Source organism: Micromonospora sp. NPDC049366, assembly GCF_044466625.1.
GTDB lineage: Bacteria > Actinomycetota > Actinomycetes > Mycobacteriales > Micromonosporaceae > Micromonospora.
This window is the reverse complement of the sequence record NZ_JBITMV010000013.1, coordinates 170,326-224,778: the sequence shown is the minus strand read 5'-3', so window position 1 is coordinate 224,778 and position 54,453 is coordinate 170,326. Positions and strand designations below refer to the sequence as shown.

Genomic DNA, 54,453 nt, shown 5'->3' with positions numbered 1-54,453 from the left:
CAGCCAGACAAAAGCCCGACCAGTCCGGGGTATAAATCAATTTGGCACTGGCTTATCAAGCACCCTGTTGAGTTCTCAAAGAACAACCACACACCATCCGGAAACCCTCCACCAGGAGGACCCCCGTCCGGGGCATTTCGTCCCACCATGTCCGCCGCTCTCGCGCCGGGCACTTTTACTACGTTACCCGCTGGTTTCTGCCTTGTCAAATCGCTCTGTCGCGGTTTGCCATGCTTCCACCCTTTTCGCGGGCACCATGACTCAACCGGCTTTCGCCGTTCTCGTCACGGGTTCCGGCAGGCCGGCCGCTGCGGTCTCCCGCGAGCTCGCCCGGTGCCCTGCCGGTCGTAAACCTTACCCGGTCGGTTTCGCCGCACCAAATCCGCCTCGCGGCGAATCCGGGGCACCGCCCGGTCCTGCGCTCCGGCCTCCGGGGCTTTCGCCTCTTTCGTCCGTTCCGCGCTGGCAGAGAGAAAGTTACGCGCCCAGCGGATTGGTCGTCAAATCCGCTGGGCGCGTCCCGCGTCACATCGTCGACGTACGACTATCGCCGCAGCTCAACCCCGGCGAACGACCGCTTGCCGCGGCGCAGCACCAGGTAACGGTCGTGCAGGAGGTCGCTCTCCGTGACCGTCGCGTCGACCTCGGTGACCCGGTTGTTGTTGACGTACGCGCCGCCCTCGGCGATCACCCGGCGCCCCTCCTTCATGCTCGGCACCAGGCCCGAGTCCCGCAGCAGCCCGGCCACGTCGGGCAGCTCGTCGAGCTGCACCAGACCCGCCTCGGTGAGCGCGGCCCGCAGGGTGGCCAGGGTGAGGTCCTCCAGCGAACCCCGACCGAAGAGCGCCTGGCTGGCGGCGACCGCCTGGGCCATCTCACGCTCGCCGTGCACCAGCGTGGTCAGCTCCTCCGCGAGCGCCCGCTGCGCGAGCCGCGCCTGCGGCCGCTCGGCGGTCGCCTTCGCCAGCTCCTCCAACTCCTCCCGGGAACGGAAGCTGAAGAAGCGCAGGTAGCGGTCGACGTCGCGGTCGTCCACGTTGACCCAGAACTGGTAGAACGCGTAGGGGCTGGTCATCGTGGGGTCGAGCCAGACCGAGCCGCCCTCGGTCTTGCCGAACTTCGTGCCGTCGGAGCGGGTGACGAGCGGTGTGGTGAACGCCTGCACCGGGCCGGCGCCGCGCCGGCGGATGTAGTCGACGCCCGCGGTGATGTTGCCCCACTGGTCGGAGCCGCCGAACTGCAGCTGGCAGCCGTGCCGACGGTGCAGCTCGAAGAAGTCGTTCGCCTGGAGCAGCTGGTAGCTGAACTCGGTGAAGCTGATGCCCGTCTCCAGCCGCGCCTTCACCACCTCGCGCGCCAGCATCTTGTTCACCGGGAAGTGCTTGCCGACGTCGCGGAGGAACTCGACCACCGACATCTCGCCGGTCCAGTCCAGGTTGTTGACCAGTTGGGCGGCGTTCTCCCCGGTGTACGAGACGAAGGGCGAGAGCTGCTCGCGGATGCGCTCGACCCAGCCGGCGACCACCTCGGGCGGGTTGAGCGTGCGCTCGGCGCTCTCCTTCGGGTCGCCGATCTGGCCGGTGGCCCCGCCGACCAGCAGCAGCGGCCGGTGACCCGCGAGCTGGAGACGACGCGCGGTCAGCACCTGCACGAGGTGCCCGACGTGCAGGCTGGGCGCGGTCGGGTCGAAGCCCACATAGAAGGCCGCCCCACCGCCGTCGAGCAGCCGGCGCAGCTCGTCGGTGTCGGTCGAGTCCTGGATCAGGCCCCGCCAGAGCAGGTCATCGGTCAGGGAGTCCCGCCCGGGCGGCGGGAGGCTGCTGTCGCTCACGGTCACCGATTGTCCCCCATCGAGGGCGCCGGGCCGTACCGGGTTTGGCGAAGGGCTAGTGCGGTGGCCAGAAACGTTCGCCGAGTTGGTGTTGGTCGGGGAATTGTCGTACGGGTGGTGTGGGGTGTGGTTTGTGCCTCGCCGTCGGGATTCTGCTGCGCCGCGGGTCGTGTATCGCACGGCTCGGGTGGGGTTGCGGGTGACGGCGGGTCAGCGGCGGCGGTGTTTCGGTCTGCTGCGGTCGGCTGGTGATGTGTGGGCGTGCGTGTTGGAGGTCAACGCGTGGCGGCGGCGCCGCCGGGATGCGCCGTTGGCCGGCTATCAGGAGTTGTGCCGGGAGTTGGCCGTGTCGGGGCCGGGGACGTTCGGCGAACTGGACAGCACGGGTGCCCGGTCGGTGTTACGCCGGTTCTCCGACGCGTGGTTCGCCGCGGTGAAACGCCGTCAGACGGGTGAGGTGTCGGCGGGGTTTCCGCGTCGTCGTCGTGGGTTGGTGCCGGTGCGTTGGTATCACGGCACGTTCACGGTTGACGGGCGGCGGGTGCGGATCCCGACCGCGCGTGGCAGCGCCCCGTTGTGGGTGCGGCTCGGCCGGGATCTGCCGTATCCGGTGGAGCAGGTCAGGTCGGTCACCCTGCTGTGTGAGGGTGGACGGCTGTTCCTCGACGTCACCGCCGAAGTTCCGGTGACCGTCTACCCGCCCGGTGAAGAGCCGGACCCGGGACGTGTCGCCGGGGTGGACCTCGGAATCATTCACCCCTACGCGGTGGCCGCCCCCGATGGGGCGGGGTTGTTGGTGTCCGGGCGGGCGATCCGTGCTGAGCATCGGATGCACCTGGCCGACACCAAGGCCCGCCGCCGGGCGGTGGCCCACCGGGCGCCGAAGCCGGGGCAGCGGGGGTCACGGCGGTGGCGCCGCTACCGCCGCCGCGCCCGGCTGGTGGAGGGCCGGCATCGGCGGCGCGTCCGCCAAGCCCAGCACGAGGCAGCCCGCACCGTCATATCGTGGGCCCAACAGCAGCGGGTAGGGGTGCTGCACGTCGGCGACCCCCGTAGCGTGCTCGACATCCCGGCCGGACGACGGCACAACCTACGGCTGCGGCAATGGCAGATCGGCCGGCTCATCCAGGTCCTCACTGACAAGGCCACCCTCGCCGGCATCACCGTCCACCTCGTCGACGAACGCGGCACCTCATCCACCTGCCCCGCCTGCCAGCGGCGGATACCGAAACCACGTGGGCGCACCCTCACCTGCCCACACTGCACGTACACCGGGCACCGTGACCTCGTCGCGGCGGCCATGATCGCCACCCGCACCCCGGGCGGCGGACCCACCACCCCCACCACAACCGTGCTGCCCGGGGTGATCACGCACCGTCGAGCCGGCCGGCACCTCCCCGGCGCCGGCCAGTCCCGACGTGACCCCCGCCGCCCACCCCCGGGCGGCGCGAGGATCAGATGGCCCGCGGAGGCCCGCCCCACCACCCGGTGAGGAGTCGCTCGCCCCACAAGGCGAGGATCCACAACACCACCGCAAACCCGGTGAACGTTAGTGGACACCGCACTAGCCTGACCGGAACCTGATCGAGGAGGCGTACGCGTGGAAGAGCCGGATCTGACCGCGGGTTTCGTGGCCCTGCTCGGGCTGAGGATCGACGAGGCGACCGCCGACCGGGTGGTCATCCGGTGGGCGGTGCGTCCGGAGCTGCACCAACCGTTCGGCATCCAGCACGGCGGCGTCTACTGCTCGGTGGTGGAGACGGCGGCCAGTGTCGGGGCCTCGATCTGGCTGGGTGACCGGGGCACGGTGGTCGGCGTCGCCAACCAGACCGACTTCCTGCGGGCCGTCCGCGACGGCGAGCTGACGGCGGTCGGCACGCCGGTGCACCGCGGCCGCAGCCAGCAGCTCTGGCAGGTGGTGATCACCGACGCGCAGGAGCGCCTGGTCGCCCGTGGCCAGGTGCGGTTGCAGAACCTCTCCTCCGGCGGGTAGGACCGCCGGCGCCCGCTGACCGGTTTGCGATAACCGGGGGCTTCTGCCCGGTTATCGTCGCCTCGATGACACCGCCCGCCGCCGACCCGACGTGAGGAAGCTCCTCGCCGCGACGCTCGGCGTCCTCTCCGCCATCGGCGGTTTCGTGGACATCGGCGACCTGGTGGCGGCGAGCCAGGCCGGCGCGCGCTTCGGCATGGGACACGCCTGGGTGCTGCTCGCCGGCGTGATCGGCATCTGCGCGTACGCGGAGATGGCCGGACGGATCGCGGCGGTGAGCGGGCGGGCGGTGTTCGACCTGGTCCGGGAGCGGCTCGGGGCGCGAGTGGCGCTGGTCAACCTGCTCGCGTCGTACCTGGTCACCGTGCTCACCCTGGCGGCCGAGCTCGGCGGTGTGGCGCTCGCGCTGCGGCTCGCCTCCGGCCTGCCGTACCTCGTCTGGGTGCCGGTCGCCGGGTTCGCGGTGTGGCTGGTGCTCTGGCGGATGCGGTTCCCGCTGATGGAGCGGGTGTGGGGGCTGACCGGGCTGGCCCTGGTGGTGTTCGCGGTCGCCCTGTTCGCCCTGCCCACCGACTGGGCCGGCCTGGCCGCGAGCGCGGTGCACCCGACGGCGGACGGGTTCGGCTGGGGTGCCTACTGGTTCGTCGCGGTGGCGCTGTTCGCGTCGACCGTCAGCCCGTACGAGGTGGTCTTCTTCTCCTCCGGCGGGGTCGAGGAGCGGTGGAGCGCCGCCGACCTGGCCGACGCCCGCCTCAGCGTGCTGGTCGGCTTCCCGGTCGGCGGTTTCCTCGCGCTGTCGCTGGTCGCCACCGCGGCGGTCGTCTTCCACCCGACCGGGGTGACGCTGGACCGGCTCGACCAGGTCGCGCAGCCGGCGGCGCTGGCGTTCGGCGCGGTCGGTCTGGCGGTCGCGGCGCTGGCGTTCTTCGCGGTGACCTTCGGCGCCGCGCTGGAGACGGGGCTCTCCGCCGCGTACGCCGCCGCGCAGTACTTCGGGTGGCAGTGGGGCAAGCGGGTCCGCCCCCGCGAGGCGGCCCGGTTCCACACGGTCCTGCTGGTGAGCATCCTGCTGGGGGTGCTGGTGCTGCTCACCGCGGTGGACCCGGTGACGCTCACCGAGTACATGCTGATCGTCAGCGCGGTCACGCTGCCGCTGACGTACCTGCCCATCCTGATCGTCGCGAACGACCGGACCTACCTGGGCGACCGGGTCAACGGGCGACTGCTCAACCTGCTCGGGGCCGTCTTCCTGCTGCTGATCGTCGCGGCGTCGCTCGCCGCGATCCCCCTGGCGATCACCACGAGGATGGGCCAGTGAGGTTCCAGGTGAGCCGGCAGCTGCTGGACCGGCAGCTCGTCGACGTCGAGGGGAGGCTGGTCGGCAAGGTCGACGACGTCGAGTTCGGCCTGGACGACGACGGGGTGCCGTACGTGCGGACGTTGCTGGTCGGGCCGGGCGCGCTCGGTGACCGGGTCGGGGGTCGGCTGGGTCGCCTGCTGGTCCTGGCGGCCGAGCGGTTCGTCACCGACCGGCCGCTGGCCGCGGTGCGGATCCCGTTCGAGCTGGTCGAGCGGGTGGACAGCGCCGTGCGGCTGCGTGCCCGCGCCGACGAGCTGCCCCCGTCGCCGGTGGAGGAGTGGTTGCGGCGCAACCTGATCGAGCGGATACCGGGGGCCGGCCGTGCGGGCGGGTGAGCTGCTGGGGCGCACCGCGTACGACCTGCGGGGCCGGCGGCTCGGTCGGGTGGTGGACCTGGTGGTGCGCGGCGGCTTCCCCGACGGCCGGCTGCGCCTCACCGACCTCGTGGTGGACGGCCACTGGTACGGCCGGGTCAGCGACCGGCTGATCGGACCGGAACGTCACCCCTCCGGGCCGTGGGCGATCCGGCTGGTGGCGCGGCGGCTGGCCCGCAGCACCCGGCCGATCCCGGTCGACCAGGTCCGCCTGGATCCCCCGGTGCCGGGCTTCCCCCGGTTGTGAGCCGTCAGCGCGGGGCGGCCGGGGCCGGTTCACTCTCGTCGGGGGCCGGCCCGCCCTCCGCGGCGGCCGGTGCCGGGAGTCGGTGCAGCCGGACCTCGGTGATGGCCCGGTGGTCGATCCGGGCGACCTCCAACCGCCAGCCGTCGACGGTCACGTCCTCGCCGGTCACCGTGGGGATGTGCCCCAGGCAGGCGAGCAGGAGGCCGGCGACGGTGGTGTAGTCGCCGGCGGGACGGCCGGGCAGCTCGACACCGACGTCGGGCAGGTCGTGCACCGGGAAGGTGCCGGGCAGCCGCAGCGCGCCGTCCGGGTCGGTCCGCACCGCGCGCACGTCCCGGTCGGTCTCGTCGTAGATCTCCCCGACGATCTCCTCGAGGATGTCCTCCAGGGTGACGATGCCGTCGACCGCGCCGCGCTCGTCGACCACCAGCGCGATGTGCTGCCGCTCGGCCTTGAACTGGCGCAGCGCGTCGACCACGGGCAGCGAGTCGGGCAGCAGCATCGGCGGGCGGGCGCACTCGTCGACCGGGCGGTCGTCCGGCACGCCGACCAGGTCCCGCAGGTGGATGACGCCGACGGCGTCGTCGAGCCCACCGTGGCGGACGACCGGCGCCCGGGAGTGCCCGGTCGCGGCCAGCACCAGCCGGGCGGCCTCGGCGGTCGTGCCGCTGTCCAGGCAGAAGACCTGCAACCGGGGCACCAGCACGGCCCGCAGCCGCCGGTCGGCGATCTCCACGGCACCCGCGATGATCGTCTGCTGCTCCTTGGTGAAGCCGTGGTTGCCGGCCACGATGTCCCGCAGCTCGTCCGGGCTGATCTCGTCGCGCTGCGGGCTCGGGTCCAGCCCGACCAGGCGTACGACCAGGTCGCTGGTGGCGCCGAGCGCCCAGACCGCGGGACGGGTGAGGCCGGCGAGCACGTCCAGCGGGCGGGCCACCAGCAGGGCCCACCGCTCGGGGGCCTGCATCGCGATGCGTTTCGGGGCCAGCTCGCCGAAGACCAGGGTGACGAACGTCAGCACCAGGGTGACCGCCACGATGGCGACCGGTTCGGCGGCGCCGCCGAGCGCGCCGAGCAGCGGCACCAGCGGCTTGGCCAGCGACACCGCCGCGGCGGCGGAGGCGAGGAAGCCGGCGAGGGTGATGCCGATCTGGATGGTGGCGAGGAACCGGTTGGGGTCCTGCGCGAGGCGGGCCAGCACCCGACCGGCCCGGCTGGTGCGCTCCAACCGCTGCACCTGGCTGTCCCGCAGCGAGACCAGCGCCATCTCGCTGCCGGCGAACGCCGCGTTGAGGATGACCAGGACTCCGACCAGTGCCAGTTGGCCCCAGTAGCTCTGCACGCCCGGCTCTCTCCCTCACCCGACCGCACCGACGGCGCCGGTGCCGCCGGACGGAGGCCCCGGCCGGCGTACGCCCATCTGTGCCCAGCCGACGGCCCGGTGAATCCTCGTGTCCCCCGTCGGGGTGCGACGCGGATCAGGCCGCCGCGGCGACCCGGGGCTGCGGCAGGTCGAGCACGTACGCGTCGCCCTCCTGTCGGAAGCCGAGCCGGTGGTAGTAGGGGGCGACCATGCCGGGCGGGCTGACCACGCGGCGGAAGCCCCGGTCGGTGAAGAGGCGACTGCGGCGGTAGACGAACTCGCCGGGGGTGAAGTCGCGGAACCGTCGGGTCACGTAGTCCAGGTCGACCTGGGCGACACCGTGCGCCTCCGCGTGGGCGAGCACCACCCCGACCACCTCGTCGTCGCGGACCACGAGGAAGGCCGACCGGTCGCCCGACCCCTCGGCGGGCGACGCGGGCTCGGGCGAACCGCCGGCCGGGCGCTCATCGGCGGGCCAGCGGAAGCCCGGGTTGAAGCGGGCGATGTCGGCGGCGTGCACCCGCAGGGTGTGCGCCAGGAACTGGTCGCGGACGCCGACCTCGACCACCTGGTAGGTGGCCTCGTCGTGCCGGGTGGTGAGCATCCGGCGCAGGTACCAGACGTTGATCACGGCGAGGACCACGTTCAGCCCCACCATCGGCCAGACGTGCACCGCGGCGTTGTAGCCGATCAGGATCAGACACCCGAGCAGGTTCAGGGCGCGCAGACGGAGGATGCGGGTCTGCAACAGCGACCAGACCAGCACCGCGGAGCCGACCCAGCCGAGGAGTTCCAGCCAGTTCATTCCCCGAGCGTACGGGGTGCGCGGCGGATCAGCCCGCGGCCGTGACCTCGGTCAGCCGTCCCCCGTCCTCGCGGTACTCGGCGCCGGTGCGCGGGCAGACGTGCCGGCCGTCGCCCTTGGCGACCAGCGGCTCGCCCGCCCGGCCCACCCAGCCGATCCGCCGAGCGGGCACGCCGACCACGAGCGCGAAGTCCGGCACGTCCCGGGTGACCACGGCGCCCGCCGCGACCAGCGCCCACCGGCCGACCGTGACCGGCGCCACGCACACCGCCCGCGCCCCGATCGACGCGCCCTCCCCGACCACCACGCCGACCGCCGTCCAGTCGTCGCCGTTCTTGAGCCGCCCCTGCGGGGTCACCGCGCGCGGGTACTCGTCGTTGGTGAGCACCGCGGCCGGCCCGACGAACACGCCGTCGGCCAGCCGCGCCGGCTCGTACACCAGCGCGTGGTTCTGCAGCTTGACGTTGTCGCCGACCTGGACGCCGGGCCCCACGTACGCGCCCCGGCCGATCACACAGTCGCGACCCACCGTGGCGTCCTCGCGCACCTGGGCGAGGTGCCAGATCCGGGTGCCGGCGCCGACGACGGCCCGGTCGTCCACGTCGGCCGTCGCGGCGATCCGCACGTCGTCGCGGGGTGCCCGGTGCTCGGGGTCGGTCATCTGTGGTTCCTTCCGGTGCGCGGGGCGGCGGTGGGGGGTCGCAACGGTAGACGCTCGGCGACACAGCCGATGTCACCTAGCCGACGCAGCACCGGGAACCGGCCGTCCGAGGAGGGCGGACGAACCGAAGGGACCCATTGACCCCGGCGGCACCGGCGGATTTCCGTCTGTGCTCTGGCGTTGCCGACGACGCTCTGGATAGCTTGCCGGACGGACGCGCCCACTCGCTGACCCCCCTCCGCGTACGCGTCCTGTCCCCTCGAGCGAAACGGATGTCCGTGAACGCACCGCACGTTGCCGCCGACGAGCCGATCGGCGTGGCCGTCGTCGGGGCCGGCTACTGGGGCCCGAACCTCGTCCGCAACTTCCAGGCCTCCCCTGAGTTCCGACTGCGCGCGCTCTGCGACCTCGACGTCGGGCGCGCCCGTCGGGTGCTCGGCGACTACTCGACGGTCCGGGCCACCGACGACCTCGCCAGCGTGCTGGCCGACGAAGCGGTGCGGGCGGTGGCCGTGGCCACCCCGGCCGGCACCCACCTGGAGGTCGCCACGGCGGCGCTGCGGGCGGGCAAGCACGTGCTCGTGGAGAAGCCGCTCGCGGCCAGCTTCGCGCAGGGACGGGCGCTGGTCGCCGAGGCGGACCAGCGAGGGCTGTCGCTGATGTGCGACCACACCTACTGCTACACACCGGCGGTGCTGCGCATCCGGGAGCTGCTGCACGGCGGCGACCTGGGTGAGCTGCAGTTCCTGGACTCCGTACGCATCAATCTGGGGCTGGTGCAGCGCGACATCGACGTGATGTGGGACCTGGCGCCGCACGACCTGTCCATCCTGGACTTCATCCTGCCGCCGGGGGTGGCGCCGGTGTCCGTGGCCGCGCACGGCGCGGACCGGATCGGCGCCGGTCGGGCCTGCGTCGCCTACCTGACGCTGCACCTCAACACCGGGGCCATCGCGCACATCCACGTCAACTGGCTCTCACCGGTGAAGATCCGCACCACGATCATCGGCGGGTCGAAGCGCACCCTGGTCTGGGACGACCTCAACCCGAGCCAGCGGCTGTCCATCTTCGACCGGGGAGTGGACGTGGCGTCGGCCGACGAGCTCGGCGACGAGCAGCGCCGCGACATGCTCGTCTCCTACCGCTCGGGTGACATGGTCGCGCCGGCGCTGACCGAACGGGAGGCGCTGCGCACGATGGTCGAGGAGTACGCCCGCTCGATCCGCACCGGCACGCCCGCGCTGACCGACGGGCGGGCCGGCCTGCGGGTCATCGCCGTCCTGGAGGCGGCCTCGCGGAGCCTCGCCGACGGCGGTCGCCTGGTCGACCTCGACGAGTGGGTCGAGGCGTGAGCACATCGTCGGCGCGCGGCCAGCGGCCGACACGAAGCGGAGCGGAGCGGTCGGAATGAGCGCAGTGGAGATCGCCGGGGCCCGGGCCCTGGTCACCGGCGGGGCGGGCACCATCGGCTCACACGTCGTCGACGAACTGGTCGCCGGCGGAGCGGCCGAGATCATCGTGCTGGACAACCTCGTCCGGGGCCGGCGGGAGAACCTGGCCCGCGCGTTGCCGCACGACGGCGTACGCCTGGTGGAGGGCGACATCCGCGACGCCGCGCTGGTGCGCGAGCTGACCGAGGGCACGGACCTGGTCTTCCACCTCGCCGCGATCCGCATCACCCAGTGCGCCCAGGAGCCCCGGCTCGCCAACGAGGTGCTGGTCGACGGCACCTTCAACGTGCTGGAGGCGGCGGCCGCGGCCGGCGTCCGCAAGGTGGTCCTCTCCTCGTCGGCGTCCGTCTACGGGCTGGCCGACGAGTTCCCGACCACCGAGCGGCACCACCCGTACCACAACGACACGTTCTACGGCGCGGCGAAGGCGTTCAACGAGGGCATGGCCCGCAGCTTCCACAGCATGTACGGCCTGGACTACGTCGCCCTGCGCTACTTCAACGTGTACGGGCCCCGGATGGACATCCACGGCCTCTACACCGAGGTCCTGATCCGCTGGATGGAGCGCATCGCGTCGGGCACTCCCCCGCTGATCCTCGGCGACGGCCTCCAGACGATGGACTTCGTGCACGTCGCCGACATCGCCCGGGCCAACATCCTGGCCGCCCGCGCCGACGTCACCGACGAGGTGTTCAACGTCGCCAGCGGCGTCGAGACCAGCCTCGGCGAGCTGGCGCAGGCGCTCAGCGAGGTCATGAAGTCCGACCTGCCGCCGGAGTACGGCCCGGCCCGCGCGGTCAACGGTGTCACCCGCCGCCTGGCCGACACCAGCGCGGCCGAGCGGAAGCTGGGCTTCCGCGCCCAGATCGGCCTGCACGAGGGTCTGCAGGGCCTGGTCGACTGGTGGCGGGCGGAGCAGTGAGCGCGCCCAGCGAGACCGGCACGCACAGCCCGTCGGACGCACCGGCGCCGCGCCGCATCCCGGTGATGATTCCCCAGCTCGGTGAGGAGGAGGCGCTGGCCGCCGCCGAGGCGGTCCGCTCCGGCTGGGTCGCCCAGGGCCCCCGGGTGGCCCGCTTCGAGCGCGAGTTCGCCGCGCTGGTCGGCGCCGAGCACGGCGTCGCGGTCAGCTCCTGCACGACCGCGCTGCACCTGGCGCTGGTGCTGCGGGACGTGGGCCCGGGCGACGAGGTGGTCGTCCCGTCGTTCTCCTTCATCGCGACCGCCAACGCCGTGCGCTACGTCGGGGCGACACCGGTCTTCGCCGACGTCGACCTCGCCACCGGCAACGTGACCGTGGAGACCGTCGACGCGGTCCGCACCGCCCGCACCCGCGCGGTGATCGCCGTGCACCAGGGCGGCGTGCCGTTCGACGTGGCCGCGCTGCGCGCCGCCGCCGACCGGTGGGGCGTGGTGCTGGTCGAGGACGCCGCCTGCGCGGCCGGCTCGACCGCGTACGGGCGGCCCGTCGGGGCCGGTGCGACGGTCTCGGCCTGGTCGTTCCACCCCCGCAAGCTGCTCACCACCGGTGAGGGCGGGATGGTCACGCTGGACGACCCGCAGGGGGCGGCCCGCCTGCGCCGGCTGCGGGAACACGGGATGAACGTGTCCGCCGCCGACCGGCACGCCAGCGCCCAGCCGGTGCTGGAGGCGTACCTGGAGACCGCGTTCAACTACCGGATGACCGACATCCAGGCGGCGATCGGGCTGGTCCAGCTCGGCCGCCTGACCGGGCTGGTGGCGCAGCGACGCGCCCTCGCCGCCCGCTACCAGGCCCTCCTCGGCGACGTCGACGGTCTGGTGCCGGTCCGCGACCCGGCGTACGGCGAGACCAACTACCAGTCGTTCTGGGTACGCGTCGACCCGGCGTACGGGGTCGGCCGCGACGACGTCCTCGCGGAGCTGGCCGCGGCCGGCGTGTCCGCCCGGCGGGGCATCATGGCCGCCCACCTGGAACCCGCGTACGCGGACGTGACGCCCGCGCCGCTGCCCGTCACCGAGCGGCTCACCCGCGACTCGCTGATCCTGCCGCTGCACCACGCGCTGACCGTGGACGACCAGGACCACGTCGTCGGCGTGCTGCGCAAGCTGGCCCCCTGATGCGCGACCTCGTCATCGTCGGCGCGGGCGGCTTCGCGCGGGAGACGGCCGCGGCGGTCCACGCCGTCAACCACGTCCGCCCGACATGGCGGCTGCGCGGGTTCCTCGACGACGACGCCGCGTTGCACGGCACGACCCGCGCCGGCCTGCCGATCATCGGCGGCACCGACCGCCTCGACGAGCTGCCGGAGACGGCCGTCGTCGTCTGCGTCGGCAGTCCCCGCGACTACCGGGCCCGGCGGCGCATCGTCCGGCGGCTGGACCTGCCGGCGCCCCGGTACGCCACGGTCGTCCACCCCAGCGCCCAGGTCGGCGCCGGCAGCGTCCTCGGCCCCGGCACGGTGCTGCTCGCCGGGGTGGTGCTGACCGCGGACGTGACCGTCGGCGCGCACGTCGCGGTCATGCCGCACGCGGTCCTGACCCACGACGACCGGGTCGACGACCACGCCACCATCGCCTCCGGGGTGCGCCTCGGTGGCGGCGCGGTGCTGCGCCTCGGCGCGTACGTCGGCGCCGGCGCGCTGGTCCGTGAGGGCGTCACCGTGGGCGCGTGGTCGCTGGTCGGGATGGGCTCCGTGGTGCTGCGCGACGTGCCGCAGGGCGAGGTCTGGGCGGGCAACCCGGCCCGCCGGCTGCGCGCCGCCGACCCCGGGCCGACCGGGCCGGGCGCGGAGCGGTCGTGGGCGCGGTCCACGTCGGAGGAGCCGGTCGGGGCCGACGAGATGTCGATTCCGCCGGTGTCGTTGGGGAAGCTGGCCGAGCAGAGGGTTGTGGGGAGCTGACCATGCCGGGAATTCCACTCGTCGATCTCGCCGCCGCGCACGCGGAGGTCGCGGAGGAGGTGGAGGCCGGCTTCAAGCGGGTCATCGCCGACACGGCCTTCGTGGGTGGCGCCGAGGTCGCCGCGTTCGAACGGGAGTACGCGGCGTTCAGCGGCGTACCGCACTGCGTCGGGGTGGCCAACGGCACCGACGCGCTGGAGCTGGCGCTGCGCGCCGTCGGGGTGGGCCCCGGCGCCGAGGTGATCCTGCCGACGAACACGTTCATCGCCACCGCCGAGGCCGTCGCCCGCGCCGGCGCGCGCCCGGTGCTGGTCGACTGTGACCCCGACACGTACCTGATCGACGTCGACGCGGCGCTGGCCGCGGTCACCCCCGCCACCCGCGCGGTCATCCCGGTGCACCTCTACGGCCAGCTCGCGCCGGTAGAGCGGCTGCGGGCCGGCCTGGCCGGCCGGGACGTCGCGATCGTGGAGGACGCCGCGCAGTGCCAGGGCGCCACCCGGCACGGGCGGGGCGCCGGCGTCGACGGCATCGCGGCGACGAGCTTCTACCCGGGCAAGAACCTCGGGGCGTACGGCGACGCGGGCGCGGTGGTCACCGCCGACGCCGACCTCGCCACGGCGGTCCGCACGCTGGGCAGCCACGGCGGCCTCACCAAGTACGTGCACGACGTGATCGGGGTGAACAGTCGCCTCGACGGCCTCCAGGCGGTGGTGCTCCGCGCGAAGCTGGCCCGGCTGGCCGCGTGGAACGACGCGCGTCGCGCCGCGGCGGCCCGCTACGACGCGCTGCTGGAGTCGGTGGACGTGGTCCGCCCGGTGACCCTGCCCGGCAACGAGCACGTCTGGCACATCTACTGCGTCCGGGTGCCCGGCGACGGCGGCCCGCGACGGCGGGACGAGGTGCTGGCCCGGCTCAACGCGGCCGGCGTCGGCGCGGGCATCCACTATCCGGTGCCGGTGCACCGTACGCCCGCGTTCGCCGGCCTCGGCCAGCCGCGGGGCGCCTTCCCCCGGGCGGAGCGGATCGCGGCGGAGCTGCTCTCCCTGCCGATCTACCCGCAGATCACCGCCGACCAGCAGGAGCGGGTGGCGCAGGCCCTCGTCTCGGCGCTCGGCGGGTAGCCGGGGTGTACATCTCGGTCCGCGACCGGCCGGCCGGCGGGCGGAGAGAACCGACCGGCACGCGGGCCCCCCGCGTGGCCGGGACGGTGCTGCTCCTCGGTGTCGTCAGCCTGCTCACCGACGTGTCTTCGGAGATGGTGTCGTCGGTGCTGCCGCTCTACCTGACCGCCGTGGTCGGGCTCAGCCCCATCGCGTACGGCTTCGTCGACGGCATCTACCAGGGTGTCAGCGCGCTGGTCCGGATCGCGGGCGGCTACGCGGGCGACCGCGGCGGGCGGCCGAAGCTCATCGCGGTCGCCGGCTACGGGATCTCCGCGCTGAGCCGCATCGCGCTGCTGCCGGCAGCCGGCTACGCCGCGATCACCGCCGTCATCACCGCCGACCGCCTCGGCAAGGGGCTGCGGACGGCACCGCGTGACGCCCTGATCGCCGAGGCGTCGCCGCCCGCGATGCTCGGCCGGGCGTTCGGGGTGCACCGCGCCCTCGACACCCTCGGCGCCGCGATCGGCCCGCTGCTGGCGTTCGCGCTGCTGGCCGGCCTGCCCGGCGGCTACGACTCGATCTTCGTGGTGTCGTTCGCGTTCGCCACGGTCGGCGTGGCGGTGCTGGTGCTGTTCGTGCCGAACCTGCGGACCGCCGCCGGGACGGCCCGGGTCGGGCTGCGCCGGGCCCTCCGCGAGGTCGCCGGTCGTCGGCTGCGCCGCCCCCTGCTGGCCGCCGGGCTGCTCGGCCTGCTGACGGTCGGCGACGGGTTCCTCTACCTCACCCTGCAGGACCGCGACGACTTCGCGGCCCGCTGGTTCCCCCTGCTGTACGTGGGCACCAACCTCGCGTACCTGACGCTGGCCGTGCCGCTGGGCCGGCTCGCCGACCGGGTGGGGCGGGCCCGCGTCCTCGTGGCCGGCCACCTCGTGCTGCCGGTCTGCTACCTGCTGGCCGCCCTGCCGCAGGGCGGCCTGGCGCTGACCGTGGTCGTCCTGCTGCTGCTCGGGGTCTTCTACGCCGCCAGCGACGGCGTGCTGCCCGCCCTGGTGAGCCGCCTGGTCCCGGCCGAGACCCGGGGCAGCGGCATCGCCGCGGCGCAGACCGTCGTGGCGCTGGCCCGCTTCGCCTCATCGGTGCTGTTCGGTCTGCTGTGGACGCTGTCGGGCCCGCGGCCCGCGCTGCTGCTCTTCGGCGCGCTGCTGCTCGGTATGGTGCCGCTCGCCGCCTGGATGCTGCGCGGCGTGGAGACACGGGAGGTGCCGGCATGAGCGAGCGCAGCAAGCGAATCGGACAGCACAGCGCGGTGGAGCCTCATGACGGCGCCGACCGCAGGGAGGTGCCGGCGTGAGCGTCCGGGCCCGGATTGCGGTCCTGGTGGCGGTGCTGCTGGTCGCCGTCGTCGGCGCCGGCGGCTACGTGTGGCGGGAGCGGCAGTCCCAGGCCCACTCGCGGGCGACCGCCTCGGTGCCCACCCGCACCGACCTGGCGGCGGTGCGGGCTCAGCCGCACCTGGTGTTCCGCAGCACCGCGCTCGGCGACGGCTACGGCCGGGTGGCGGCGGTGCCGCTCTCCGCGCCCGACGGCCCCCGCGCGTTCACCCCCGCCTCCTGCGAGCGGGTCTACGCCACGGCGGCGGAGGCCGTCTGCCTGTCGGCCGAGCGGGGCGTGGTGACCACGTACCGGGCCCAGCTGCTCGACCGGGACTGGCAGCCGCAGCGGGACTTGCCCCTCACCGGCGTCCCCAGCCGCGCCCGGCTGTCCCGCGACGGCTCCCTCGTCGCCACGACCACGTTCGTGTTCGGCGACTCGTACGCCAACCCGGGGCAGTTCTCCACGCGGACGGTGGTGAGCCGGTCCCGGGCCGAGGTCGTCGGCGACCTGGAGACGTTCCGGCTCGTGGTGGACGGCCGGACGGTCACGGCGGCCGACCGGAACCTGTGGGGCGTCACCTTCGCCGACGACGACCGGTTCTACGCCACCGCCGCGAGCGGCGGGAAGACGTGGCTGGTGGAGGGTCACCTGTCGACGCGGCAGCTGACCGCGCTGCGCCGCGACGCCGAATGCCCGTCGCTGTCGCCGGACCGGACCCGGATCGCCTTCAAGAAGCACGGCGACCTGCCGCCGGGCCGGTGGCGCCTCGCGGTCTACGACCTGGCCACCGGTGCGGAGACCCTGCTCGCCGAGACCCGCAGCGTCGACGACCAGGTGGAGTGGCTGGACGACGAGCAGGTCGTCTACGGCCTGGCCCGGCAGAGCCAGGGCACCGCGAGCAGCGACGTCTGGCGGGTGGCCGCCGACGGCAGCGGGTCGCCCCGGGTGCTCGTGCCCGACGCGTGGTCGCCCGCCGTGGTGCGCTGAGCGACCACGGCGGGCGGACCGTCAGGTCCGGCAGGTGAGCGGAGCCCTCACGGTGGGCTGGAAGTTCGCGTCGATGGTGACCGCGTTGGCCGACCAGCCGCTCAGTAGCGCGCACTTGACGTCGGGGTTGGAGCCGTCGGGCAGCATCAGGTTGCGCACGGATCCCTCCGTGCCCAGCACGAACGCGTACCACCGACCGCCGACCGCGAGCAGCCCGTCGATGTCGACGCGGGTGTTGCCCTGCTCGCCCGGGTAGAAGAACGGTGCCGTCCCCTCGCACGGGGCGGCCCGGAACTCCGTCAGCACGAACGTCGACCGCCGCACCGTCAGCTGCCCGCCGTAGTAGCCCTGAAGGCCGTCACCGTGCCAGTCGTCGCAGGTCGTCGGTGCGGCCACCCGGACGAAGGAGTCCTCGACGACCATCGGGCCGCACTGCTCCTTCTCGCTGACCCGCAGGCCCTCCGGCACGCCGTCGACCTTGACCCGGCGGGCGGTCAGCCCGCCCGGGCCCAGCACCGGGCTGTCCTTCGTGGTGGTGACCTGGCCGGGGCTCTTGATGAACGAGACGTCCTCGACCACGAGCCCCCGGCACGGCCCCGACGCCCAGATGGACCCACCCTGCACCTCGACGCGGCGGATGGTGACGTTCGCGGCGCGTACCCGGATGCTCGCGTTGACCAGCCGGAGGTCCTCGATCACCGTGCCGCTGCGTTCGATGACGAGGTCGGAGGTGCGGGTGGACTTCGGCCGCCACCCCGCCGGCACCCCGGTGTTGCCCGGGTGCGGCCAGTTGCCGACGCGCGGCGGCGCCGCGTCGCCCTTCGGACGGCCCGGCGACTTCGTGGCCGAGGGCCGGGCGGACGGCGACGTGGAGCCCGACGCGCTCGGGGTCGGCGCCGCCGACTGGTCGGCGGTCTCGGGCTGCGCCACGGCGTCGTCGGCAGCCGTGCTCTCCTCGGCGGCCACGACCGGGTCGGGGCTGCGCGTGACGTCAACGGTGACCTGGACGGCGACGACGGCGGCCACGACGCCGAGCGCCGCGAGCGCGATCCTCGTCCGGTTGCGGCGCAGCCAGGACCGGTCGGGCTCGGTCTCGGGCTGCCCGGCGGGGAATCCGCGGCCGGGGTGTTCCTGGTAATCAGGTCGCTGAGACATGATCCTGTTCCTCACGGCGAGCCCCGCACCGGGCGGCCAGGGCATTCGGCGGACGCACCAGGACGGCGCCTCCGGGGTCACCTGGCCGCGGATCACCAGGGTTGCGCTCACAGTTGCGCCGGTGGCAGCTCTCGTCCGCACGAGGCTGGGTCCGCGATCGCCGGGCTGCCGCCCGCCGGACCGGGACCCGACTGGTCCAACGCGGCAGCCGCCGGCGCGGTGTCGTCCGGTCCTCCGGCAGCACGGTCCGGCCGCTCAGATGCCGGCCTGCTGCCAGCGGCGGTGCGCCACCCGGGCGCGTACCTTGTGGACCTGCTCCCCGGGCAGGAACAGCGGGTGTCGCCGCGAACGCCGCGCACCCACCCGGCGCCGCAGCGCCAACGCCCGCCACAGCGGCGCGAGCGCCGGCCGTGGGCAGGTGTCGGCCGCGAAGGCGGCCAACTCGTCCACCGGCCACGACTCCGCCTTGCCCCACTCGAACGACCGCACCGCGTAGGTCAGCGCCTCACGGGCCAGCGTCCGCCGTGACAGGTCGTGCAGGGCCCGCCAGCGTGGGTCGCCGCCGAGGACGCTGTCGAAGCAGGCGGTGCGCTCCGCCAGGTCCACCAGCACACCCTTCGGGTCGCCGCCCTGGAACGAGGTGAGGTGCATGTTGGCCGCGTGTTCGCGGTAGTAGGCCTGGTCGGCGCCGCCGACGAAGGCGACGTCGGAGACCGTCGCCGCCCGCATCCACATCTCCAGGTCGCCCGCGTGCGGAAGCTCCGGGTTGTATCCGCCGACGGCGCGCAGCACCGACGTACGCATCACGGCCTCCGGGGAACGCAGCGGGTTGCGGCCGGTGCGGCAGCGGTCGGTCAGCCAGTCCGGGCCGCGCCACAGCGTCCAGGACGTCGCCGTGGTCCGTGCGGGCGGCAGTTCGTCGGCGCTGAACGCGACCGCCCGGCCGTAGACCAGCCCCACCTCGGGGTGCTGCTCCAGGACGGCGGTGGCGCGGGCCAGTGACGACGGGGTGAGCAGGTCGTCGGCCGACAGCAGCACCACGTAGTCGCCGTCCACCTGGGACAGGCCCTCGTTGTACGTGGCGATGTGCCCCCGGTTGCGGTCGTGGCAGATCGCCCGCACCCGGTCGTCGGCGGCGGCGATCTCCCGCACGACCGACGCGCTGCCGTCCGGCGAGGCGTCGTCGACGATCAGGACGTCCACCTCGACGCCCGGCTGGGACAGCACGCTGTCGACGCAGGAGCGCAGGTAGTGGCCGTAGTTGTAGCACGGGATCACGACCGAGACGCGTGGCCGCCGCCGCGGTGGTGGACCCGGTCGCACCACGGTCGCCGGCGCCAGGCCGGTCAGCGTGAGCCGCATCGCGGCAACGTCGAACATGTCGCATCCCCTCCGGTCGGCGGGTGGTTCAGGGTGAGACGAGGGCGATCTCGGGACGTTCCTGGGGCGGCTCGGCGGTGCCGACGGCCTTCAGCTCGGCCAGTCGGCGTCGCGCCCAGCGGACCAGCAGGGCGGCGTACACGACGGTGGTGACCGACCCGCCGATCAGCAAAGCCAGCAGGCGGTCGTGGACCAGGTCGACGGCGAGCAGCCCGGCAGCCGTCGCCGGGACACCGGCCAGCAGCGGCACGGCGAGGTTCCGCAGCGCCGCACCGAGTTGCAGGCCGTGCGGGCGCAGGGCGATCGCGTACGCGGGCAGCACGACCAGGACACCGATCACGACGTGCGCCCATCCGGCGCCGGCCAGTCCCCACCCGCTGATGCCGATCGCCATCGCGGGCACCAGCACGACGAGCCATACCGCCTGGATGACGAGGACCGCGCGCGTCGCCCCGACCGCGATGAGGTACGTGGTGACGAGGTCCAGGACGATCCGCAGCGAGCCGAAGAACGCGAGGCCCCCCAACGCCTGCGCGGCGGGCAGCCAGCGGTCCCCGTAGATCAGCGGGATGACGACGCTCGCCAGGGTGGACAGCCCCACCCCCACCAGCAACGCCACCGACCAGCTCAGGCCGATCGCGCGGGGCAACGCGTCGGCCCGGCGGCGGACGTCGGTGATCTGGGCGAACCCCGGCAGGGCCACCACCCGGATCGCCTGGCCGAGGGTGAGCATCGGCCAGGACGCCATGTTGAACGCCAGCACGTAGAAGCCCAGCATCAGCGCCCCGCCGGTGCGCCCGACCACGGCGAACGGTGCGTTCATCACCATCCACGACAGCAGGTTCGCCGACGCGAGGGGCAGGCCGAACCGTACGAGCGACCCGGCGATCTCCCGCCGGAAACCGAACCGCGGCCACGTCCGCGCCACCACGAACTGGATGACGGTGGAGACGCCCTGCGAGGCCACCCGGGCCAGCGCGAGGGACATCGCGCCGAAGCCGAGGACGGCCAGCAGCGGGGTGAGGACGACGGACACCACCAGGCCGGCGCCGTCGACCGCGAACTGCGCCGACTGGCGGAAGTCGCGCTGGATCACCGCGTACGGCACGGTGGCCAGCCCGACGAGCACCAGGGTCAGCGACATGACCCGGACGACCGGCGCGGCGTCGGCGCTGCCCATCGCGCTGGCCAACGGGCCGGCGAGCGCGGACGTGGCACCCGCCAGACACACGCTCACCACGACCGCGATGGTCGCCGCGGTCGGCCCGCGCTCGGCGATCGACCCGTGGCGGACGAGGTCGGAGGTCATCCCCAGCTCGACCAGCGCCGTCAGGATCACCTGGATCGTCAGCGCGACGGCGAAGACGCCGAACTCCTCCGGCGCGAGCAGCCGCGCCATCACCACGCCGAGGCCGAAGTTTCCGAGGCGCAGGGCGAGGCTGCCGATCGTTCCCCAAGCCAGACCCCGCCGGACCTTGCCGCCGAGGTCGTCGGCGGGCGGCGCCGGGACCGCGGCGGCGTCAGGTTGCGTCATGACGGGTCGCGGTCGCTTGCAACAACATGCTCGACAATCCGGCCTCCCGGTGCCGCACGACCCGATGCCGACGGCCACCGCGACGATAGTGCGGCGGGAGCGGCTCCGGTGTCGGAGAACTGTCTACAGTCCCGAGCTTGTCGTTCATCCCGGTTGACTTATCGGTGCGGGCACGTCGGCCCGGCGCACCACTGTGGGGACGGCCGACGCGACGTTATCGTGGTCCGGCCGCACGGGCCCGCGTCGCCCGACCGCCCGCCTCCGGAAGGACGTCGAGATGAGCGAGCAGCCACCGGCGGGTCCGCGATGACCGGTCAGCCGGGCCCGTCGCGGTCCGGCGCCGTCCGTCCACTGGTCATGTGGGCGCAGCGCCGCGCTCATCTGCTTCCCGCGCCCGCGCGGCGGGGCCTGGGGCAGCTGGCCCGGACGCTGATCCACGACCGGGGCGCGGCGGCGCCGGAGGCGGACTGGCGGGTTCCGCTGGTCGCCGGCGGCACGGGCGACATCGAGGACCTCGGCCCGGCCGGGGAGCCGCCCGAGCGCGACGTACCACCGGCGCGGGCGAAGCCCGTCGCGGTTCGCCGCTGCGCGGTCGTCACCGGACCGGACAAGGGCGGGGCGGAGGAGTTCGCCGCGTTCCTCGCCCGACGATTGCCGGAGCGGGGCGTCGAGACGGTGTTCGTCCGCGCCGCCGACACCGCCGACGACGACCCGCTCCTGCGCGCCCTCGCGGCGGCCGGCGTGCCCACCGTGACCGCGCTCCCGGGCGACCAGCAGTGGCTGCGGACGGTCGACCCGGACGTCGTCAGCGCGCACTGCGCCCCCGACTGGATGCTCGACGCGGTCGCCGCCGCGGGCGTGCCGTGGGTGGAGACCCTGCACGGCATGCACCCCTTCATGCATCCCCACACCTGGCCGGGCGAGCGCGAGCGGGCCCGGCGGGTCACCGCCCAGGTCGCCGTCAGCGACCTCGTCCGTCGCCAGTACCTGGCGGTGAACCCGGACTTTCCGGCCGACCGCGTGGTCACCGTGCCCAACGGCGTCGACCTCGACCGGGCGCCCCGCGTCGACCGGGCCCTCGCCCGGCGGGCGCTCGGCCTCACCGACGAGTTCCTGTTCGTGTCGTTGGCCCGCTACAGCCTCCAGAAGAACACGTACGGGCTGGTCTCGGCGTTCGCCGAGGTGGCCGCCGCGCACCCGGGTACGCACCTGCTGGTGGCCGGCCACACCGACGACGGGCCGTACACCCAGCAGATCATGCGACTCGCGCGGTCGCTGCCGGCGGCCGACCGCATCCACCTGCGCGCGCTGTGCCGCAACCCGTCGGGGCTGCTCGCCGCCGCGGACGCCTTCGTCCTCGACTCGTACTTCGAGGGCTGGTCGCTCGCCTCCATGCAGGCGATGGCGGCGGGCCTGCCGGTGGTCCTGAGCGACGTCGGCGGCGCCCGCGAGCAGGTCGGGCCGGACGGCGCCTGGGGTCACCTGGTCGGTAACCCGGGCGGTGACCCGTCCCGGGTCGGCTGGGCGGAGATCGGCGCGACCCGGTTCCGCACCCAGGTCAACCGGGCCGAGCTCGTCGCCGCCATGTCCGCGGTCGTGCGGGACCGGGCGGTGTGGGCCGAGCGTCGGGATGAGTTGGCGGAGCGGGGCCGGACCCGGTTCCCCGCGGACGCCTGCCTCCGCCGGCACGCCGACGTGCTGCTCGGCTACGCCCGACCCGGCTCGGGCTCCCAGTTGGTCCAATAGCTGCCGGGGTTGACGAGGTACTGCACGGTCGCCTCGGGAATGTGTTCGATGCGGTGCCGTCGGCTGTGCCGGTACATCATCTCCCAGTCCTCCTTCGGCAGGGTGGCGGCGACGCGTCGGATCCGGCTGAACCAGACGTCGCCGGTGCGCCGGACGACGAACGGGTTGCTGTCGAGGAACGCCGTGTTCTTGGCGAGGTTCCGGTCGAACGGCTGGGAGAGCACGTCGTACTCGGTGCCGTCGGGCAGCACCCGGCGCATCGCCGTGTAGACCCCGTCGGGCGCGTCCGGGGCGGTGAGCCGGGCGAGCGCGACCTCCAGGTGCCGGGGGTACCAGAGGTTGTCGTCGTCGATGAAGGCCACGAACGGCGAGTCGGTCAGCCGCATGCCGATGTTGCGGCTGACGCCGAGGACGTTGACGTTGCGGGCCAGGCTCACCGGGAACAGGCGGGGGTCGTCCGGCAGCGGCGGCAGCCCGCCGCCGTCGTCCACCACCACCAGCACCAGGTCACGCATGGTCTGGGCCAGCACCGACTCGACGGCCCGGAGCAGGTGCTCGGGCCGGCGGTAGGTCAACAGCACCACGGCGACCGTGGCCTTCGGGCGGCGGCCCTGCGGCAGCGTGGCCAGCAGGCGACGTGTCTCGGCCAGCTCCAGCCGGCGCAGCCCGAGTGCGGTGTGCCCGAGCAGCACCTTGTTGCGCAGCTCGTACATCGGCATCCAGCCGAACCGCGCCCGCAGTTTCCGTCTCAGGATGGTGAGCATTCTCGGCCTACTCCCGTCGGTCGGTCGGTTCGCTGGCTGGGCGGGTGGCGACGCGCGCGAGGAGCCGACCCCGGATCGGGGCCGGCTCCTCCTGCCCCGGTCAGTCCGGCAGGAACGCCACATCCACCCAGTAGTTGTGGGCGGCGGTGCTCGTCGGGGCCACCCCGCCCGCCCCGTACCGGTACACGGCGCCGGTGAAGCCGACGTGCAGCGGCGGGTTGTCGTACGGGCTGAGGAACTGGTTGAGGTCCACGGCGTAGTACCCGGCGTCGGTGTGGTACGACGCGGTGTAGGTGGCGCCCGGGGTGACGGTCACCGGCTGGGCGAAGACCAGGGTCTGCCAGCCGCTTGCGGTCTCGCCCACGAAGGTGCCGGTCGCCAGCAGGTCACCGGCGGCGGACCAGAGCGAGCCCGTGTGGGTGCCGGTGTTGCTCGTGCCCTTGTAGAACCTCACCCCGTGGACCTTGCCGGCGACGTCGGAGGTGAACCGCACCCCGACCTCCACCGGCGTGGTGTCGTTCCACTGCGCGTTGGCCGGCACCGCCTGGGTGCCGAAGATCGACACCGTGCCGGCGGGCAGGGTCGGGCCCGGTGTGGGCGTCGGGGTCGGGGTGGGCGTGGGTGTGGGGGTCGGAGTGGGGGTGGGCGTGGGCGTCGGGGTGGGCGTGGGGGTCGGCGTCGGGGGTGGCGTACCACCGCCCTCGCTGCGGAAGAGCACGTCGACCCAGTAGTTCGTCGCGCCGTACGTGCTCGTCGGGAAGCCGCCGGTCGCGGCGTACCGGTAGGCCCCGTTGCCGGTGGCCGGCGCGGTCAGCGGCCCGTTGACCCACGTCGAGGCGAAGAAGTTCGTGGTCGCCGAATAGTGGCCGTTCGGCGCGAAGTACGAGGCCACGTACGTCGTTCCGGCGGTCAGGGTGACCGGGGTGGGGAACGAGGCCACCTGCCAACCCACGTTCGTGCCGGACGGGAACGTCAGCTGGGTGATCCGCGTGCCGTCCGCCGTCCACAGGCTGCCCGTGTGGGTGCCGGTGTTACCCGGCCCCTGGTAGTAGCGCAGGCCGACCAGCTTGCCGTTGGTGGACGGGGTGAACCGCACCCCCACCTCGATGGGTGCGGCGTCCTGGTCGGCGGCGACCTCCGGCGTCGCGTTCGGCGCGAACAGGGTCGAGATGGTGGAGTCCAGCTCGGTCGTGAACGACCAGGCGACGGAGACCGGGTTGTCGTCGCTGTCGCGCGCCGACACCGACGCCGTGTACGTCTGGGCCGCCGCGAGCGGCGCCGAGGGTGTGAAGGCGACCGTGTTGGTCTGGCTCTGGTAGGTCGTCGTCCCGGCCGTCGCCGCGCCGCCGGCCCCGGTCAGCGTGACCTGGACGGTCGACGGCACCACCGGCTTCGAGAAGGACGCCGAGAGCGCGGTCGAGACCGGCACGCCGGAGGCGCCGTCCAGGGGTGACTGCGACACGACGTACGGCGGCGCGTCGGCACCGGCGAGGAAGGTGACGTCGACGTAGTAGTTGCTGCCCCGGTACGTCCGGTCCGGGATGCCCCCGTCGGTCGAGAACAGCCCGTTGTCGACGGTGCCGACCGACCGCGGGGCGGTCAGCGGACCGGCCACCCAGTCGCGGACGCTGAACGCCAGCTCGTCGGCCGCGTAGTGCCCGTTGGGGGCGCGGTAGGACGCGACGTAGGAGGTTGCCGCGGTCACCTGGACCGGCTTGTCGAAGGTCATCGACTGCCAGCCCGTCGCGCTCTCGTTCGAGAACGTGCCGGTGGCGAGCTTGGTGCCGTTCATCGCCCAGAGGGTGCCGGTGTGTGTGCCGGTGTTGGTCGCTCCCTTGTAGAAGCGAACCCCGGTCACCACACCGTCGGTCGCCGGCTTGAACCGGACGCCTAGTTCGATGGCGTCGCCGTCGTCGGCCGCCTTGACGGCCGGTGTCCGGGAGCCGAACAGGGTGTGCGGTCCGGTCAACGCGAACGACCGGCTGACCGGGTTGGTCCCGACGTTGACGCTGTCGTCGATCGCCCGCACCGACACGGTCAGCGCGAAGCCGGCGGCGATGAACGTGTAACTCCAGCTGGTCGTGCCGGTGGCCGGATGCCAGGTCTGCCCGTTGTCGGTCGAGACCTCGACGCCGGCGACCCGGCCGCCGACGTCGCTGGCCGTGCCGGTGACGGTCACCGCGGCGCCCCGGGTGAGGCTCGCGCCGGCCGCGGGCTGGCTGATCTGCACCGTGGGCGCCTGGACGTCGGTGGACGGGCTGGCTGCGGCCAGTTCGCTCATCCGGGTGTCCGGCTGCACGCCCATGTCGGCGAAGAGGTTGATCACCGCTTGCTGCAACCGCCGGTCGGCCGGTTCGTTGGCGTACCCGTCGTGCTCGGCGTCGAGGCCCCAGGCGTACTGGATCGTCCCGGCGGAGAAGACGAGCGCCCCGCTGTCCGCGCGGTAGAGCGTCATGTTGTGGGTCGTCGTGCCGGGGGTGACGACCTGGCCGAAGTCCCGCAGGTACTCCGGTGTCTCGCCGACGGTGGTGGAGAGGCGGATCAGGCCCGGCGGCCGGAACCCGTTGTCCAGGTCCTCGTCCGACTCGTAACCCACGGTGTGCGGGGCGAGCGTCACGTTCTGCCCGGTCGGGAGCCCGGCGTTGCGCCAGAACCGCAGCCCGGTCTGCGCGGCCGGCACCTGGATCGGCAGGTCCGAGTGGTTGGCCATGTACGCGGTGCCGAGCAGCGCGTTCTCCGGGCGGCCGCCGTTGGACGGCGGGCTGAACCGCGGGTCCCGCCACGTGCCGGTCCACTCCGCCGACGGGTCGATCTTCTCGGCGGCCCAGGTCTCCTTGTAGCAGACGAGCGTCCGGTACGCGGTGTTGCTGCCATCCGTGCTCGGCTCCCACCGGGTCTTCCAGTAGACGGAGTTGCCGCTGAAGAAGGCGAGGTGCACGCCGGCGTCCCGGGCCGCCTCCACGTTGATGCGCTGCGGCCCGCTCCAGTATTCGTCGTGCCCGACCGACAGGAAGATCCGGTGGTTCTTGATCAGGCCGCCGCGCCGGTCGCTGTCGATGCCGGAGGTGTAGCTGACGTCGAAGCCGTTGCGTTCGAGGAACCGGATCATCGGGTACTCGTTGCTGAACAGGAAGTCCCGGCCCTCGCTGTCGCCGCGGGTGGCGTACGGGCGGTTGTAGCTGAGCTTGTAGGCGCGGCCGAACTGCGGGCCGACGTAGAAGTCGGCGCCGCCGTAGGTGTTGTATGCCTGCCACGTGGTGTCCGAGGTCTGGAAGAAGACGTCCGACCGGCTGGCGTCGTCGCGCACCACGAAGGGGATGTGGCTCGCGCCCTGGGTGTCGCCGCGCTCCAGCCGGGCGATGTACACCCCGGACACGGTGGTGGTCGGCACGGTCCAGCTCGCCGAGACGGCCCAGTTGCCGCAGTCGACCATGTCCGTGCCCGGGTCGTGGATGCAGGCCGGCTGGCTCTGGGGCAGCCGTGCCGACGGGCTGATCTCCTTGATGAACCGGGCCCCGGCGCCGCCGTAGTAGCCCAGGCGGTAGATCCGGATCGAGTAGGCCCGCGCATCAGTCTTGATCTTGAAGTTGACGGTTCCGCCGACGTTGACGCTGATGTCGGTGCTGAAACCCTGGATCGACTCGTCGCCCGCGCCGCGGATGTCCCACTCCTCGGGGTCCGCGCCGGGCTGCGAGTTCTCACAGACGACCGGGTTGATCACTGGGTTGCACGGCCCGGCGGCCGCGACGGCCCGCTGCACCACGACCAGGCCGCTGGCGACCACCGCGAGCACGACGGCGATCAGCACGGCTGGTCGACGGGTCAGCCGGACCTCAGCGGCCCGCCCGGCCGCGACGATCACCGGCTCACCTGTCGACACGAGGACCCGGCCGAGCGGGCCCGGCCGCCACACCGCCCACCGTCGGCCAACGAAGTCACGTACGCGCGGCCACGCCCGGGTCGGCTCCCGACCACGGCTGTCCTCGGTCTCGTCCATCACGTATCTGCCCTCTCCGGGCTGTCTGGGGGCCACCAGAAGAATTCGAGAAGAGCTCAGCGCAGTTGGCCGCGGAACGGTCTGTGCCTCGGCACGGTCAAAGTAAGGCAGCACCTGGGAAAATCAACATCGGCGGCCAGGACATCCGACACTGACTGGTCGGCGGAGGAGACCGGACACATTAGCCGGACGCCCGCGCATTCAGCTCAGCGCGCCTATCCGCGCCGCCCGCCGACGGCCGATGTGCGGACGACCCGGGCGGGGTGGGTGAACCGCCAGACCGCCCCACACAGGCCACACATCATCGCGAGCGTGAAGGCGTACGTGGTGAATGACATCGAGTCGAACGTGGCCCCCACCAGAATCGCCACTATCTGCGACGAGAGCAGTGCCGCACACAGGTGCTTGTCATCGGGCCGGGTCGACCGACGCATCGCGAGAACCGACAGTCGGATACACGCGATGTGTAGGCCGGCCAGCGCCGCGACGCCGATGATTCCACCGGTGACCAGGGTGAGCAGCCACTGGTTGTCCAAATAGAGATAGATGGTCGGGATCAGCGTTCCGGGCCCTCGGCCGAGCCACGGCCGCTGGGCGAAGAACTCCGCCACGACCGCGTAGTCCTCGGTACGCGCGCTGATGCTCGAATCCTGCTCACCGGCGAGGAACATCGCGCGCAACGTCCCGATGAGACCGGGCTTGACGATGAACAGCGCCCCCAGCACGGCACCGCCGACCAGCGCCATGTTGTAGCGCGTCCGCCACGGCCACACGGTCACGAACATGACACCGATCGCGGCGAGCAAAGCCACCACGCCGGTACGCGAGATCGCCACCGGCACGGCGGCCGCGATCATCACGGCCAGGACGGCGTACGCGGCACGCTGGTTGCGGGTCGCGGAGAACCGGACGTAGTGGATCGCGAACGGCACGGCCATCGCGAGCACCGTGCTGAACTCGATGTAGTGGGCCGCCGTGCCGGGCACCCGGAAGAGCCCGCCGGTGCCGCGCGCGGCGAAGTCCAACAGGTCGGACTTCCACTGCAGACCGGGCAGGACCAGGTACTGGGCCGGGTTGAAGGCGAAGGTCGACTGGATGAGCCCGATCAGGGCCATGAAACCGGCGCACCAGACGAAGATCCGCAGCACGTTGTTGAGGCGGGCCCAGTTGGGTATCCCGTCGGCGGTCATCAGGACGACGCCGAGGAACTCGATCGTGACGAGCAGGAAGAAGTTCTGCGCGTTCGCCTCGATCGACGGCAGGCCCCGGAGCATCCCGGCCAGGTAGGAGAAGAGCACGGACAGCAGGTAGAGCAGAACCACCCAGCGCAGCGGCTGGGGACCGGTCATGACCAGCCGGTAGTCCAGCCGCGACAGCACCCACCAGCAGAACATGCCGAGCCCGAGCAGCAGCGCCGGCCGGCCCGCGTAGGTGAGGTTGGGGACGATCAGGTTCGCCGGCAGCACGTACAGCAGGACGACGAGCAGGTTCAGGACCGTCGTGGTCCCCAGCACCAACCACCGACGCCGGCTCGCGTACGTGCGGTCGTAGACGAGCGACGGCTCGAAGTCGACCGGGTGATGGACGAGGGTCACGACCCGTCAGGGCCGATTCTCGCGGCGGTCCCGCCCGTTGGTCGGCGTCACCGGAAGCACGATCGTCGCGTCGGAGCGGGCCCGGTCGGCGACGAAGTCGGGACGCGTGGGGCGCTCCGGCGTGACGACGCCCGGGCGGTCGTCGCGGCGGGCGGCCAACTCGCCGGGCTCGGTGCGCCGGGGCTGGACCGGCAGCGGTCGCGGCGGGGCGGGCGCCCGGTCCGGGTCGCGGCCGGCGTCCCGGCCGGCGTCCCCGGTCGGCACCGAACCGACCCACCGTGGCGACGCCGCCTCGGTCTGGGGGGCCGGCTCGGCCTCCGGGCCGGCGCGGCGGCGCTTCCGGCGACGCAGCAGGGCATCCACCGCGACGGTCCCGCCGACGGTGATCAGCAGGCCGATGCCGCCCGCCACCACGATCACGCGCTTGACCTTCGAGGTGACGACCTCCGGCAGCGCGCCGTCGTTCAGCGTCAGCGTCGTGATCATGTCGGCGGGTGCCAGGCCGTACTGCTCCTGCTTGGCGACGATCTCGGCGTTCAGCAGGCGGATGATCTCGCGGACGGTGGCCGTGGCCTGCTCGGGGCTGTTGCCCACCACCTCGATGCCGAGCAGCGGGGACTCGCGGGGGAAGTTCACCAGGACGTTGTCCGACAGGCCGCGGTCGGCCAGCCGGCCGAGCTCGGTGTTGTCGGTGACCTTCACGATCGCGGCGTCACCGAGGGAACCGATGCCGAGGTCGAGCCAGGGATTGCGGGGGCCCTTCGATTCCGTGCGCTGGGGCGGCAGCATCTGCAGATAGCCCTGCGCCCGGTAGTCGGGCCGCACGTTGATGGAGACGAAAACCGCGGCCACGACCGAGGCCAACAGGAGAGGCAGGGCCACATACCAGCGGCGGGCCAGCACCTTGGTCAGGTCCCAGAGGTCCACAACAGCCTCTCGTATGGTGATTGAGGTCGGCAAAGGCTCGGTTGAGCGTGACGGGCGTCAGCGGCCCGATAACCTTCCCCGCGCATAGTTTCCACGGCGACCAGAACCTCCGCAAGGTCCGGTCGGAGAGCCGACTCGGCGGTCCGTGAGGCGGCCCGGAGGCGACCGGCGGGCCTGCCGGAACGGTCCACCGAACAGCCGATGGCGCGGTAGCCGGAAACAGCATTCCACCGCCGATCAACCGTCATTCGCCGAGACCCGGCGCGGCTGTCCTCTGCTGAGCCGTCACATGTCGACGACATCGGTCGGCTCGCCGCCACGGCGGTTTCTTCGCCCGCTCTCACCGACGGCTCAGCGCACCTTCGCCGAGACGAAGTCGGCGAGACCACCGAGCGTCTCGAACAGGTCGGCGGTGACCTCGTCGCCGTCGATCTCGATGTCGAACCGCTGCTCCAGCGCGACGACGAGCTCGACCACGGCCATCGAGTCGAGCTCGGGCAGGTCGCCCAGGAGCACGGTCGACGCGTCGAGCGTGTCGGCGCGGTCCTCGATGCCGAGCGTCTCCACGACGACGGACTTGACGTCGTCGAAGGTGGTGGTGCTGGTGTCCATTTCTCCCCTTGAGATCGAGCCGAACTCAGACCAGGACCTCGGCCGGTGCCGGGTGGCTGAGGAAGGCGGTGGGACTGGCGGTCAGACCGTACGCGCCGGCCTGGAAGAGCACGACGAGGTCGCCGACCTCGGCCGGCGGCAGGGCGACGTTGTCGCCGAGCAGGTCCAGCGGAGTGCACAGGCACCCGACCACGGTCACCGGCTCCCCCGCCTCGGCGCCCCAGCGGTTGCCGACGGCGATCGGGTAGTTGCGCCGGATCACCTGCCCGAAGTTGCCCGACGCGGCCAGCTGGTGGTGCAGCCCGCCGTCGACCACCAGGTACGTCCGGCCGCGTGACTCCTTGCGGTCCACCACCCGGGTCACGTAGACGCCGCTCTCGCCGACGAGGTAGCGGCCCAACTCGACGACGACCCGGGCGTCCGGCAGCGCCGACCGGATCGGCCCCTCGACCAGCGTCGCCAGGTTGGCGCCCACGGCGGCGAGGTCCAGCGGCTGGTCCTTCTCGAAGTACGGGATGCCGAAGCCGCCGCCGAGGTTGAGGTAGCGGACCGGCAGCGGTGACTCCTCGGCCAGCCGCAGCATCAGCTCGACCGTCTGCCGCTGCGCCTGGCAGATGCTCTCCGCCCGCAGATTCTGCGAACCGGCGAAGACGTGGAAGCCGAGCAGGTCCAGGTCGGCGTGGGCGAGCTCCTTGAGCAGCGCGGGCACCCGCTCGGAGTCGATGCCGAACTGCTGCGGCCCGCCACCGAGCCGCATGCCGGAGCCCTTGACGGAGAAGTCGGGGTTGACCCGGATCGCGACGCGGGGCCGGATGCCGAGCCGGTCGCCGACGGCGAGGACGCGCCGCGCCTCGTTCTCCGACTCCATCTCGATGGTCACCCCGGCGGCGACGGCCTGACGCAGCTCGGCGTCGGACTTGCCCGGGCCGGCGAAGCTCACCCGGTCGGCCGGCATGGTCGTGTCCAGCGCCGTCCGCAGCTCCAGACCGGACGCGACGTCGAAGGCGTCCACGAGGCCGCTGAGGTGCTGGACGACGGCGGGCATCGGGTTCGCCTTCACCGCGTAGCTGAGGCTCACCGCCGTGGGCAGCGTGTCGCGCAGCAGCCGCACCCGGTCGGTCAGCAGCGCCCGGTCGTACGCGAAGAACGGGGTGGCGCCGACCCGTTCGGCGAGCCGGTCGACGGGGATGCCGCCGACGAGGAGCGCGCCGGAGCGGCCCTCGAAGGCGGCCAGGGCGGGGTGGGTCACCTGATCACTTCCTCGCGGATGAGGTTGCGGTCGAACTTGCCGTTCGGGTTGCGGGGCAGGGTGTCCCGGCGCACGATCTGCTTCGGCACCATGTAGAGGGGCAGCCGCTTGCGCAGCTCGGCCCGCAGCTCGGCCTCCTGGACGTCACCCACGGCGGGTGGGCTCACGACGAGCACGACGTGCTGCCCGATGCGCGGGTCGTCGACGCCCAGCGCCACGGCGTCGCCGACCAGGCCGGTCTCGTAGGCGACCTCCTCGATCTCGGCCGGGCTGACCCGGTAACCCGAGGTTTTGATCATCTCGTCGTTGCGTCCGACGAAGTAGAGGAATCCCTCGTGGTCGCGCCGGACGATGTCGCCGGACCAGACGGCGATCTCGGGGCGGAGCGCGCCCTCGGCGGCGGGCAGCGGGCGGAACCGCTTCGCGGTCCGCTCCGGGTCGTTCCAGTAGCCGAGGGCGACCAACGGGCCGCGGTGCACCAGCTCGCCCTCCTCCCCCGGGTCGGCGAGGCTCCCGTCGGGGCGCACGACCAGGATCTCCACGTTGGGGATCGCCTTCCCGATGGAGTCGGGCCGCTGGTCGACCTCGTCCGGGTCGAGGTAGGTGGACCGGAACGCCTCGGTCAGCCCGTACATCAGGTAGGGGCGGGCGGTCGGGAAGAGCTGGCGCAGGCGGTCGAGGGTCGCTCTCGGCATGCGGCCGCCCGTGTTGGCGACGTAGCGCATCCGGCGGGTCGCCTCGTCCGGCCACCGCTGCTCGGCGAGCTGCAGCCAGAGCGGCGGCACGCAGGTGAGGCCGGTGACTCCGTGCTTGGCGCAGGCCTTCACGACGTCGCCGGGCAGCAGGTAGTTGTGCAGCACGACGTGGGCGCCGACCAGGAACCCGGTGGTCAGCTGGCTGAACCCGGCGTCGAAGCTCAACGGAAGCGCGGCGAGGAGCACGTCGTCCGGGCCGTTGCCCAGGTAGTGGCTGACGCTCTCGGCGCCGGCCAGGAGGTTGCGGTGCGACAGCACGACGCCCTTGGGCCGGCCCGTGCTGCCGGAGGTGTAGAGGATCGCCGCCGGGTCGGCGTCGACCACGGCCACCTCGGGTGACTCGGCGGGGCCGGCGACCAGTGCGTCCCAGGTGGACACGGAGTGCCGCGTCGGGGTCGTCGTCGCCGCGGGCCCCACCACCACGACGTGCTCCACCGACTTGACCTCGGTCAGCTCGTCGGCCAGCAGGTCGAGCCGCTCGGCGGTGGTGACCAGCACGCGTACGGCGCAGTCGGCGAGGATGTGGCCCACCTGACGGGGCCGCAGCAGCGGGTTCACCGGGACGAAGACGCCGCCCGCCGCCGAGGTGCCGAACACCGCCTCGACGGTCTCCAGCCGCTTGTCGAGGTAGACGGCCACCCGCTCACCGCGCCGCAGGCCCAGGCGCGCCAGCCCGCCGGCCACCGCGGCGACGTTTCGCCGCAGATCGGCGTACGTCAGCGTCCGGTCCCGCGCGGTCAGCGCGGGCGCGTCGGCGGACCCTCGGTCGGTCTCGGCCAGGATGTCGTGCAGGGCCGTACGCATAGCGGGTCTCCCTCTCGTCGGACCGGGCTCACCAGCTGACACAGGTCAACTCGCTGTACAGGTAGTCGACGTCGTCGGGCTCGAGGTCCGCGCTGCGGAACATCTTGCGACGGGGCGACGCCAGCATGACCGAGCCGGGTGGGCGCTCACCCACCACCCGCAGTTCGGCGAGGGTCGCCGCGACGCCGTGCCGGGTCAGGAGATACCGGCCCAGTGGCCGGGCCAGCCGGCGGAAGAGCGCACGGTTGCTCACGTACAGGATCGAGGCGAAGAGCGGCAGGCCCTTGCGGCGGTCCTTGCGGAACACGATGTAGCAGTGCTCGTCGCCGTGGACGAGCACCAGGTGCCGCGCGGCGGTCTCCGCGTGGTCCCGGTAGATCTCCAACTCCGCCGGGGTCAGCGTGGCCTCGATGCGCGCCGGGTCGGCGGTGACGCGGGTCCGGCCGGGCCAGGTCGGCCACGGCGCGTTCGGCATCAGGGCCGTGGCCGTGTCGAGGAAGCGGAAGCCGAGCCGCTCGTTGAGCGGTACGACGGTTCCGCTCGGCGACAGGTCGGTGAAGTGGTAGCCGTCCTGCGCCAGCAGGGCCTTCAGCAGCCGCAGGCCGTGGAACCGGTACTCCGGCAGCACGCACCAGGCGCCCAGGTTGCAGAACCGCTCGGGCCGCCCGTCGATCCACCGCTGCGAGTAGAAGGCGAGGTGGACGCCGACGACCTCATCGTCGGCCCGCAGCAGGAAGCCGTGGTTGGGCGCGTCGACCTTCCAGGGCACGACCATGGCCCGCGCCCAGGTCTCGGCTGACACCCGGTGGTTGAGCTGCCGGTGGAGGAAGTCCGCCGCCACCTGCCGCTCCGCCGCCGTGATGGGGAGCACCCGTACCGGCATCCACGTCCCCATCCTCGATGTCCCGTGCCCCGCGCGCTGGCGGTGGCACCGCCGGCAGTTTCCCGGCGAACGACATCGTGCAGGGTTTGGCCCGGCCGGCACTGCCAGCTTTCCGTCAATTAGCAACGCTTCCCGGCGCAACTGCGTCAACTGGTCGGTCAGTCAGGTCACCGGATCGGGGGCCACGCCTCAACCGTCCGGCCCAACGGCGACGGCCGATGCGACGGCCACCACTGTCCACCTCCGACGGTACGACCGTCGAACGGCCACGTGGAAACATACCGACACCCCTGATGCGAGCGAAGCTCTTGTCTTCCGAGCGGGCGGTCCGGCAGTGTTCCTGCCGTCGTCGTGCACGTCGGACGAGAGAAAGTGGTCCTCGCTGTGAAGGGTCGGCCGCACGTCACCATCCTCGTCGCCAACCTCCCCGCCGAGCGTGACCGTCGTGTCATCCGCGAATGCCTCAGCCTCGAGGCCAACGGTTTCGACGTGACAGTGATCGCGCCTCGCGGAGACAGAAACCTCCGCATTCTGCCGGGAAGCAGAAACACCCGACTGAAGCCGTATCCGTTGATCGTCACCGGTTCGGGGGTGCTGTCGTTCGCGGCGGAATTCGTCTGGTCGTTCCTGTGCATCACGATTCGGCTCTTCGGTGAGCTCTTCCGCGGACGGGCACACGGTGTGCAGGTCTGCAACCCGCCCGACATCTACTTCCCGCTCGCGTTGATCTGGCGTGCGCTCGGGCGGCCCTGGGTCTTCGACCACCACGACCTCTGCCCCGAGATCTACGCCGCCCGCGCCGGCGGATCCGCCAACCGGTGGGTCTTCCGCACGCTCGTCCTGCTGGAATGGCTCACCCTGCGCACCGCCACGACGGTGTTCGCGACCAACGAGTCGTTCCGGGAGAACGCGCTCCGCCGGGGCGTACGGCCGGAGAAGCTGACGGTGGTCCGCAACGGCCCGGCCGCGCACGAGATCGCCCGGGGCGATTCCGCCGCCGACGAGGCCGCCGCCGAGGACGTCCACACCATCGCCTACGTCGGCGTCTTCGGCCCGCAGGACAACGTCGAGGTCGCCGTGCTCGCCGCCGAGGAGCTGGCCCGCCGGCGCAGCCGCCGGAACTGGCGGATGGTCCTGGCCGGTGACGGCGAGAGCATGGAGAGCCTCACCAAGCTCGCCGCCGAACGCGGGCTCAACGACCTGGTCGAGTTCGCCGGCTGGCTCGACGGCCCGTCCGTCGACGCGCTGCTGCGTACGGCCACCGTGGCGATCCAGCCGGACCTGCCCACCCGGATGAACCACCTCTCCACGATGGCGAAGACCGTCGAGTACCTCGGTCGGGGCGTCCCGGTGGTCGCCGTCGACCTGATCGAGACCCGGCGGACCGCCGCGGAGGCCGCCCGATACCTGCCGACCGGCTCACCCGCCGAGTTCGCCGAGGCCCTCGACGAGCTCCTCGACGACGCCGCGCAGCGGGACCGGATGCGCGACACCGGCCTGGACCGCTTCGCCACCACGCTCGCCTGGGAACACCAGGCGCGGCAGTACGTCTCCGTCTGGCGCCGCCTGCTGGCCCGCCGCCTGCGGGAGCCGGTCCCGGTGCCCTCCCCTGTGGAGGGTCAGCGGGCCAGCGTCGTCATCGCGGCACACAACGAGGCCGACGTCATCGGCCGCTGCCTGGACACCCTGCTGGCGGACGCCCGCGACGGCGAGTTCGACGTCACCGTCGTCGCCAACGGCTGCACCGACGGGACCGCGCGGGTGGCGGCCGACCGCCCCGGCGTCCGCGTCGTCGAACTCGACGTCGCCAGCAAGCCGGCGGCCCTGAACGCCGGCGACCGGGTCGCGGTCGGCTTCCCCCGGGTCTACCTGGACGCCGACGTGGTGGTGACGACGGAGAGCCTGCGGCTGCTCGCCGACGCCGTACGCCCGCGCGCCGACGAGGCCACCGGGCGCCCGCTCGCGGCCGTGCCCCGCCGGGCGCTCGACCTGGCCCGCCGGCCCCTGCCGGTGCGCGGCTACTACGCGGTGCACCAGCACCTGCCCGCGCTGCGCAACGGCCTGTTCGGGCGGGGCGCGATCGCGCTGTCCGCCGCCGGCCGGGACCGGTTCGAGGCCTTCCCCGACGTGCTGGCCGACGACCTGTTCCTCGACTCCCTGTTCGAACCGGCCGAGAAGCGGGAGGTCGCCGGGGCCAGCTCCGTCGTGGCCACCCCGCGCCGCGTCGACGACCTGGTGCGCCGGCTGACCCGGGTGCGGGCCGGCAACACCGCGATGCGCGCGGCCACCGCCCACGACACCGCGTCCGACGGGGTACGCGAGGCGGACCGGCTCTCGTGGCTGCGCGACGTCGTGCTGCCCCGGCCGTGGCTGGCGCCCGCCGCGGCCTGCTACGTCCTCATCACCCTCACGGCGGCGTCCCGGGCCCGACGGGCGCAGCCGGGCACCTGGGAACGCGACCAGTCGTCCCGGCAGGTGCCGAAGCTCCGCGGCGGCACCATCGGCGAGCTGATCCCGACCGGCGAGGCGCACAGGAGCGAACGACGGTGACGCGGCACGTCCTGAACATCTGCTTCCACGGCATCGGCGAGCCCGGGCGGGAGCTGGAGCCCGGTGAGGACCGGTACTGGGTCACCCGCGACCAGTTCCTGGCGATCCTCGACGAGGTGGCGGCGTGGCCCGCCGTGCGGATCAGCTTCGACGACGGCAACGACTCGGACGTGCGGATCGGGCTGCCCGCCCTGCGCGACCGGAACCTCACGGCGGACTTCTTCGTCCTGGCGGGTCGCCTGGGCGAGCCCGGCAGCCTCGACGAGGACGGCGTACGCGAGCTGCGCCGCAACGGCATGACGGTCGGCACGCACGGCCTGGCGCACAGGTCGTGGCGCGGCATGGACCGCGCGACCGTCCACGACGAGCTGGTGGTGGCCCGGGAACGGCTGGTCGCGGCGGTGGGGGGCGCGCCGGTCGACCTCGCCGCCTGTCCCCTGGGCCGCTACGACCGGCGGCTGCTGGCCCGGCTGCGGCTCCTCGGCTACACGGGCGTGTTCACCAGCGACCGTCGGGCTGCGCGCGCGGGGGCGTGGCTGCAGCCGCGGTTCAGCGTCCGCCGTGCGGACACCCCGGCGTCGCTGCGCGCGGAGGTGCTGACGCGGCCGGGTCCGCTGCGGCGGGGCCGGCTGGTGGCGACCGGAATCGCCAAACGGCTCCGCTGACCGCCCCGTCAGCCCGCCATCGCGCGGACGGTGTGCGGGCCGGGGGTCTCCCGGAACCGCGCCGGGCTCAACAGCGCCCGCACGGCGGCCTGACTCGGACGTCGGCGCAGCAGCGCGCGGCTCAGCTCCCGCAGGAGCAGCGCCGCCCAGAAGGCCGCGGTCGCGAGGCGGCCGTGCCGTCGACGGAAGAGCCGCACCCGGTTGAGGGTGAGCAGCGCCCACAGGCCCGGTGACACCCGGGAGTCGCCCTCCAGGTGCACGGCCGTGGCGGCGGGCGTGAACCGGGTGACGAGCCCGGCGTCGCCGGCCCGCAGCGCGAAGTCGGTCTCCTCGGAGTAGAGGAAGAAGCTCTCCTCCCAGGGCGCGCACCGGCGCCAGCACTCGGCGCTGATGAGCAGCGTGGAGCCCTCCGCCCAGGCGGTGACCGCCTCGCTCGCGTACCGGGCGTGGTCGGTGACCACCTCGCCGAGCGCGGGACGGCGACCGGCCCGCTCCGCGCCGAGCAGCGCGTCACCGAGGACCCGCAGGACGCTCGGCTCCCGCCGCATCGTGTGGATCAGGTCGCCGTCGCCGTCGACGAGACGTGGCACCGCGATCCCGGTGCCCGGCGACCGCAGCACCCGGAGCAGCTCACGGCCGCAGCCGGGGCCCAGCCGGACGTCCGGGTTGAGGACGAGCACCGCGCCGTGCGGCCCGGCGGCCGCGACCCCGGCGTTGATGCCCGCCGCGTAGCCGGCGTTGCGGCCCAGCTCCACGACGGTCGCGGCCGGGGCGAGCCGGCGCACCGTGGCCACGGTGTCGTCGGCGGACGCGTTGTCGGCGACCGTCAGATGCCAGTCGAGCCCGTCGAGCCCCGGCCCGAGCGAGGCGATCAGGTCGGCCAGGAACCGCTCGCTGTTGTAGGTGACCACCACCACGGCGATGGTGTCGTCGCTGCCGCTCAAGCCCGCTCCTCAAACCGTGTGGACGCACGCGACCTCGATCCTGCACGGGTCGCGTGAGCGCGGGAAGACGCCGGCGGACGAACTGCTGTCCACTACCCGTCAGCGGCGACCAACCCTTCGGCCGGCACCCACGGCCGAGCGGCCGCCGGGCGGACGGCGAACGCTCAGGCCGGCAGCTCCAGCACGTATTCCTCCACCTCGTGACCGCGGCCCGCCGCGTAGCCCCGGTCCTCGCCGCGGACGACGAAGCCGCACTTGCGCAGCACCGCGAGCGAGCCGTGGTTGTCCTTCGCCGCGCGCGCGTGCACCGGGCGCTGCGGCACCTCCCGCAGCAGGGCGGCGAGGGCGACCGTGGCGTAGCCGCGCCCCCAGCACTCCCGGTCGATCCAGTAGCTGACCTCGGTCTGCTCGCCGACCGGGAACGCGGCCACGTAGCCGACCACCGCGCCGTCGACGGTGATCGTGCGGTTGACGATCGCCGGGTCGGTGCGGATGCGCTGCCAGTGAGCGGCGAACTCGGCGTGGTCGTCCGGGTCCTCGGCGGTGAAGGCGGCCATCCGAACCGCGACCGGGTCGCGCTGGAGACGGTAGAACACTGGCAGGTCGTCGTCGCGCACCGGGCGCAGGCGCAGGTCAGGGGTCACGGCCACGAGGATAGGGCGACCCACCGACAGTCCGGCGCGAGGCGTCACCGACGCGCATGATCGCGCTCGAACGAGGCGTCACCGACGCCCATGATCGCGCTCGAACCCGGAAGTAGTGGCCTCCCGCCGGTTGCGAGGCCACTACTTCCGCGTCGCAGCGCGATCATGGCTTGGTGGCTCTCCGGGCGGGAAATGCCGGTGGGCGGGCCCGGTCACGCCCACAATGGTCAGGTCGACCACTGGAGGCCTGATGAACCGACCCGTCGTGGCGGGAGTGGACGGATCCCCGGCGAGCCTCGCCGCCGCCGAGGAGGCGGCCCGGGAGGCGCGGCTGCGCGACCGGCCGCTGCACCTCGTGCACGGGTTCCTGCACCCGCTCGGGTACGGGGTGCCGATCAACCCGTACGATCTCGGGCTGCCGGCACCGGCCGACACCGGGCAGGCCATGCTGGAGCAGGCCGCGAACGATCTCGCCGACCGGTGGCCCGGGCTGCGGACCGAGGCCCGGCAGGTCGCCGGCGGACCGGGCGCCACCCTGATCGAGGAGTCACGCCGGGCCGAGCTGATCGTGGTGGGCAGCCGCGGGCACGGCGGTTTCACCGGCCTGCTGCTCGGCTCGGTCAGCGGTCAGGTCGCCGCGCACGCCCACTGCCCCGTGCTGGTGGTGCGCCCGGCCGACCAGCCGGTGCCGACGCAGGGCCCGGTGCTGGTGGGCGTCGACGGCTCCGAGCCGGCCGAGCTCGCCGTCGGCTACGCCGCCGACGAGGCCGTCCGGCGCGGCACGGAGCTGCTGCTCGTCCACGCGGCACCGGCCGATGGCACGGCGGTCCCCGCCGACCTGCCCGGAAACGAACCGGAGGCGCTGCTCGATACGGCGGTGGCGGCGGCCCGGGGTAGCCATCCCGGGCTCAGCGTGACCGGCCGGACGACCCGGGGCATCTCCCCCGGCCAGGCGCTGGTGGACGCCAGCGCGGAGGCGGCGCTGGTGGTGGTCGGCACCCGGGGTCGGGGCGGCTTCACCGGCCTCCTGCTCGGCTCGGTGAGCCAGGCCCTCGTGCAGCACGCCCACTGCCCCGTGCTGGTCGCCCACCCGTACCGCCAGGGCGACTGACCACGGCGGGCAGCTCCCCCGCTGACGGCACCGGCGAGCCGGTGCCCGGTGAGCCGGTGAGCCGGTGCCCGGTGCGCCGGTGGGCGGTCAGCCGGTGGGCGGCAGCGCCGTCGGGTAGCCGTACAGGTCGAGGAGCCGACATCGGGCGGCGTGCAGCCGGTCCACGACCACGCTCATGAAGCGGGTGGTGAGCTGCCGGCCCAGCGCGTCGTCGGACTCCATCAGGCGGCGCACACCGGCGGCGGTGAACTCGATCGCGGTGCTGCGCTGCCCGGCGACGGCGCCGAACTGCCACCGGTAGGGCGGAAAGAGCCACGACCAGCCGAGCACGCCGCCCGCGCCGATCGTCTCGATCTCCACGTCGCCCCGCCCGGGGACGGCGAAGTCGAGCGTCACCTGCCCGCCCCGGACCAGCCAGAACCGCTCGGCCGGCTGGTCGGCGCGGAACAACCGGTGCCCGGGGTGCCAGACCACCGGCCGGGCGTAGCTGGCCAGCGGCGGCAGCCACGCCTCGGGCAGCCCGGCGAGGAAGGGGTGGGCGCGGAGCACGTCGAGAGTGGTCATCGCGGAATCTCCCGTCCGGTCGCTGCGGCTCGCGGGCACACTCGGCGGGCGCCCGCGGCGGGTCACCCACCCATTCGACCGCTCCCGGTGCCCCGGACGGCAGGGCCGTTGGGCCCGCCTTCACCGGCAGGACCGCTGGCTCCGCCCTGACCGGCAGGACCGTCGAGCCCGCCCTGACCGGCAGGACCGCTGACCCGCCCTGACCCGCAGGGGCCGTTGGATCCGCCCGTCGCCCGCCACCGGGCCGCCCCGACGCGGTAGCGCCGGGGCGGTAGCGCCCTCGGTCACGCGGTGGTGGCGCCCTCCGGGCAGTCCCCTGTGGAGGGCACCACGACCGCGTCGTCGCGGGTCAGCGGTCGGCGCCGCGGCCGAGCAGGTCCTCGAAGCTGGTCGTCAACGCGAACGGGTCGACCGGGCCGGTCGACGGCGGCCGGCGGTGGATCTCCTCGGCCAGCTCGCCGGCGGCCCGCTCGATGCGGCGCCGCAGCGCCCCGTCGGCCGCTTCGCCGGACCAGTCCTCCGGCGCGGCGAAGACCGCGGTGGGCATGACCACGGCGTGCAGGTACGCGAAGAGCGGCCGCAGCCCGTGCTCCAGCGCCAGCGAGTGGCGTGCGGTGCCGCCGGTCGCGGCGATCAGCACCGGCCGGGCGGCCAGCGCCTCCGTGTCGATCAGGTCGAAGAACGACTTGAACAACCCGTTGTACGACGCGTTGAAGATCGGGCTGACCGCGATCAGCCCGTCCGCGCCGGTGACCGTGTCGAGCACCTCCCGCAGCGACTCCGACGGGAAGCCGGTGAGCAGGTGGTTGACCACGTCGTGGGCGTGCTCGCGCAGGTCGACCGGGTAGAGCCGCACCGACTCGCCCCGGCCGACCAGCTCGTCGCGGGTGGCCCCGGCGAGCTGGTCGGCGAGCAGCCGGGTCGACGACGGCAGGCTGAGGCCGGCCGAGACCACGGCGAGCGTACGGGCGGTCATCGGGACCCCTCGGGCGCCTTGCCGGTCACGTCGTCGACGGCGTGGACGGTGCTGTCCTTGGCGCCGCCCGCAGCGGCCACCAGCGAGGCGTGGGTGGGCGCCTCCGGCACGTGCGCCGGGCGCAGCGCCTCGAACTCCTTGCGCAGCACCGGGACGACCTCCTCACCCAACAGGTCGAGCTGCTCCAGCACGGTCTTCAACGGCAGGCCGGCGTGGTCGATGAGGAACAGCTGCCGCTGGTAGTCGCCGACGTAGTCGCGGAAGCCCAGGGTCCGGTCGATCACCTGCTGCGGGCTGCCCACGGTCAGCGGCGTCTGGGAGGTGAACTCCTCCAGCGACGGCCCGTGCCCGTAGACCGGCGCGTTGTCGAAGTAGGGCCGGAACTCGCGGACCGCGTCCTGCGAGTTGCGGCGCATGAACACCTGCCCACCGAGGCCGACGATGGCCTGGTCGGCCGAGCCGTGACCGTAGTGCGCGAAGCGCTGCCGGTAGAGCTCGATCATGCGCTGCGTGTGCTCCTTCGGCCAGAAGATGTGGTTGGCGAAGAAGCCGTCGCCGTAGTAGGCGGCCTGCTCGGCGATCTCCGGGCTGCGGATCGAGCCGTGCCAGACGAACGGCGGGACGCCGTCGAGCGGACGCGGGGTCGAGGTGAACGACTGCAGCGGGCTGCGGAAGCGCCCCTTCCAGTCCACCACGTCCTCCCGCCACAGCCGGCGCAGCAGGTCGTAGTTCTCGATGGCGAGCGGAATCCCGTTCCGGATGTCCTGCCCGAACCACGGGTAGACCGGCCCGGTGTTGCCGCGCCCCATCATGAGGTCGACCCGGCCGCCGGCCAGGTGCTGAAGCATCGCGTAGTCCTCCGCGATCTTCACCGGATCGTTGGTGGTGATCAGCGTGGTGGAGGTGGAGAGCAGCAGCCGCTCCGTACGAGCCGCGATGTAGCCCAGCATCGTCGTGGGCGACGACGGCACGAAGGGCGGGTTGTGGTGCTCGCCCATGGCGAAGACGTCGAGCCCGACCTCCTCGGCCTTCAACGCGATGGTCACCATCGCCTTGATCCGCTCATGCTCGGTCGGCTCGCGACCGTTCGTCGGGTCGACCGTGACGTCGCCGACGGTGAAGACTCCGAACTGCATGACCGCTCCTCGGGTTGTCCGCCGGAACCGTGGCGGTCCCGGACGCACCCGACAACATATTTGCTGTGTCAATAATTCCGCTCGCAAGGGTCTCGGCAGTGACCCAGGTCACCTCGCCGGGCGCGCCGGTCAGCCACCCGCCACCGAGGGGAGGACCTGCACCTCGGCACCCTCGGCGACCGGCGCGTCCAGCCCGCCGGCCCGCCGGCAGTCCTCGCCGTCGACGTAGACGTTGACGTATCGGCGCAGCTCGCCACGCTCGTCCCGGATCCGCCGCGACAGCCGGGGCCAGGTCGTGGCCAGTTCGTCGAGCACCGCCCGCAGCGAACCGGCGGCCGGAACGCTCAGCCGGCTCGCGCCGCCCACCTCGCCCCGCAGCGGGCCCGGCACCAGCACCGTCACCATCTCAGACCTCCGCGGCGCGGACACAGAGCACGTCGGGCAGGTGCGCGGCCACCAACGACCAGGAGTCACCCTCGTCCCGGCTGGCGTAGACCTCGCCGGAGCGGGTGCCGAAGTAGACCCCGCCGGTCTCCGCGTCGTCGGCGCACATCGCGTCACGCAGCACCGACGGGTAGAACGGCTCGGTGGGCAGGCCGGCGGTCAGCGCCTGCCAGGTCTTGCCCGCGTCGCCCGAGCGGTAGACCCGGCACCGGTGATCCACCGGCCACCGCTCACCGTCGGCGGCGAGCGGGAAGGTGAAGACCGTGCCCGGCCGCCCCGGCAGCGCCACCATCGGGAAGCCGAAGTCACTGGGCAGGCCGTCGGCGATGGACGTCCAACTGCCGCCGCCGTCGTCGGAGCGGTAGACACCGTGATGGTTCTGTGCGTAGAGCCGCTCCGGGTCGCCCGGGTCCTGCGCCACCTTGTGGACGCACTGCCCGAACTCGGGCCACTCGTCGGGCAGGAAGTAGGCCCGGATGCCGGTGTTGCTCGGCGCCCAGGACGCGCCCCCGTCGCTGGTGCGGTAGACCCCGCCGGTGGACATCGCGACCACCATCCGGTCGGCGTCGTCCGGGTGCGGCAGCACGGTGTGCACGGCCTGGCCGCCGAAGCCCGCGTCCCACTGCTCGCGGTGCGGGTGGTCCCACAGGGCGCGCACCAGCGTGAAGGTCGCCCCGCCGTCGTCGGAGCGGAACAGGGCCGACGGCTCGGTGCCTGCCCACACCACGTCGGGCTGGGCCGGCCCGGCCGGGGTGAGCTGCCAGACCCGGCCCAGGCTCGCCCCGGTGTCGGCCGGGAAGGCCACCGGGGGTTGGTCCGGCTCCAGCCAGGACCCGCCGAGGTCGTCGCTGCGCGCCACGCTCGGGCCGAAGTGTGAGCTGGTCATCCCGGCGAGCAGGCGGGGCGTGGCGCGCCGCTTGTCGATGGCCACCGCGTAGACACCGGTCATCGGGAAGTGGGGACGGCTGACCTGCCAGGTGCGCCGGCCGTCGGTGCTGGTCGCCAGGAAGAGCCCTTTGCTGGTGCCGATCGCGAGAAGCGTGGTCATCGCCGTCCTCCGGGTGCGCGGGGTGGTGTCGGCGTGATTATGGCCACAGGCACCGACGAAAACGACGGGCCCGCGCCGGGGACCGGCGGATCCGGGGCGACCGGCGGCTCAGCGGCGCACCCGGGGCACGTGCCGGCGGTAGGCGCTCACGGTCGGGTCGCCCTCGATCCAGAACCGCCAGGGGACGTCGTGGGCGCCGGTCACGCCGACGCGCGGCCCGGCGGCGATCGCCGTCGGGGGCACCGGGACGGCGGCCGGGCGCAGCCGCACCGGGCCGTCGCCCAGCAGGTAGCGCCCGTAGATCGTCTTGTCGATGCCGAGCGCCGCGCAGAGCCGGGCGGGTCCGCGCGCGAGATCCACGTCCCGGCGTACGGCGGTGCGGCGGGCCCGCGCCACGTCGAGGCCCTCGACCACCTCGCCGGCGCGCAGCAGCACCGCCGAGGCCTCGCCGTCGGGCCCGGTCACCACGTTCATGCACCAGTGCATCCCGTAGGTGAAGTAGACGTAGGCGTGCCCGGCCGGGCCGAACATCACGGTGTTGCGGGCGGTGCGGCCCCGATGGGCGTGCGACGCCGGGTCGCCGCCACTGCCGGCGTACGCCTCGACCTCGGTGATCCGCACGGTGACCCCACCGGCGGAGAGGCGGCAGCCGAGCAGCGCCCGGGCGGCCGACACGACCGGGCCGGCGAGCAGCTCGGCCAGGGCACGCACGTCGGGTTCGCCCTCACCCACCCGCATGACCCCGACCGTACCGCCCTCGATCGGCGACGGCTCGGCGACGGACCCGTCGCGCCACCGACCGCGATATCAACGTTCTGTTGACAACTCGAAGTTGAGGGGCTGGGATGGGGGCATGACATCGGACGACCCGTTCACCGCACCCGACCCGGCGCGCGCCCGCGCCCACCGCACCCACACGGCGCTCGCGCGGATCACCGAGCGGCACGCCGGCACCGACGCCCGCCGACGCCGCTACGCCCACCCGCAGGTGACCGACCCCTGGGAGGCGGTGGCGCTCGTCGCGAGCCTCGCCGCCGGCGGCGCGCAGCTCGACGACGGGGAGGAGCCGGTCGACGGGCCCGACGTCGTCGCCGCGCTCACCCTGCTGCCCCACGTCCGCGCCGAGCTCGACGCGCTGGAGGCCGGCCTGCTCCAGCTCGCCCGGGGCCGTGGCCTGACCTGGCAGGAGATCGCGTTCGGTCTGGGCCTGGGCAGCGCGCAGGCCGCGCAGCAGCGCTTCGACCGCCTCACCGCGCGGACCGCCGGCTAAGCTACCGGGGCCTGTCGGCCCCGGAGGGCACACTGTCCCGATACGACGACCGACGGGAGGCCCGATGCGACGCGAGGAGATGCGCGCCTACTGCCTGGCCAAGCCGGGCGCCTGGCTGGACCAGCCGTGGGAGGGCGACGAGGTGGTCAAGGTGGGCAGCCGCATCTTCGCGTTCCTCGGCTCACCCGAGGGCGCGCCGACCGTCGGCGTGAAGTGCGGCCCCAGCCGGGAGGCCGCCGACGAGTGGCTGCACCGGCACCCGACCGACGCCCGGGTCATGCCCTACATCGGCCGGTCCGGGTGGAACACGCTGCGGCTCGACGGCGGGATCGACGACGACGAGCTGACCGAGGCGGTCGACGGGTCCTACGACGCGGTGGTGGCCAAGCTACCCAGACGGGAGCGGCCCGCGGTCTGAGCCGGGCCGGGGTCCGCGCGGCGCCGGACGCGCCGCGCGGACGAGCGGCTTCAGCGGGGTACGACCCGCTCCGCGGCCCACTCCCGCCAGCCGGCCAGCTTGTCCGCCGCGGCGGCGAGCTGGTCGGCGACCGGTCCGGGGCCGGTGGAGCCCGGCGTGGTCCGGGCGGCGAGCGCCGAGCGGACCGAGAGCACGTCCCGCACCGACGGGTCGAGGTGCGGGCTGACGGTCGCCAGGTCGGCGTCGGAGACCTCGTCGAGCGCGCAGTCCCGGGCCACGCAGAGCGCGACGAGCCGGCCGGTGATCTCGTGCGCGTCCCGGAACGGCACGTTCTTGCGCACCAGCCAGTCGGCGACCTCGGTGGCCAGCGAGTAGCCCACCGGTGCGGCGGCGACCAACCGGTCGACGCGTACGGTCATCGTGGAGATCATCCCCGCGAGGGCCGGCAGCAGCAGCTCCAGCGTGTCGACCGCGTCGAACGCCGGCTCCTTGTCCTCCTGCATGTCCCGGTCGTACGTCATCGGCAGGCCCTTGAGCATCGTCAGCACGCTCATCAGCCCGCCCACCAGCCGGCCGGACTTGCCCCGGGCCAGCTCGGCGATGTCCGCGTTCTTCTTCTGCGGCATGATCGACGACCCGGTGGCGAAGGCGTCGTCCAGCTCCACCCAGCCGAACTCCTGCGAGGTCCAGAGCACCACCTCCTCGCCGAGGCGGGACAGGTGCACCCCGACCAGCGCGGTGACGAAGAGGAACTCGGCGACGAAGTCCCGGTCGGCGACCGCGTCCATCGAGTTCGGCGCGGGGGCGGTGAAGCCCAGCTCGCGGGCCACCCGCACCGGGTCCAGCGGCAGCGACGACCCGGCGAGCGCGCCCGCGCCGAGCGGGCTGATCGCCGCCCGGCCGTCCCAGTCCCGCAGCCGGTCCAGGTCACGCAGCAGCGGCTGCACGTGGGCGAGCAGCCAGTGCCCGAACGTGACCGGCTGCGCGTGCTGCAGGTGGGTCATCCCCGGCGCCGGGGTCTCCACGTGCCGCTCGGCCTGCTCGACCAGGGCCTCGGCCAGCTCCACCAGCCGACTGGCCACACCCCGGGCGTGGTCGCGCAGGTAGAGGCGCAGGTCCGTGGCGACCTGGTCGTTGCGGGACCGGCCGGCGCGAAGCTTCCCGCCCAGGCTCCCGAGCCGCTCCAGCAGCCCGCGCTCCAGCGCGGTGTGCACATCCTCGTCGTCGACCGTCGGGCGGAACGCCCCGGAGGCGCAGGCCGCCTCCAGGTCGTCCAGGGCGGCCAGGATCCGACCCAACTCGTCGGGGTCGAGCAGACCGGCGCGGGCCAGGACCCGGGCGTGCGCCCGGGAGGCCGCGAGGTCGTAGGGGGCCAGCCGCCAGTCGAACTGCACGCTCACCGAAAGCCGGGCGAGCGCCTCCGAGGGGCCACCGGCGAACCGGCCGCCCCACAGGCTCGTCCGGTTGGTGGCGGCGCTGTTCTCGATCAGGCTCTTGTCGTCCACCCCGCCCATTGTGGTCCCCATGGTCAGACACCACCCAGCCGGGAGTCGCGGGCCGCGGCCATCTTGCTCGGCAGGCCCCACAGCTGCACGAAGCCCTTGGCGAGCGACTGGTCGAACGTGTCACCGGTGTCGTACGTGGCCAGGCCGAAGTCGTAGAGGCTCGCCTCGGAGCGCCGGCCGGTGACGACCGCCCGGCCGCCGTGCAGGGTCAGCCGCACCTCGCCGGAGACCTGCTGCTGGGCGTCGTCGATGAACGCGTCCAGCGACCGCTTCAGCGGCGAGAACCACAGGCCGTCGTAGACCAGCTCGCCCCAGCGCTGGTCCACGGTCCGCTTGAACCGGGCCAGGTCGCGCTCGACGGTGACCGCCTCCAGCTCCTGGTGGGCGGTGATCAGGGCGATGGCGCCCGGCGCCTCGTACACCTCGCGGCTCTTGATGCCGACGAGCCGGTCCTCCACCATGTCGAGCCGGCCGACCCCGTGCGCTCCGGCACGCCGGTTGAGCTCCAGGATCGCCTGGTACGGGGTGACGGTCTCACCGTCGAGGGCGACCGGCACGCCGGCGTCGAAGGTGATCACGACCTCGTCGGCGTCGCGGGGCTCCGCCGGGTCGCAGGTGTAGGAGTAGAGGTCCTCGATCGGCCCGTTCCAGATGTCCTCCAGGAAGCCGGTCTCGACCGCACGGCCGAACAGGTTCTGGTCGATGGAGTACGGCGACTTCGCCGAGACGTCGATCGGCAGGCCCTTCTCCTCGGCGAAGGCGATCGCCTTGTCCCGGGTCCAGGCGTAGTCCCGCGCCGGAGCGATGATCTTCAGGTCGGGGGCGAGCGCGGCCAGGCCGACCTCGAAGCGGACCTGGTCATTGCCCTTGCCGGTGCAGCCGTGCGACACGATCGTGCCGCCGTGCTTCCGCGCCGCGGTCACCAGGTGCTTGACGATCAGCGGGCGGGACAGCGCCGAGACCAGCGGGTAGCGGTCCATGTAGAGGGCGTTGGCGCGGATCGCCGGCAGGCAGTACTCGGCGGCGAACTCGTCGCGCGCATCGACCACCTCGGACTCCACGGCCCCGCAGTCCAGGGCGCGCTGCCGGATGACGTTCATGTCCTCGCCGCCCTGGCCGACGTCGACCGCCACCGCGATCACCTCGGCGCCGGTCTGCTCGGCCAGGTACGGAATGGCGACGGAGGTGTCCAGCCCTCCGGAGTACGCCAGGACGACCCGCTCGGTCATGGAGTGGTGTTCCCTTCAACGTTCTCTTCGCGGCGGGCCCAACCGGCGAGCTTCTCGCCGAGCGCGGCGCCGCCGTCGGCCTCGCGGGCCACGACGAGGATGGTGTCGTCGCCGGCGATGGTGCCGACGACCTCGGGCAGGCCCGCTCGGTCCAACGCGCTGGCCAGGTACTGGGCCGCGCCCGGTGGGGTGCGCAGCACGGCTATGTTGCCGCTGGAGTCGACCCCGTTGAGCAGCTCGCGCAGCAGCCGGATCAGCCGGGCCGGCGCGGCCTCGGCGTCGCGCAGCGGACGGTGCCCGTCCTCGGGGATCAGGTAGACGCCGCGCCCGTCGCCGCCGCGCGCCGTCACCGCGCCGAGCTCCTTCAGGTCCCGCGAGAGGGTGGCCTGGGTGACCTGGATGCCGTCACCGGCGAGCAGGTCGGCCAGCTCGGTCTGCGAGTGGATGGCCTTGTCCCGGATCAGCTCGACGATGCGGGCGTGGCGGGCGGCGCGGGTCAGCGGGGCGGTCATGTGGTCTCCCTCGTCGCGGTGGCGCCCGACGCCACGACGTCGGGGGCCGCGGTGGAGGCCTCCAGGAGGAACGTCAGCAGCGCCTTCTGGGCGTGCAGGCGATTCTCCGCCTGGTCGAAGACCGCGCTCTGCGGGCCGTCGAGCACCTCGTCGGTGATCTCCTCGCCCCGGTGCGCGGGCAGGCAGTGCAGCACGATCGCGTCGGGCGCCGCGTGCCCGAGTAGCGCCTTGTTGATCTGGTACGGCAGGAACGGGGTGACCCGGTCCAGCCCGTCGCTCTCCTGCCCCATCGACGTCCAGGTGTCGGTGGCCACCACGTCCGCGTCCCGGACCGCGGCCACCGGGTCGGTGAGCACCCGGACCGAACCGCCGGTGGCGGCGGCGATCTCGGCGGCCCGGGCGACCACGGCGGAGTCGGGCCCGAAGCCGTCCGGCCCGGCGACCCGCACGTGCATCCCGGCGGTCGCCCCGGCCAGCAGGTAGGAGTGGGCCATGTTGTTCGCCGCGTCGCCCACGTAGGCGAGGGTCCGCCCGGCGGTGCCGCCGCAGCGCTCCCGGACGGTCAGCAGGTCGGCCAGGAGCTGGCAGGGGTGGTAGCCGTCGGTGAGCGCGTTGATCACCGGCACGGTGGCGCCGCCGGCGACCTCGGCGATCCGGTCGTCGCCGTGGGTACGCAGCACGATCGCCGCGACGTAGCGGGAGAGCACCCGCCCGGCGTCCGCCAGGGTCTCGCCCCGGCCGAAGTGGGTGACCTGGGTGTCCACGACGAGGGGGTGACCGCCCAGCTCGGCGACGCCGGCGTCGAAGGAGATCCGGGTGCGCAGGCTCTGCTTGTCGAACAGCACCGCGACCGAGCGCGGCCCGGCGAGGGGGCGGTAGGCGAACCGGTCGGCCTTCATGCGGGCGGCGAGGTCCAGCACGGTCGCCTGCTCGGCCGGGGTCAGGTCGTCGTCACGCAGGAAGTGCCGGGTCATGCGCTGGTCTCCGTCGGGGTCGCGGGAAGGTCAATGGAGGGGGTCGGGCCGGCGGCCGGAGCGGTCGTCGTGCCGGCGGCGGCCGGGACGGTGGCGTCCAGGGCCGCCGGCAGGGCCGCCAGGAAGGCGTCGACCTGGGCGGTGGTGAGGATCAGCGGTGGCGCGAGCCGCAGCACATCCGGCTGCACCGGGTTGGTCAGGAAGCCGGCCTCCCGCAGCGCCTCGCCGAGCACCCGGGCGACCGGCGCGGTCAGCACCACGCCGAGCAGCAGGCCCGCACCGCGTACGCCCGAGACCAGCGGGTGCCCGAGCGCCTCGATCCCCCGCCGCAGCCGCTCGCCGACCCGCTTGACGTGGTCGAGCAGCCCCTCGTGGGCGATGGTGGAGACCACCGCGAGCGCGGCGGCGCAGCTGATCGGGTTGCCCCCGAAGGTGGTGCCGTGGGAGCCGGGGGTGAGCAGCTCGGCCGCCCGCCCGAAGGCGAGGGTGGCACCGAGCGGCAGCCCGCCGCCGAGCCCCTTGGCCAGGGTGACCACGTCCGGCTCGACGCCCTCGGCCTGGTGGGCGAACCAGTGGCCGGTGCGGCCGATGCCGGTCTGCACCTCGTCGAGCACCAGCAGGGCGCCGTGCCGGGCGGTGACGCGGCGGGCCGCGGCCAGGTAGCCGGCCGGCGGCACGACCACACCGTTCTCGCCCTGGATCGGCTCCAGGATCACCATCGCGGTGGCGTCGGTGACGGCGGCCTCCAGCGCGGCCACGTCGCCGAAGTCGACGTGGGTGACCTCGCCGGGCAGCGGACGGAACGGGTCGGCCTTCGCCGGCTGCCCGGTGAGCGCGAGCGCGCCCATCGTGCGGCCGTGGAAGCCTCCGCGCGCGGCGACGACGTGGGTACGGCCGGTCAGCCGGGACAGCTTGAACGCCGCCTCGTTCGCCTCGGCGCCCGAGTTGGCGAAGAAGGCCCGCCCCGGCCGGCCGGCGAGGGCCAGCAGCAGCTCGGCCAGGGCGACCGGCGGCTCCGCGACATAGAGGTTGGAGACGTGCCCGAGGGTGGCCACCTGCCGGGACACGGCGGCGACCACGGCCGGGTGGGCGTGGCCGAGGGCGTTCACCGCGATCCCGCCGACCAGGTCGACGTACTCCCGGCCGGCCTCGTCGACCACGACGGCGCCGGATCCGGAGACCAACGCCAACGGCGGCGTGCCGTAGTTGTCCATCATGGACTGACCCCAGCGCTGCACCAGCGAACTCATGACGCCACCGTCCCTTCCTCGTTCGCGACTGCGGGGCTCGCAAGCTCACTCCTCGCGCTCACGACCATCGTCCCGAAGCCGTCTGACGTGAACACCTCGAGCAGCGTGGAGTGCGCGACCCGGCCGTCGACGACGTGCGCGGCGGGCACTCCCCCGCGCACCGCCCGCAGGCACGCCTCCATCTTCGGCACCATCCCCGACTCCAGGCTGGGCAGCAGCTTCGCCAGGTCGTCCGCCTCGATCTCGGAGATCAGACTGTCGGTGTCGGGCCAGTCGGCGTAGAGGCCGGCGACGTCGGTGAGCACCACCAGCTTGCGGGCCTCCAGCGCGATCGCCAGGGCGGCGGCGGCGGTGTCCGCGTTGAGGTTGTGCAGCACCCCGTCGACGTCCGGCGCGACGGTCGAGATCACCGGGATGCGCCCGGCGTCGATCAGGTCGGTGACCGCCGAGACGTCGACCGACTCGACGTCGCCGACCTGCCCGACGTCGACCGGCTCCCCGTCCACGTACGCCGGGCGCCGCACCGCGGTGAACAGGCCGGCGTCCTCGCCGGAGAGGCCGACCGCGAACGGGCCGTGCGCGTTGATCAGGCCCACCAGTTCCCGGCCCACCTGACCGACCAGCACCATGCGGACGACGTCCATCGCCTCCGGCGTGGTGACCCGCAGGCCGCCCCGGAACTCGCTGGCGATGCCGAGCCGGCCCAGCATCGCGGAGATCTGCGGTCCGCCGCCGTGCACGACGACCGGCTTCAGACCGACGTAGCGCAGGAACACCATGTCGGCGGCGAACGCCCGCTGCAGCTCGGGGTCGACCATGGCGTTGCCGCCGTACTTCACGACGACGGTCGCCCCGGAGAAGCGGGCCAGCCAGGGCAGCGCCTCGATCAGCGTGGCGGCCTTGCCCTGGTAGCGGCTGAGGTCGGCGGAGAGGCTCATGTCGAGTACGCCGAGTTCTCGTGGACGTACGCGTGGGACAGGTCGTTGGTCCAGACGGTGGCCGCGGCGGACCCGGCGTGCAGGTCGACGGTGATGGTGACGTCCCGCCCGGTGAGGTCGACCTTCGAGCGGTCCTCGGCGGCGGCGCCCGACCGGCACACCCAGATCCCGTTGACCGCCACGTCGACGGCGTCCGGCTCGAAGGCGGCGGTGGTGGTGCCGACCGCGGCGAGGATCCGGCCCCAGTTCGGGTCGTTGCCGAACAGCGCGGTCTTGACCAGGTTGTTGCGGGCCACCGCCCGCCCCACCTCGACGGCGTCGTCCTCGTCGGCCGCGCCGGTCACCTCGATCGCGATCTGCTTGGTGGCGCCCTCGGCGTCGGCGATGAGCTGCTGGGCCAGGTCGTGCGCGGCGGCGGTGACCGCGGCCGTCAGCTCGGCCTGGTCGGGCGTGACGCCGGAGGCCCCGCTGGCCAGCAGCAGCACCGTGTCGTTGGTGGACATGCAGCCGTCGGAGTCGACGCGGTCGAAGGTGACCCGGCACGCCGCGCGCAGGGCGGCGTCCAGCGCCTCCGGGTCGGCCACCGCGTCGGTGGTCAGCACGCACAGCATCGTCGCCATGGCCGGGGCGAGCATGCCCGCGCCCTTGGCCATGCCGCCGACGGTCCAGCCGGTGCCGGACACGACGGTCGTCTTCGGCCGGGTGTCCGTCGTCATGATCGCCTCGGCGGCGCTCGCGCCGCCGGAGCCGGAGAGCTCGCGCACCGCCTGGTCGACGCCGGCGAGCAGCGCGGGCATCGGGAGGCGCTCGCCGATCAGGCCGGTCGAGCAGACCGCCACCTCGCCGGCGCCGACCTCCCGGCCCGGCTCGGCCGCCGTCAGCACGGCGGCCGCGTGTTCCGCGGTGGCGTGGGTGTCCTGGAAGCCGGCCGGGCCGGTGCAGGCGTTCGCGCCGCCGGAGTTGAGCACCACCGCCCGGACCACGCCGCCGTGGACCACCTGCTGCGTCCAGAGCACCGGCGCCGCCTTGACCCGGTTGGCGGTGAACACGCCGGCGACCGTCGCGTCCGGGCCGTCGTTGACGACGATCGCCACGTCGTCGGCGCCGCTGGACTTGAGCCCGGCGGCCACACCGGCCGCCCGGAAGCCCTGGGGAGTCGTGACGGTCACGGCGCCACCCCGTAGACGGGGAGGCCGGTGGTCTCCGGCAGGCCGACCATCAGGTTGGCGTTCTGCACGGCCTGCCCGGCCGCGCCCTTGCCGAGGTTGTCCAGCGCGCTCACCACGATCAGTCGGCGGGAGTCGACGTCGACGGTCGCCTGCAGGTGGCAGGAGTTCGAGCCGAGCGTGGCGGCGGTGTGCGGCCAGCGCCCCTCGGGCAGCACGTGCACGAACGGCGCGTCCGCGTACGCCTCGGCGAGCACCGCCTGCGGGTCCACGCCCCGGGCCGGCACGGCGGTGACCGTGGCCAGGATGCCCCGCGGCATGGGCGCGAGGATGGGGGTGAAGGAGAGGCCGGTCGCGCCGGTCGCCTGCTTGATCTCCGGCACGTGCTGGTGGGTGCCGACCCGGTACGGCGACAGGTCACCCATCACCTCGCTGGCCAGCAGGTGCGGCTTGGCCGCCCGGCCCGCGCCGGAGGTGCCGGACGCCGCCACCACGACCACGTCCGCCGGCTCGGCGGCACCGGCGGCGATCAGCGGCGCGAGCGCCAGCGTGATCGCGGCGGCGTAGCAGCCGGTGTTGGCGACCCGGGTGGCGGCGGCGATCTGCTCCCGCTGCCCGGGCAGCTCCGGCAGTCCGTAGGTCCACTGCCCGGCGTGGGTGCCGCCGTAGTAATGCGCCCACTCGTACGGGTTGGCGAGCCGGTGGTCGGCGCCGAGGTCGACGATGCGCACGTCGGCCGGCAACTGGGCGGCGAGCGCCGCCGACTGGCCGTGCGGCAGTGCGAGGAAGACCAGGTCCGCGTCGGCCAGCGTGTCCGGGCTGGTCTCGCCGAGCACCAGGTCGAGCCCGGTGAGGTGCGGGTGCACCACGTCGAGGCGGTGCCCGGCCTGGCTGTGCGCGGTGGCCGCGACCAGCTCGAACTCCGGGTGACCGGCGAGCAGACGCAGCAGCTCACCGCCCGCGTAGCCGCTGGCTCCGGCGACCGCGACTCGGATCCCCATACTCACCTCCGTATGAATATACGGTGAGCCTACCGGCGATCCGGCTCTGATTGCAAGTCTATGCAGTCGCCCGAATGATTAGTTATCAACGGCGTCGGGCGCGCCGAACAGGCGCCCGGAGAACCCGGGGAGCCGGACATCCGACCCACGGAACGCCAAACCCCCGCCGGGCGTGGCACGGGACCACGCCCGACGGGGGCTCGCAGCTACGCCTCAGGCGCCGCGCAGCGTGGCGCCGAAACGCTCGGCGGCCACGGCGACCGCCGCGTCCCG

50 protein-coding genes (1 of these 50 only partly in view) are annotated in these 54,453 nt (G+C 73.3%); 18 read left to right on the top strand and 32 right to left on the bottom strand.

The window, feature by feature from the left end:
• Positions 1 to 544: 544 nt before the first annotated feature.
• Entirely contained in the window at positions 545 to 1,831 is a 1,287-nt protein-coding gene (gene tyrS / locus ACIBTV_RS20050; protein WP_396706875.1) for a tyrosine--tRNA ligase, read from the bottom strand.
• Here tyrS and ACIBTV_RS20045 point away from each other — a divergent pair.
• The 5 genes from ACIBTV_RS20045 to ACIBTV_RS20025 all read left to right on the top strand — a co-directional run bounded on the left by ACIBTV_RS20045 (position 1,743) and on the right by ACIBTV_RS20025 (position 5,805).
• Positions 1,743 to 3,323 (top strand): RNA-guided endonuclease InsQ/TnpB family protein, encoded by a 1,581-nt coding sequence (locus ACIBTV_RS20045; RefSeq protein WP_396706873.1) that lies wholly within the window; start codon positions 1,743 to 1,745, stop codon positions 3,321 to 3,323. The two genes, tyrS and ACIBTV_RS20045, sit on opposite strands and share 89 nt — an antisense overlap.
• A gap of 108 nt (positions 3,324 to 3,431) precedes the next feature.
• Positions 3,432 to 3,824, top strand: coding sequence for a PaaI family thioesterase (locus ACIBTV_RS20040; protein ID WP_396706871.1), 393 nt, complete (start codon positions 3,432 to 3,434; stop codon positions 3,822 to 3,824).
• A 91-nt stretch (positions 3,825 to 3,915) separates the two neighbouring features.
• Positions 3,916 to 5,142 carry an NRAMP family divalent metal transporter gene (locus ACIBTV_RS20035; RefSeq protein ID WP_396706869.1) on the top strand — a complete coding sequence of 409 codons (1,227 nt, stop codon included), beginning with the start codon at positions 3,916 to 3,918 and terminating at the stop codon, positions 5,140 to 5,142.
• Entirely contained in the window at positions 5,139 to 5,519 is a 381-nt protein-coding gene (locus ACIBTV_RS20030) for a hypothetical protein (RefSeq protein WP_396706867.1), read from the top strand. The genes ACIBTV_RS20035 and ACIBTV_RS20030 overlap by 4 nt, the downstream gene beginning before the upstream one ends.
• Complete coding sequence (locus tag ACIBTV_RS20025) at positions 5,506 to 5,805, top strand: PRC-barrel domain-containing protein (protein ID WP_396706865.1); 300 nt, start codon at positions 5,506 to 5,508, stop codon at positions 5,803 to 5,805. The genes ACIBTV_RS20030 and ACIBTV_RS20025 overlap by 14 nt, the downstream gene beginning before the upstream one ends.
• A 4-nt stretch (positions 5,806 to 5,809) precedes the next feature.
• Here ACIBTV_RS20025 and ACIBTV_RS20020 read toward each other — a convergent pair whose 3' ends face one another.
• From ACIBTV_RS20020 to ACIBTV_RS20010, 3 genes are all read right to left on the bottom strand, one after another.
• Complete coding sequence (locus tag ACIBTV_RS20020) at positions 5,810 to 7,147, bottom strand: hemolysin family protein (protein WP_396706863.1); 1,338 nt, start codon at positions 7,145 to 7,147, stop codon at positions 5,810 to 5,812.
• Positions 7,148 to 7,283: 136 nt separating this feature from the next.
• Positions 7,284 to 7,973: a hypothetical protein gene (locus tag ACIBTV_RS20015; RefSeq protein ID WP_396706862.1), complete on the bottom strand. Its 690-nt coding sequence runs from the start codon at positions 7,971 to 7,973 to the stop codon at positions 7,284 to 7,286.
• 28 nt (positions 7,974 to 8,001) lie between these two features.
• Positions 8,002 to 8,634 (bottom strand): DapH/DapD/GlmU-related protein, encoded by a 633-nt coding sequence (locus ACIBTV_RS20010; RefSeq protein ID WP_396706860.1) that lies wholly within the window; start codon positions 8,632 to 8,634, stop codon positions 8,002 to 8,004.
• Between the two features lie 278 nt (positions 8,635 to 8,912).
• Here ACIBTV_RS20010 and ACIBTV_RS20005 point away from each other — a divergent pair, with 278 nt between their 5' ends.
• The 7 genes from ACIBTV_RS20005 (at position 8,913) to ACIBTV_RS19975 (ending at position 16,434) form a co-directional block, all read left to right on the top strand.
• On the top strand, positions 8,913 to 9,986 hold the full coding sequence (locus ACIBTV_RS20005; protein ID WP_396706858.1) for a Gfo/Idh/MocA family protein: 1,074 nt from the start codon (positions 8,913 to 8,915) through the stop codon (positions 9,984 to 9,986).
• 55 nt (positions 9,987 to 10,041) lie between these two features.
• Entirely contained in the window at positions 10,042 to 11,007 is a 966-nt protein-coding gene (locus ACIBTV_RS20000) for an NAD-dependent epimerase/dehydratase family protein (protein WP_396706856.1), read from the top strand.
• Positions 11,004 to 12,185, top strand: a complete 1,182-nt coding sequence (locus tag ACIBTV_RS19995; RefSeq protein WP_396706855.1) for a DegT/DnrJ/EryC1/StrS family aminotransferase — start codon at positions 11,004 to 11,006, stop codon at positions 12,183 to 12,185. Before ACIBTV_RS20000 ends, ACIBTV_RS19995 begins: the two co-directional genes overlap by 4 nt.
• A complete protein-coding gene (locus tag ACIBTV_RS19990) occupies positions 12,185 to 12,967 on the top strand; it encodes an acetyltransferase (RefSeq protein WP_396706853.1) in 783 nt (260 codons plus the stop codon). The genes ACIBTV_RS19995 and ACIBTV_RS19990 overlap by 1 nt, the downstream gene beginning before the upstream one ends.
• A gap of 2 nt (positions 12,968 to 12,969) precedes the next feature.
• The gene (locus ACIBTV_RS19985; RefSeq protein ID WP_396706851.1) at positions 12,970 to 14,091 is read left to right on the top strand and encodes a DegT/DnrJ/EryC1/StrS family aminotransferase; all 1,122 of its coding nucleotides are present in this window, start codon (positions 12,970 to 12,972) and stop codon (positions 14,089 to 14,091) included.
• A 5-nt stretch (positions 14,092 to 14,096) separates the two neighbouring features.
• Positions 14,097 to 15,344 (top strand): MFS transporter, encoded by a 1,248-nt coding sequence (locus tag ACIBTV_RS19980; protein WP_396706849.1) that lies wholly within the window; start codon positions 14,097 to 14,099, stop codon positions 15,342 to 15,344.
• 76 nt (positions 15,345 to 15,420) lie between these two features.
• Positions 15,421 to 16,434: a TolB family protein gene (locus tag ACIBTV_RS19975; RefSeq protein ID WP_396706847.1), complete on the top strand. Its 1,014-nt coding sequence runs from the start codon at positions 15,421 to 15,423 to the stop codon at positions 16,432 to 16,434.
• A 21-nt stretch (positions 16,435 to 16,455) separates the two neighbouring features.
• On the opposite strand, the gene ACIBTV_RS19970 is transcribed toward ACIBTV_RS19975, so the two are convergent.
• The 3 genes from ACIBTV_RS19970 to ACIBTV_RS19960 form a co-directional block, all read right to left on the bottom strand.
• Positions 16,456 to 17,589, bottom strand: coding sequence for a hypothetical protein (locus ACIBTV_RS19970; protein WP_396706845.1), 1,134 nt, complete (start codon positions 17,587 to 17,589; stop codon positions 16,456 to 16,458).
• Between the two features lie 255 nt (positions 17,590 to 17,844).
• On the bottom strand, positions 17,845 to 18,969 hold the full coding sequence (locus ACIBTV_RS19965) for a glycosyltransferase family 2 protein (RefSeq protein WP_396706843.1): 1,125 nt from the start codon (positions 18,967 to 18,969) through the stop codon (positions 17,845 to 17,847).
• Positions 18,970 to 18,997: 28 nt separating this feature from the next.
• A complete protein-coding gene (locus ACIBTV_RS19960; protein WP_396706841.1) occupies positions 18,998 to 20,503 on the bottom strand; it encodes an oligosaccharide flippase family protein in 1,506 nt (501 codons plus the stop codon).
• Positions 20,504 to 20,809: 306 nt separating this feature from the next.
• Between ACIBTV_RS19960 and ACIBTV_RS19955 the strand changes: the two genes are divergently transcribed.
• A complete protein-coding gene (locus ACIBTV_RS19955; RefSeq protein ID WP_396706839.1) occupies positions 20,810 to 22,249 on the top strand; it encodes a glycosyltransferase in 1,440 nt (479 codons plus the stop codon).
• Here the strand turns inward: ACIBTV_RS19955 and ACIBTV_RS19950 are convergent.
• The 8 genes from ACIBTV_RS19950 to ACIBTV_RS19915 form a co-directional block, all read right to left on the bottom strand.
• On the bottom strand, positions 22,210 to 23,013 hold the full coding sequence (locus tag ACIBTV_RS19950) for a glycosyltransferase family 2 protein (RefSeq protein WP_396706837.1): 804 nt from the start codon (positions 23,011 to 23,013) through the stop codon (positions 22,210 to 22,212). The genes ACIBTV_RS19955 and ACIBTV_RS19950 overlap by 40 nt on opposite strands.
• A 100-nt stretch (positions 23,014 to 23,113) precedes the next feature.
• Positions 23,114 to 27,010, bottom strand: a complete 3,897-nt coding sequence (locus ACIBTV_RS19945) for a DUF4082 domain-containing protein (RefSeq protein WP_396706835.1) — start codon at positions 27,008 to 27,010, stop codon at positions 23,114 to 23,116.
• A 215-nt stretch (positions 27,011 to 27,225) separates the two neighbouring features.
• Complete coding sequence (locus ACIBTV_RS19940) at positions 27,226 to 28,605, bottom strand: O-antigen ligase family protein (protein ID WP_396706833.1); 1,380 nt, start codon at positions 28,603 to 28,605, stop codon at positions 27,226 to 27,228.
• A gap of 6 nt (positions 28,606 to 28,611) precedes the next feature.
• On the bottom strand, positions 28,612 to 29,532 hold the full coding sequence (locus tag ACIBTV_RS19935) for a hypothetical protein (protein WP_396706831.1): 921 nt from the start codon (positions 29,530 to 29,532) through the stop codon (positions 28,612 to 28,614).
• A 351-nt stretch (positions 29,533 to 29,883) separates the two neighbouring features.
• The gene (locus ACIBTV_RS19930) at positions 29,884 to 30,144 is read right to left on the bottom strand and encodes an acyl carrier protein (protein WP_396706829.1); all 261 of its coding nucleotides are present in this window, start codon (positions 30,142 to 30,144) and stop codon (positions 29,884 to 29,886) included.
• Between the two features lie 25 nt (positions 30,145 to 30,169).
• Positions 30,170 to 31,393, bottom strand: a complete 1,224-nt coding sequence (locus ACIBTV_RS19925) for a pyridoxal-dependent decarboxylase, exosortase A system-associated (RefSeq protein WP_396706827.1) — start codon at positions 31,391 to 31,393, stop codon at positions 30,170 to 30,172.
• A complete protein-coding gene (locus ACIBTV_RS19920) occupies positions 31,390 to 32,952 on the bottom strand; it encodes an acyl-CoA ligase (AMP-forming), exosortase A system-associated (protein ID WP_396706825.1) in 1,563 nt (520 codons plus the stop codon). The genes ACIBTV_RS19925 and ACIBTV_RS19920 overlap by 4 nt, the downstream gene beginning before the upstream one ends.
• A 28-nt stretch (positions 32,953 to 32,980) precedes the next feature.
• Positions 32,981 to 33,835, bottom strand: coding sequence for a hypothetical protein (locus ACIBTV_RS19915; RefSeq protein WP_396706823.1), 855 nt, complete (start codon positions 33,833 to 33,835; stop codon positions 32,981 to 32,983).
• 372 nt (positions 33,836 to 34,207) lie between these two features.
• Here ACIBTV_RS19915 and ACIBTV_RS19910 point away from each other — a divergent pair, with 372 nt between their 5' ends.
• A complete protein-coding gene (locus ACIBTV_RS19910; protein WP_396706822.1) occupies positions 34,208 to 36,385 on the top strand; it encodes a glycosyltransferase in 2,178 nt (725 codons plus the stop codon).
• A complete protein-coding gene (locus tag ACIBTV_RS19905) occupies positions 36,382 to 37,050 on the top strand; it encodes a polysaccharide deacetylase family protein (protein ID WP_396706820.1) in 669 nt (222 codons plus the stop codon). The genes ACIBTV_RS19910 and ACIBTV_RS19905 overlap by 4 nt, the downstream gene beginning before the upstream one ends.
• An 8-nt stretch (positions 37,051 to 37,058) precedes the next feature.
• Here ACIBTV_RS19905 and ACIBTV_RS19900 read toward each other — a convergent pair whose 3' ends face one another.
• Together ACIBTV_RS19900 and ACIBTV_RS19895 are read right to left on the bottom strand one after the other, a co-directional pair.
• Entirely contained in the window at positions 37,059 to 37,994 is a 936-nt protein-coding gene (locus tag ACIBTV_RS19900; protein WP_396706818.1) for a glycosyltransferase, read from the bottom strand.
• A gap of 164 nt (positions 37,995 to 38,158) precedes the next feature.
• Positions 38,159 to 38,638 (bottom strand): GNAT family N-acetyltransferase, encoded by a 480-nt coding sequence (locus ACIBTV_RS19895; protein ID WP_396706816.1) that lies wholly within the window; start codon positions 38,636 to 38,638, stop codon positions 38,159 to 38,161.
• Positions 38,639 to 38,888: 250 nt separating this feature from the next.
• Here ACIBTV_RS19895 and ACIBTV_RS19890 point away from each other — a divergent pair, with 250 nt between their 5' ends.
• The gene (locus ACIBTV_RS19890) at positions 38,889 to 39,749 is read left to right on the top strand and encodes a universal stress protein (protein WP_396706815.1); all 861 of its coding nucleotides are present in this window, start codon (positions 38,889 to 38,891) and stop codon (positions 39,747 to 39,749) included.
• A gap of 87 nt (positions 39,750 to 39,836) precedes the next feature.
• On the opposite strand, the gene ACIBTV_RS19885 is transcribed toward ACIBTV_RS19890, so the two are convergent.
• From ACIBTV_RS19885 to ACIBTV_RS19860, 6 genes are all read right to left on the bottom strand, one after another.
• A complete protein-coding gene (locus ACIBTV_RS19885) occupies positions 39,837 to 40,313 on the bottom strand; it encodes a cyclic nucleotide-binding domain-containing protein (protein ID WP_396706814.1) in 477 nt (158 codons plus the stop codon).
• A 349-nt stretch (positions 40,314 to 40,662) separates the two neighbouring features.
• A complete protein-coding gene (locus tag ACIBTV_RS19880; protein ID WP_396706812.1) occupies positions 40,663 to 41,289 on the bottom strand; it encodes an FMN reductase in 627 nt (208 codons plus the stop codon).
• Entirely contained in the window at positions 41,286 to 42,425 is a 1,140-nt protein-coding gene (locus ACIBTV_RS19875) for an LLM class flavin-dependent oxidoreductase (RefSeq protein WP_396706810.1), read from the bottom strand. Before ACIBTV_RS19875 ends, ACIBTV_RS19880 begins: the two co-directional genes overlap by 4 nt.
• A gap of 129 nt (positions 42,426 to 42,554) precedes the next feature.
• Positions 42,555 to 42,830 (bottom strand): MoaD/ThiS family protein, encoded by a 276-nt coding sequence (locus ACIBTV_RS19870; RefSeq protein WP_396706808.1) that lies wholly within the window; start codon positions 42,828 to 42,830, stop codon positions 42,555 to 42,557.
• A 1-nt stretch (position 42,831) separates the two neighbouring features.
• Complete coding sequence (locus ACIBTV_RS19865) at positions 42,832 to 43,917, bottom strand: WD40/YVTN/BNR-like repeat-containing protein (protein ID WP_396706806.1); 1,086 nt, start codon at positions 43,915 to 43,917, stop codon at positions 42,832 to 42,834.
• Between the two features lie 108 nt (positions 43,918 to 44,025).
• Positions 44,026 to 44,655, bottom strand: coding sequence for a DNA-3-methyladenine glycosylase (locus tag ACIBTV_RS19860; protein ID WP_396706804.1), 630 nt, complete (start codon positions 44,653 to 44,655; stop codon positions 44,026 to 44,028).
• Between the two features lie 115 nt (positions 44,656 to 44,770).
• On the opposite strand from ACIBTV_RS19860, the gene ACIBTV_RS19855 reads away from it, so the two are divergent.
• Together ACIBTV_RS19855 and ACIBTV_RS19850 are read left to right on the top strand one after the other, a co-directional pair.
• Positions 44,771 to 45,187: a DNA-binding protein gene (locus ACIBTV_RS19855; RefSeq protein ID WP_396706802.1), complete on the top strand. Its 417-nt coding sequence runs from the start codon at positions 44,771 to 44,773 to the stop codon at positions 45,185 to 45,187.
• A 64-nt stretch (positions 45,188 to 45,251) separates the two neighbouring features.
• The gene (locus ACIBTV_RS19850) at positions 45,252 to 45,605 is read left to right on the top strand and encodes an MmcQ/YjbR family DNA-binding protein (RefSeq protein WP_396706800.1); all 354 of its coding nucleotides are present in this window, start codon (positions 45,252 to 45,254) and stop codon (positions 45,603 to 45,605) included.
• A gap of 50 nt (positions 45,606 to 45,655) precedes the next feature.
• Here ACIBTV_RS19850 and argH read toward each other — a convergent pair whose 3' ends face one another.
• From argH to pheT, 9 genes are all read right to left on the bottom strand, one after another.
• Entirely contained in the window at positions 45,656 to 47,119 is a 1,464-nt protein-coding gene (gene argH, locus ACIBTV_RS19845) for an argininosuccinate lyase (RefSeq protein WP_396706901.1), read from the bottom strand.
• Between the two features lie 14 nt (positions 47,120 to 47,133).
• Positions 47,134 to 48,339 (bottom strand): argininosuccinate synthase, encoded by a 1,206-nt coding sequence (locus ACIBTV_RS19840; RefSeq protein ID WP_396706798.1) that lies wholly within the window; start codon positions 48,337 to 48,339, stop codon positions 47,134 to 47,136.
• Positions 48,336 to 48,851, bottom strand: coding sequence for an arginine repressor (locus tag ACIBTV_RS19835; RefSeq protein WP_396706796.1), 516 nt, complete (start codon positions 48,849 to 48,851; stop codon positions 48,336 to 48,338). The genes ACIBTV_RS19840 and ACIBTV_RS19835 overlap by 4 nt, the downstream gene beginning before the upstream one ends.
• The gene (gene argF, locus ACIBTV_RS19830; protein WP_396706795.1) at positions 48,848 to 49,825 is read right to left on the bottom strand and encodes an ornithine carbamoyltransferase; all 978 of its coding nucleotides are present in this window, start codon (positions 49,823 to 49,825) and stop codon (positions 48,848 to 48,850) included. The genes ACIBTV_RS19835 and argF overlap by 4 nt, the downstream gene beginning before the upstream one ends.
• Positions 49,822 to 51,075 carry an acetylornithine transaminase gene (locus tag ACIBTV_RS19825; protein ID WP_396706793.1) on the bottom strand — a complete coding sequence of 418 codons (1,254 nt, stop codon included), beginning with the start codon at positions 51,073 to 51,075 and terminating at the stop codon, positions 49,822 to 49,824. The genes argF and ACIBTV_RS19825 overlap by 4 nt, the downstream gene beginning before the upstream one ends.
• Positions 51,072 to 52,013: an acetylglutamate kinase gene (gene argB / locus ACIBTV_RS19820; RefSeq protein WP_396706791.1), complete on the bottom strand. Its 942-nt coding sequence runs from the start codon at positions 52,011 to 52,013 to the stop codon at positions 51,072 to 51,074. Before argB ends, ACIBTV_RS19825 begins: the two co-directional genes overlap by 4 nt.
• Entirely contained in the window at positions 52,010 to 53,182 is a 1,173-nt protein-coding gene (gene argJ / locus ACIBTV_RS19815) for a bifunctional glutamate N-acetyltransferase/amino-acid acetyltransferase ArgJ (RefSeq protein ID WP_396706789.1), read from the bottom strand. Before argJ ends, argB begins: the two co-directional genes overlap by 4 nt.
• Positions 53,179 to 54,180: an N-acetyl-gamma-glutamyl-phosphate reductase gene (gene argC, locus ACIBTV_RS19810; protein WP_396706787.1), complete on the bottom strand. Its 1,002-nt coding sequence runs from the start codon at positions 54,178 to 54,180 to the stop codon at positions 53,179 to 53,181. The genes argJ and argC overlap by 4 nt, the downstream gene beginning before the upstream one ends.
• A 213-nt stretch (positions 54,181 to 54,393) precedes the next feature.
• Positions 54,394 to 54,453: the 3' portion of a phenylalanine--tRNA ligase subunit beta gene (gene pheT / locus ACIBTV_RS19805; protein WP_396706785.1), read on the bottom strand. Its footprint extends 2,487 nt past the window's final position; the window shows 60 of its 2,547 coding nt (coding positions 2,488-2,547); its start codon lies off the right edge, out of view — the gene reads right to left on this strand; its stop codon occupies positions 54,394 to 54,396.

Excerpts from the sequence above, each read along its gene's own strand:
- ACIBTV_RS20015 (WP_396706862.1), bottom strand. The coding sequence starts at position 7,973 with ATGAACTGGCTGGAACTCCTCGGCTGGGTCGGCTCCGCGGTGCTGGTC.
- ACIBTV_RS20010 (WP_396706860.1), bottom strand. The coding sequence starts at position 8,634 with ATGACCGACCCCGAGCACCGGGCACCCCGCGACGACGTGCGGATCGCC.
- ACIBTV_RS20000 (WP_396706856.1), top strand. The coding sequence starts at position 10,042 with ATGAGCGCAGTGGAGATCGCCGGGGCCCGGGCCCTGGTCACCGGCGGG.
- ACIBTV_RS19990 (WP_396706853.1), top strand. The coding sequence starts at position 12,185 with ATGCGCGACCTCGTCATCGTCGGCGCGGGCGGCTTCGCGCGGGAGACG.
- ACIBTV_RS19985 (WP_396706851.1), top strand. The coding sequence starts at position 12,970 with ATGCCGGGAATTCCACTCGTCGATCTCGCCGCCGCGCACGCGGAGGTC.
- ACIBTV_RS19970 (WP_396706845.1), bottom strand. The coding sequence starts at position 17,589 with ATGTCTCAGCGACCTGATTACCAGGAACACCCCGGCCGCGGATTCCCC.
- ACIBTV_RS19965 (WP_396706843.1), bottom strand. The coding sequence starts at position 18,969 with ATGTTCGACGTTGCCGCGATGCGGCTCACGCTGACCGGCCTGGCGCCG.
- ACIBTV_RS19960 (WP_396706841.1), bottom strand. The coding sequence starts at position 20,503 with ATGACGCAACCTGACGCCGCCGCGGTCCCGGCGCCGCCCGCCGACGAC.
- ACIBTV_RS19955 (WP_396706839.1), top strand. The coding sequence starts at position 20,810 with ATGACCGGTCAGCCGGGCCCGTCGCGGTCCGGCGCCGTCCGTCCACTG.
- ACIBTV_RS19950 (WP_396706837.1), bottom strand. The coding sequence starts at position 23,013 with ATGCTCACCATCCTGAGACGGAAACTGCGGGCGCGGTTCGGCTGGATG.
- ACIBTV_RS19945 (WP_396706835.1), bottom strand. The coding sequence starts at position 27,010 with ATGGACGAGACCGAGGACAGCCGTGGTCGGGAGCCGACCCGGGCGTGG.
- ACIBTV_RS19930 (WP_396706829.1), bottom strand. The coding sequence starts at position 30,144 with ATGGACACCAGCACCACCACCTTCGACGACGTCAAGTCCGTCGTCGTG.
- ACIBTV_RS19920 (WP_396706825.1), bottom strand. The coding sequence starts at position 32,952 with ATGCGTACGGCCCTGCACGACATCCTGGCCGAGACCGACCGAGGGTCC.
- ACIBTV_RS19915 (WP_396706823.1), bottom strand. The coding sequence starts at position 33,835 with ATGCCGGTACGGGTGCTCCCCATCACGGCGGCGGAGCGGCAGGTGGCG.
- ACIBTV_RS19890 (WP_396706815.1), top strand. The coding sequence starts at position 38,889 with ATGAACCGACCCGTCGTGGCGGGAGTGGACGGATCCCCGGCGAGCCTC.
- ACIBTV_RS19885 (WP_396706814.1), bottom strand. The coding sequence starts at position 40,313 with ATGACCACTCTCGACGTGCTCCGCGCCCACCCCTTCCTCGCCGGGCTG.
- ACIBTV_RS19880 (WP_396706812.1), bottom strand. The coding sequence starts at position 41,289 with ATGACCGCCCGTACGCTCGCCGTGGTCTCGGCCGGCCTCAGCCTGCCG.
- ACIBTV_RS19875 (WP_396706810.1), bottom strand. The coding sequence starts at position 42,425 with ATGCAGTTCGGAGTCTTCACCGTCGGCGACGTCACGGTCGACCCGACG.
- ACIBTV_RS19870 (WP_396706808.1), bottom strand. The coding sequence starts at position 42,830 with ATGGTGACGGTGCTGGTGCCGGGCCCGCTGCGGGGCGAGGTGGGCGGC.
- ACIBTV_RS19865 (WP_396706806.1), bottom strand. The coding sequence starts at position 43,917 with ATGACCACGCTTCTCGCGATCGGCACCAGCAAAGGGCTCTTCCTGGCG.
- ACIBTV_RS19860 (WP_396706804.1), bottom strand. The coding sequence starts at position 44,655 with ATGCGGGTGGGTGAGGGCGAACCCGACGTGCGTGCCCTGGCCGAGCTG.
- ACIBTV_RS19855 (WP_396706802.1), top strand. The coding sequence starts at position 44,771 with ATGACATCGGACGACCCGTTCACCGCACCCGACCCGGCGCGCGCCCGC.
- ACIBTV_RS19850 (WP_396706800.1), top strand. The coding sequence starts at position 45,252 with ATGCGACGCGAGGAGATGCGCGCCTACTGCCTGGCCAAGCCGGGCGCC.
- argH (WP_396706901.1), bottom strand. The coding sequence starts at position 47,119 with ATGGGCGGGGTGGACGACAAGAGCCTGATCGAGAACAGCGCCGCCACC.
- ACIBTV_RS19840 (WP_396706798.1), bottom strand. The coding sequence starts at position 48,339 with ATGACCGAGCGGGTCGTCCTGGCGTACTCCGGAGGGCTGGACACCTCC.
- ACIBTV_RS19835 (WP_396706796.1), bottom strand. The coding sequence starts at position 48,851 with ATGACCGCCCCGCTGACCCGCGCCGCCCGCCACGCCCGCATCGTCGAG.
- argF (WP_396706795.1), bottom strand. The coding sequence starts at position 49,825 with ATGACCCGGCACTTCCTGCGTGACGACGACCTGACCCCGGCCGAGCAG.
- ACIBTV_RS19825 (WP_396706793.1), bottom strand. The coding sequence starts at position 51,075 with ATGAGTTCGCTGGTGCAGCGCTGGGGTCAGTCCATGATGGACAACTAC.
- argB (WP_396706791.1), bottom strand. The coding sequence starts at position 52,013 with ATGAGCCTCTCCGCCGACCTCAGCCGCTACCAGGGCAAGGCCGCCACG.
- argC (WP_396706787.1), bottom strand. The coding sequence starts at position 54,180 with ATGGGGATCCGAGTCGCGGTCGCCGGAGCCAGCGGCTACGCGGGCGGT.